This is a genomic window from Vibrio ishigakensis (assembly GCF_024347675.1).
GTDB lineage: Bacteria > Pseudomonadota > Gammaproteobacteria > Enterobacterales > Vibrionaceae > Vibrio > Vibrio ishigakensis.
On record NZ_AP024882.1, the window covers coordinates 749,171 to 806,841 of the forward strand.

The window sequence follows — 57,671 nt, forward strand, 5'->3', positions numbered from 1 at the left end:
GGCTCTCGACCTTTACCATCTTCACCATGACAGGCACCACAGGTTTGCGCATAGGTCTGGTAGATCTCGTTGGCATAGGCACCCTCAGTAAAGCCTTTCGGCTCTAGCACTACCGCATCTGGTGCGATGAAGTTGTTTACATCCCCTTTGAGTAGGTAGTAAGACATGGACTCTACGTCCTCACGGGTCATCAAGCTGAGACTGTTCTTGATAACATCGGCCATACCGGCAAACGCAGTACCCTTGTCTGAGTGGCCCGTATGTAGGAAGTCGGTGAGAGACTTGATGTCCCAACCGTCCACATACAGCTCGTTGGAGGTGATATCAGGCGCATTCCAGCCATCGATCAGGTTACCTTGGAAGATGCGATCACTGATAATGGCCTGGGCTATGTTGCGTGGCGAGTGACACTCGGAGCAATGTCCTAGACCGGCTACCCAATACTTACCCTCTTGCCACTTTTCAACATCATCGACTTCATCCTTAATTTCCGCAGGGACCTCGTAGGAAAGCGGATTAGTGTCCATAAACACTATGTTCCAGCTCAAGAGGCCGATACGGATATTGGATGGGAAGATCATGCTGTTGTCGTCGTTGCGGCGCGGCACCGCTGTGATGGACTGCATGTATTCCCACATATCTCGCATGTCTTCTTCTCTCACATACTGATATGAGGTGTAAGGCATTGCAGGGTAGAGATACCCGTGACGACCTTTACCATCCACTAGTGCCGCTTTGAAGTCTTCGTAGTCGTATTCACCGATACCTTCACTGGCGTGTGGAGTGATATTGGTGGAGTAAACAGTACCAAATGGGGTTACGAAAGGAAGACCGCCAGCAAAGGGTTCACCACCCTCGGCACTGTGACAAGCCACGCAGTCACCCGCATGGGCAAGGTACTCGCCGCGTTTGACCGACTCTGGGTCTAAGCTTGCCAGTTTCTCGTCATAGTCCAATCGAGACTTGGTGAGCATGGCACCGATAGCGAGGATTTCATTCTTGGTGAGGTGGTTTTCGAATGCAGGCATGACATTGTTAAGACCATAACGAATAGTATGTTGGATCTCCTCAATACTACCGCCATGCAGCCAGGTATCATCCGAGAGCAAAGGCACGCCAAGCTCTTCATTGGCAAGGGAGCCATCACCATGACAGGCGGAGCAGTACTGCATAAACACCTGTTTACCCAGTTCCACCTTCACTGGCGGAACATTACTGTGCCTCTGATTGAGTGAGGCAAGATAGTAAGAAGCCTTGGCAATCTCATCTTCCGTTAGCACTTCTAGATAACCAGCCATAGCACCGTTACGACCTTTCTCAATAGAGTGGATGATGGCTTCATCACTGCCGCCGTACATCCAGTCGTTATCTATGAGGTTAGGGAAGTGTTTTTGGCCTTGCGCGTTGTCTCGGTGACAGGCGGCGCAGTGTGTCTTGAACAACATGGCGCCACTGGTAGTGATTGCTTCGTTGGTAGCGAGCGACATGAGTGAGGTGTCGGTTACCTCAGCAAATTGCTCATCAAGTGTGGTTTGAGGCGAACTCAGCTTATCGTCGCTTTGTACCCAATTAGCTAGACCGTCCCAGTTACCCATACCTGGGTAGAGGATGAGGTAACCGACGGTAATTGCGGCCGCCACAGTGTAGGAGATAAACAACAGCTTAGGTGCGGGAGCATCGTTTTCCGCTATGCCATCGAAGGTATCTAAGGTTTTGTCGGCATCCGCGGTATGATTCTTCTTCCAGTAATAGATGACCACAACGATCATGACTACGAAGAAGAGCAAGATGGCGATGATGGTCCATAGGTTCCAGAAAGTACTCATTGCATTACCTCCTGTGCCGTATCAACCCCAAGGCTCTGTAGATATTGGATTAGAGCCTCACCCTTGGTTCTGCCTCTCACCTGCAAGCGAGCATCAGCGATTTCTTGATCTGTGTAGGGAACACCGAGCTTACGTAGCGTCTCCATCTTACCGGTAATGTCATCACCTGATAGTTTTTGATCAAACAGCCAAGGATAGGCTGGCATGATAGAGGTGGGCACAACCGCTCGAGGGTCAACGAGGTGCAGTACATGCCATTGGTCAGAGTATTTGCGTCCTAGATTGGTAAGGTCGGGCCCTGTACGTTTGGAGCCCCAAAGATTTGGGAACTCGTAGATGTCGTCGGCCTCTTTGTTAGCTCGGCCGTTGCGTTTCATCTCGGGCTCGAGCGGGCGTACCATCTGGGTGTGACACACATGGCAGCCTTCGCTGATATAGATATCGCGGCCTGCTACCTGAATTGCAGTAAGGGGCTTGGCAAGGCTGCCTTCGGCGATATCATCACCACGCACTAGGCTAGGAACAAGCAATACCACGATAGAGAAAGAGGCCACCGCTATGGTGGTTATGATGAGAATCACCAGTGATTGCGTGAAGTCTTTACTCATGCTTGAGCCTCCCTTCTAAGAATCGGCTTCGGCATATTGACGGTTTTGTAGAGGTTGTAGGCCATCAACACCAAGCCCAGAACAAACAGTGCGCCACCAAAGAATCTTAGGAATAACCAAGGGGCTTTAAAGTCCATGGCTTCGACAAAGCTGTAGATGAGCTCACCGTTCTCTTGTTGAGCTAGCCACATATAGCCCTCGCCGATGCCGGCAACCCATAGGGCGATGGCGTAGATAGCAACGCCTGCGTGCGCTAGCCAGAAATGCCATTTGATTAGACGATTAGACCAGAGCTTATCTTTGCCCCACAGCTTAGGAATGAAGTAGTAGAAGACTGCTATCCCTGACATACCAACCCAGCCCAAAGCACCGGAGTGCACATGTCCGATAACCCATTCACTGTTGTGGGCAATCATGTTGAACCAACGGATAGCCAATAGCGGACCTTCGAAGGTGGCCAAGCAGTAGTAAAGCACTGCTGAGAAGAAGAACAGCATGATGTAGTCTGTTTTGAGTTTTTCCTTGTTCTGCCATAGTGTCATACCGCTGTTAAAGGCACCCGCCCATGACGGTAACCAAAGGATCAGCGACATCACTACACCTATGTTTTGTAGCCATACGGGAACTGACGAATAAACAAGGTGGTGTGTACCGGCCCAAGTGTAGAAACCGACAAGCCCCCAAAAATGGATAACCGACAAGCGGTAGGAGTAAATAGGGCGCTCGGCTACTTTAGGAATGAAGTAGTAGTTCATGCCGATGACGCCAGCAGTGAGTAGGAAGCCAACTGCGTTGTGTCCCCACCACCACTGTACGATCGCATCCTGTGCGCCGGCGAAGACGGAGTAAGACTTGGTGAAAGAGGCTGGCATCGCAAGGTTGTTCACCACAAAGATCAGCGCGATTACTATGATAAAGGCGGCAAAGAACCAGTTGGCTACGAAGATGTGGTTAACCCTGCGTTTCGCTAGCGTGCCGAAGAAAAGCAATGCATACAAAACCCAAACAAGCACTATTAGTAAGTCGATCGGCCATTCAAGCTCAGCGTACTCTTTTGAGGTGGTATAACCCATTGGTAGTGACAACACCGCGAGTAGCAGAACCAGCTGCCAGCCCCAAAATACCATCCAAGCTAGGCTCTTGTTAAACAGTGCACACTGCCCGGTGCGCTGAGCAATGTACAAGGAGGCACCCATGAGAATGTTCACCACAAAACCGTATATGACCCCAGACGTATGCAGTGGACGCAATCGCCCAAACTGGAAGTACTCGGAATCGAAATTGAGAATAGGCCAGTAGAGTTGGGCCGCGAGGATCACCCCGATCAGCATGCCCACTAGTGCCCAGATGACCGAAGCCACCACGAAGAACTTGACCACTTTAGTGCTGTAGTCCGGTGCTGTAGCGTCCATGTTGTCTCCTGATTACTCGTTCTCACTGCCTAGTTTCGAGTAGAAATAAGAAATGTCTTCAATGTCTTGGTCGGTAAGTGCGTCAACTTGCTGTTGCATTAGGATCGCAAGCCCACTGGTTCGTTCACGTGCTTTGTAATCTTTAAGGGAGGAAATAAGGTATCCCATCTTTTGCCCACGGAGATTTGGGTAGGGATCTAGGGTGGAAATGCCGTCTTCACCGTGGCAGGTCATGCATACCTTCGCTTTTGCCTTGCCAATTTCAAACTGTTCATCTTTAGTCGTGTCAGCATGAACGGTAAAGCTCAGTGCTGCCAACAAAGTCCAAACAAGCTTCATAGATAAGTCCTTTATGCGCTGTTTCCGCAGAGGCCTCTGCGAACTAATAGTAGCCAAAAGTATAGTTTAGAAAGAGGGGAGTGCTTTGGATCACACTAGATGCTTACGCGCGTCGGCTGAAAAAGTTCGTTTTTGAGTGAAATGCTTTATCGAACTGGTTTGGCTAGCGAGTGACTTAGCCTTTGAAACCTATATAGAAATTGGGGGATAGCACTCAGCCAAACTGCCGAACTTGGCTTAGACTACTAGAGTAGTTATTCCAATTTTTGCTGTATCAAAGGGGCTAAGGATGGGCGCAATATTATCGGTGAGACAAAAGGCGAACCTTTATCTGAAGATGTTCAGTTTTAACAAGGTTCCGCTACTTTGGTTATGTAGACCCAAGATCGTACACATTGATGAAACTAGGGTAGAGGTGAAGATCCCCCTGCGTAGGCGCACCAAGAACCACCTTAACAGCATGTATATGGGTGCATTGGTCGTTGGCGCAGATGTCGCTGGTGGTTTCCTCGCTGCAATGAAGGCTCAGAATCAAGGTCAGCCTATATCACTCGCCTTTAAGGGGATTAAGGCAGATTTCTTGAAGCGTCCTGAGTCAGATGTGCACTTTATTTGCCACGACGGTGAGCTTATTGATGAGATGCTAAAAGAGACTATAAGCTCGGGTGAGCGTGTGAATAGAGATGTCACCATTATTGCAACCTGTCCCAAGCTAGGCTCTGATCCTGTGGCTGAGTTCCAGTTGACCCTCTCCTTGAAAGCTAAGTAAACTCGGGGAAAAGGAGGGCGTTTGATGTCTAAGACCCGCTTATTACTACTTTCCGCGTTTGCCGCGTATGCCTTACCTGCATCGGCAACTACTGGCTTTTTAGAATCGGAGAGCACCCAAGGATTTTCTAAGGTGTGCTTTTACGATGTGCTAGGGGAGATCCACTCACTGAACCTAGGCTCGACAGACCTTTGTCCGCTTACTCATGAGTTCGAGATTACGCCAAAGCTGCAACAGCCGAGCTCAGATGCCAATAAGACAGGTTTCTTTAAAGAAGAGAAGACGCAGGGTTTTAGTAAACTCTGCTCGTATGATGTACTCGGTGATACCTATGTGCTCACGATCGGTAGTACGGAAATCTGCCCACAGACCTACAAATTTTAAAGGAGACCACGAGGTCTCCTTTTTCATGTTAGCGAGCTAGCCAGCCGCCATCCACAGCCATAGTATGACCGTGCATATAATTGGAAGCGCTTGAGGCAAGGAATACACACGAGCCACCTAGATCTTCTGGGGTGCCCCAACGACCTGCGGGGATGCGGCCCAAGATCTCAGCGTTGCGCTTCTCATCTGCTTGTAGCGCTGCTGTGTTATTGGTTGCCATATAACCAGGTGCGATGCCGTTAACGTTGATGCCGTGCGCTGCCCACTCGTTTGCCATCAGACGTGTAAGACCAAGCACGCCGCTCTTCGAGGCTGTGTATGAAGGAACTCGGATGCCACCTTGATAAGAGAGCATGGAAGCGACGTTTATGATCTTGCCACCCTCGCCTTGAGCGATGAATTGCTTGGCTACTGCTTGAGAGAGGAAGAATAGGGATTTAAGGTTGATATCCATCACCTCATCCCAATCAAGCTCAGTAAACTCGATAGCATCGTTACGACGGATAATGCCGGCATTGTTGACTAAGATATCGATACGACCAAAGGCCTCTAGAGTTTTTTCAATAATACCTGGAATAACGAATTGGTCTTTAAGATCCGCTTGAACGGTAAGGAATCGACGACCCAGAGCAGTAACCTTTTGCTCTGTCTCGGTTGGAATAGAGCTGTTTACACCCACGATGTCACAGCCAGCTTCTGCTAAGGCGATAGCCATACCTTGACCAAGGCCAGTGCTACTGCCCGTTACGATTGCAACTTTTCCTTCAAGATTAAAAGCGTTCAAAATGCTCACTGTGTTGGAGTTCCTTATTTTGTAATACAAATCGGTTTATACCTGATGCAGGGAAAGATGCAAGACCATAAAGGGCAAAAAAGCGACACTAGGCCGCTTTCAGTTTCGTTAATGCACAGGCGAGATTAACCGATCAGTGTCATCTCGTTCACGGTGAAGCTTTCTATCGCTCCGTCTACTGCTTTGAGGAACTCGGCTAGATGAGTGTTATTCATATGGTCTTGCCATAGTTCGCGAGTCTCCCAGTTCTCGAAGAACAGGAAGTGTGCTGGGTTTTCGTTGTCTTGGTGCAGGTCGTAATTGATACAACCTTTTTCAGCTCGCGTGGTATCAATCAGCTTTAGGAGCTCGGACTGAACCAGTTCAGCCTTGTCTTGTTTAGCGATAATGTTTGCAACGATAGTTAGAGCCATTCTTATTCCTTTTGTGAGTCGAATGATGGTTGAGAGAGACCTTCATAGCCTAGACCTTAAAACGGCTGATTTATGTCTGACTATTAAAAACTGGGCTGAAGGTCAAAAAAGGCAACCTAGATTGCCATTGGATATTAGAATTTGAAGTTGATGTTCATGTTTACATCTGGGTTTAGCAATTGAGAGCGTTCGTGGGCGAGGTCTTTACGCTGTTCTCGAAGCTGCTTGGCTTTCTTGGCATCTTTCTCGTGACTGATTTGGTCATCGAGAGAGGCAATCTGAGCGTTAAGGTTGTTTAAGCGCTGCTGTCTTTGGTATTCCTGTTTGCCCATCTGGTAGTTCTTCAGGAACTTAGGGTTTTCACAAACACCATAGTATTCGCGGCCTTCGACCCCAACTTGGTAGCCATTGCTTGGATCGCAGTAGACCTTAGTGCCCTCATGGAAGCCTTTGGTCCATTCGATACGGTCCACCACTACCTTAGCTTCGGCGCAATCCTCGGTGTAGTCATTTACGATTTGAGGGTTCTCACCCTGCTGACCATCTTGATATCCAACCTGATGCCAGTTAGCGGCTTTGCACTCTTCGGGAGACATGCTGGCACAACCTGCCATAGTAGTGACAACTAGACCAAGTAATAGGCCGTGTTTGGCGTATTTTGAGATTGAGCCCCCACGCTCAAGATTCGAAATAAGTGACATTGAGTATTCCTAAAACTGTAGTTACCTACTTCCATCCAAGCAGGCTAAATTTTGGAATGACCCTATCACGTTAAAATCACGGTTTGACGTGGAGATATCGGGAAAAAAGATACCGTATTTGGATGCTATATTGTGAAGCTATGCAAATCAGTGCGTGAAAGTGTTTAAGAATCAGTAGATTAATAGCTGGACTGTGTTTTAGTGGTCAGGGAATACTCAGCTATGTTTAGAGCCTCTAGGTAATCTAAGTAACAGTTTTTCTCACCCTGTTTACATAGCTTTACCTTGCACAACCTTTCTTGACCTTGGTTTGAGTAAACTAAATGAGTCGAATCAAAAAGAGGTCATTATGAAAGGCTCATCTATTTCGTTTACGCTCTGCTCGCTGTTTTTTGCTGGTGTTGCTTCCGCAAATACACTCAATTATCCAATCGTGGACACCAATCAAAACCAGTGTTTTTCTTCGAGTGGTGCGATGAAGTCATGTCCTAGCGCGGGGCAAGATACCTTCGGGCAGGATGCTCAGTATCAGGGTAATCAACCTAGCTACACTAACAACGGCAACGACACGGTCTCTGATGAGGTCACTGGCCTGATGTGGACACAAACCACAGATACCAACGGTGATGGAAAAATCGATGCCAAAGATAAAATGACATACGAACAGGCGATGAAGTATGTTGAATCTCTGCATACTGCAGGGTTTGATGATTGGCGATTGCCAAGTATTAAAGAGCTCAATTCTCTGATTTTGTTTGATGGCCAAGACCCAAGTGGCATCCGAAATAAAAGCGCCAAGCTCGACTTGGTTCCCTTTATCGATAGTCGCTACTTCGATATAAACGCTGGCGATGTTAGCTCTGGCGAGCGCTTGATTGATGGACAGTTTGTCTCCTCTACCAAATACGTTTCTTTGACCATGAAGCGCGATGAAACTGCATTCGGGGTTAACTTCATTGATGGTCGAATCAAAGGCTATGGCCTTTGGCATCCGAGGGGAGGGGAAAAGACCTTCTATGTATTGGCGGTGCGTGGAAACCCTGAGTATGGCCAGAATCAGTTTGTAGATAACAAGAATGAGACCATCTTAGATAAAGCAACTGGCTTAACTTGGCAAAAGGGTGATAGTCAGCAGCAGATGGACTTTCCTTCTGCTCTTGCCTACTGTGAGAACCTAAATCTTGCGGGGACAGACAACTGGCGACTGCCTAACGTCAAAGAGCTGCAATCTATCGTGGATTATACCCGCTCTCCAGCCTCATCTAGTTCCCCTGCCATAGACCCGATATTTGAGACGACTAAGATTGCTAACGAGGCCAAGCAGAAGGATTATGCAAACTACTGGAGTAGCACCACACATCAAAGCATGAGAGGTGGAAAAGCAGCGGCTTATGTCTCGTTTGGGCGTTCCATGGGTTATATGAAGAATGAGTGGATTGATGTTCATGGTGCAGGAGCCCAGCGTAGTGACCCCAAGACTGGAGACGCGAGTCGCTACCCTACAGGCCGAGGACCGCAGGGAGATGCTATCCGTATCGATAATATGGTGCGTTGTGTGAGTGGTGGTGAGGCTGAATTTGTTAAACAACCGGCTACTACGCAAAGACCCTCACAGAGTTTTGCTAATCGCTAATACAACAAAGGGGCTTGATGCCCCTTTTCTAGATTAGATTTCCACTATCACCTTACCGATAGCCGTTCGACTCGCTAGGTGGTCGTGCGCCTTGCCCACTTCCTCGAGCGGGAACACCTGAGGGTCGACAATTGGGGTAAGAAAACCCTCTTCCGCTATGTGTGACATGGCTTTCAGGATGCCCGAATGTTGCTCTCGGTTAACGTTGTGGATCATAGGTATCAGCATAAACACTACGTGTAGCGATAGCCCTTTTAGGTGCACCATTGAAAGATCGAGTTCCAGTAGAGAGACGGTTGTCGCTATCTGGCCGTTCAGCTTTGTGGCTTCGATGGAATTTGGCAGGTTTGCGCCGCCGACCGAATCATAAACCACGTCAAAACCAATTCCACCAGTATATTTCTCAACATAATCGGCAACGCTTTCGGTGTTGTAATTGATACCTATAGCACCTAGCTCTTCAATCAGTTTGATCTGTTTGTCTGAACTGCCAGTGGCATAAACATCAGCGCCAAAGTGTTTCGCCAATTGGATGGCAATATGCCCCACGCCACCTGCGCCGCCATGAATCAGTATCTTGTGGCCGGGCCTCAGTCCGGCTCTATCAAGACCTTCATAGGCGGTAATGCCTACCAATGGGATTGCTGCTGCTTGTTGCATGGATAGGTTCTTTGGTTTGCGAGCAATTAGCCTTGCATCTGCCACCATATATTCGGCTAGCGTACCCTGTAGATCTCCTAAACCGCCTGCACAGCCGTACACTTCATCACCAACCTGATAATCATTAACACCATCACCAACGGCCTCAACAACGCCTGCGAAGTCCATACCTAGAACGGCAGGAGCTGGAGGGGAGAAAGGAAGGCCAGGACCCATTTCGCGGATCATCATATCGACAGTGTTTACGCTGGTGGCGACTATCTTGACTAGAACGTTGCCCGCAGAGACCTCGGGCTTGGGAATATCATCCAGTACGAAGGCATCACTGCCGCCAAATTCTTTTACAACCATAGCTTTCATAGCGCTTCTAATCCTTATTGGTTATCGAGATGCTTCCTAACTGTAGAAATGGATTTCTCAGTCTACAAATAAAGATGGGCTGAAATCGTGCAGAAAACGGGAAGAGGTACAGGAGATAGGGTGAGAGGATAGACATGAGAACCAAACTCGCAAAATGATTCTCATATCTATAATTATCGGTTCTCAATAGTAGAGTAAGGTCTGCTGCTCAAGACACATGGCGTGATAGTAGTCGATTTCCTTCCTATATCGATTTGCCTCTCTGATTGCGAATGCACGGAAATTATCGAAGGTTGCATCAAATTGGCGGTCTTCATTGTTGGTCATTTTCGCTATCTCGTCCAAAGCGCTTTGTAGGTGAGATTCAATGGCGAATACCTCTGCGCGGGCGCTCAAAGATAGCTGGGTGAGTGCCACCTCTCCTTTGTTACATTCATGGGTCTGTTGGTAGCGACGATAGACGTCATCAGCGTTTAGCTTGATCTGCAGCAGTTCATCGATGTGAGGCTCTATGTTGCGATACACAGACATAGCCGCCTGATAATGGGGTTCATCTTTAGCTAGGCGAAGCACGGTGTCTAGCTCTGTCCATACGACACGTTCTGACATATACATAACTTCCTTCCTTGTGAAATTGCGTGCTCGAATTTTGATTTGCATATTGCGTGCCTACTTTTTGTACGACACCGAAAATGCTCCTGAGCCACCCAAATTTCCATTCTGTATACAAAAGTACGAACAAACAGGCTTCGTAGTTTTGTATACAAGTTATGCATTTTTGTGCACTGACTCCTTTGGCGTATCTATTTACTATGTGCCGGCACTTTCTTGATAGCGGGCAAAACTGATGCGTCTACGTACTTATATAGCACTCTTCTCAGTATTAACTCTGGCTTTAGTGGGTTGTAGCTCAACACCGTCTACGGCCTTGAATCAGTCGGATGAGTATTACGATTATATTCAGCCAACCTATTCTGAGTATCTCGCAGAGACAGAGCAGTGGCTGGTGGAAAACCGCGGTTATATGAGTGATGAGCATGACAAAGAGATCGCTATGAATATGCCGTTTGAGCTAAAGCCTGAGAGCGAGACAAATAAGGCTATCTTGCTGGTGCATGGTTTGGGTGATTCGCCATACAGTTTCTCGGATATAGGTAAAACACTTCAGCAACAAGGCTTCTACGTTCAAGCCGTTCTGCTGCCAGGGCACGGTAGTAAGCCTTCAGATTTGATGCTGCCTAGCTATCAAGACTGGCAAACTATGGTCGACCATTATGCGAATCTGCTGAAGCAAGAATACGATGAGGTATGGTTGGGCGGCTTCTCTACTGGCGGTAACCTAGTGACTATCAATGCCCTAGAGCAAGGGGATGTAGAAGGATTGGTGCTGTTTTCTCCTGGCTTCCAATCCAAGGCTCCATTCATGGAAAAACTCGCGCCTATCGCGGCACTCTTTATCGATGGCTACAACACTGAAGAGGATAACGCGGCTCGCTATAGTTCGGCTCCCCTCAATGGCGCGATTGCATACTCAGAGAGTGCTAGCAAACTGCGAAGCTTATTAAAGGAGAAACAAGTAACGGTTCCGACTTTGATCGCTTTAAGTGAAGCAGACAGTGTGGTCGATCCTATTGCCGTCAAGACCATGTATGAAGAGCGATTTACCCATCCGAATAACCAATTGCTTTGGTACGGTGAATCTGAAGTCGCGTTGCCGAGCGCTACTTCATTAAGCATGAAGATAGATTCTATGCAGATCAGTACTGGTTCTCATATGAGCCCACTATTTGCCCCTTCTAACGATTATTACGGGAAAAACGGCGAGTACAGAATGTGTTTGAACAGCATGGATAAAGAGTCGACCACATTCTGCGAGCAGGGTGGTGATGTTTGGTGGTCAGCTTGGGGCTACGAAGAAGAGGGCAAGGTGCACGCAAGATTGACGTGGAATCCTTACTATCAAGAGCTGACACAAAGCCTTGCGACTGTAACTGAAAGCTAATTGTAAGTTTAAAAAAGCGCGTACCTTTGGTATCGCGCTTTGTTATTGAGTTATTTAATTAGCTTGCGGTGCAAACTGCTGATACCACTCACTCTCGCTGATCAAATCTTTAGTTGATTCCAAGCGGTCGATAAAAGTCAGTCCATCTAAGTGGTCGAGTTCGTGTTGGAAGATGCGAGCTAGAAATCCGTTAAATTCCGTCTCTTGAACCTGTCCTTGCTGGTCATGGTAACGCACATATATCGTCTTATGCCTTGGGACAAAACCCCGCATACTCGGAACGCTCAAGCACCCTTCCCAACCTTTTTCCATTTCAGAGCTTGCGTGGATAATCTCTGGATTAATGATGGCAGTAATTGGCATCAGCGGTGCATCCGGATAGCGCGGATTTGGTTTGGAAGACATGATGAAAATGCGCAAACTCTTATAGATCTGCGGAGCAGCGATACCTACACCGCTTGCTTGCTCAACCGTGTCGATCATCTCGGAAATTAACGCTTGGCAGTCGTTCCCTAAAATTTCATCGACCACCTGCGCTCGTTGTCTTAAAACAGGGTGCCCTAGCTGAGCGATGTCGGGTTTATTTGTTGTTTCCATGAGATACCTTGCTTGTCGAACCTGCTAATACCCTTTCTATCACACCTTGCCCAAACCATTAACCCACTGAGTTGAAGCAGAGGGATTGTGTGTTTGATATAAGGTATAACTTATTGATAAGTATAAAAACGGAGTAATTGAACGCATATTAACGAACGCCTATTGACCCGAGGATATGAAAATATATTATGGATGTCTAGACATCTACTGTGTCATTTCTCGTTTAAATGGAATTAATATGAAACTCACTAAAAAAATCACACTACCTTTGTTGGCATCAGCACTTGCATTTGGCTTGACCGGATGCGGAAAACAAGACGAGTCCGTTATTAAAATAGGTGCCACCGTAGGCCCGCATGCACAGGTTGTTGAAGCGGTAGCGAAAGAGGCTGAAAAGCAGGGCATCAACATCGAAGTGGTCGAATTCTCAGACTACATCACCCCGAATGCAGCGCTTGCCGACGGGAGCATCGATCTAAATAGCTATCAGCATCAGCCGTTTCTGGATAACTATAACGATGCCCATAGCAGCCACCTAGTCTCTATTGGTCGCTCTATCTTGATGCGTATGGGCGTTTACTCAAACAAATACGACAACCTTGAGTCTATCCCAGAAAATGCTCGAATCGCGATTCCAAACGACCCAACTAACGGCGGCCGTGGATTGCTACTACTTGAAGAAGCAGGTTTGATTACCTTAAAAGAGAATGCTGGCTACAGTGCTACCTTGGGCGATATCGTTGCTAACCCAAAGAACATTAAGATTGTAGAAGTAGATGCAGCTCAACTGCCACGCACGCTAGACGATGTAGATGCAGCGGCAATCACTATGAACTACGTGATGTCGTCTGGACTAAACCCTAAAGAGCAGGGTATTTACCTAGAGTCAAAGGATGCTCCTCTAGCGGTAATGGTGGTGGCCTCACGTGATGCGGATAAAGACAAAGAGGTCTATGAGCAGATCATGTCTATCTATCACTCCAAAGCAATCAATGACTTCTTGGCTAGCACCTTTAAGGGTACGATTGAAGCAGCAAATTGATTTAGTATCGGTCGAGTGAAGAAATAAATTAAGGCGAGCTTCCTAGCTCGCCTTTGTTATTGAAGCAGAGCTGGATTGTATAGCTACCTGGTGGCGATAGAGAAATCCAACGCCAACATGTCGTGCTCTAAAATTAACTGAACATTTTTACCCTCTAGGTTTGAGGAATAGATGTTGTAGTCTTCTGACCAATAGATCTTTTTGTCCGCAAAGTCGACGGTCATACCCAATATGCCATCTACGACCTCTTCAGGAGCGGTTCGAAGTGTCTTAATCTTGACCTGATTTCCAGAGATTTTTGCTTTGTAGATGAATCTATTGTTTGAGAAGTAAATGTTCTTACTTTTCGGATCTACTTCCATGTGTTTGATAGAGTCTTCTGTATCGTTAAAGAAGCCATCGGCGGTTGTAACCTCCTCTACTCGATCAATCTCGGATGAACTTCCTAAGGTTGAACTGATGATCTTTGCATCATCACCAAAGCCATATGCGAGATAAAACCTATGATTTTCTTCATCCACAAACATAGCCCCTGGTTCACACCCCGCCATACAACCCTCTGCAATGGGGTCTAGGATAAACTCGTAATCTTCTCCCTCTTGCGGGTAACTGTCATCGCCATTGCCAAAAAACATCTTAAGCACCGAGTCATTGACGCTGCTTCCCACGTAAACCTCGTTTTGATTGCGGTCTACTGCTATTGGGAGCCTTCCTGCCATTGGAACATAGTTAAACAGTGCTTCTTCCGTGCCATCAGTTTTCACCGTCCATATGCCTTGTGCCGCTGTTGAGCTAGCCGATACATATACTGTATCTCCAACAACTTCTATAGCTGAACCGCCGTTAGTATCCGCAACCTTGCTCACCTGTTTAGATTCAAGGTCTAGCACACTCAGGTGGTTGTACTCCTCTTCACTCGAGTACGTCATCATGTATATATGTTGGGTGTTAGGTGAATTTTTATTGTTTTCTTGAATGGCGCTTTTATCGACATTATTTGCACTAGATGAAGCAGAAGTGGCAAAAATTAGGGTGGTAAGTATTAGTTTTTTCATTTTTATCCTCCTTTATTGGAGTGCATATTTATGCTTGATGTGGTTATTTAAATGTCATGAAAATGTTAATGGCTTGTGTTAGGTGGCGGATTTTTGCTGGATGAAGTGCTTTTAATGAAAATGACATATTTGCTTCAAGGCAAACTAAGAGGCGCGTTCCATTTCATCTAGATTAGTATTGCAAAATCAATGTATTAGCTTTAAATCGCGCGCGAATGGGATAGAGGAGAGGGTGTGATTTTTGAGGCGAAAAAAAACGGGCTCCAACTGGAACCCGTTCTGATATCAATTTATGAGTAAAAATTACTCTTCCACGTACTCGTCAATGCTCGGGCAAGAGCAGATCAGGTTACGGTCACCGTACACGTTGTCTACGCGGTTTACGGTTGGCCAGTATTTCCAGATGCGTTGAGACTTAGACGGGAATGCGCCTAGCTCGCGTGGGTATGGACGATCCCACTCACTGTTTGCAAGATCAACTTGGGTGTGAGGTGCGTTAACCAGTGGGTTGTTTTCCAGTGGCCATTCGCCGTCACGAACCTTGTTCATCTCTTTGCGGATAGCGATCATCGCATCACAGAAGCGGTTTAGTTCTTCTAGGTCTTCAGATTCCGTTGGCTCAACCATTAGTGTGCCCGCTACTGGGAACGACATAGTTGGTGCGTGGAAGCCGTAGTCCATTAGACGTTTAGCGATGTCTTCTTCACTGATACCTGTCTCTTCTTTTAGTGGACGGATATCGATGATGCACTCGTGCGCAACGCGGCCGTTAGTACCACGGTAAAGAACAGGGTAGTAAGGAAGCAGACGCTCCATTACGTAGTTCGCGTTTAGGATAGCCACTTCAGTTGCGTTAGTCAGACCTTGCTCACCCATCATAGCGATGTATGCCCAAGAGATAGGCAGGATAGACGCACTACCTAGGTCTGCTGCAGAAACTGCGTGGTCAGTACCCTGTACACCGTTTTCGATGTGGCCAGGTAGGAAAGGTGCTAGGTGCGATTTAACACCGATAGGACCCATACCTGGACCGCCACCACCGTGTGGGATACAGAAGGTTTTGTGTAGGTTCAGGTGCGATACGTCAGAACCGATGAAGCCTGGGCTAGTTAGACCAACCTGAGCATTCATGTTCGCACCATCTAGATAAACCTGACCGCCAGCGGCATGCACCATCTCACACACTTCTTTCACTTGCTCTTCGTATACGCCGTGCGTTGAAGGGTAAGTGATCATGATGCTTGATAGGTTTTCAGCGTGCTTCTCGATCTTAGCCTGTAGGTCTTGGATATCGATGTTGCCGTTCTCGTCACACTTAACAACTACAACCTTCATTGACACCATAGATGCCGTCGCAGGGTTAGTACCGTGTGCAGAGCTTGGGATAAGACATACGTTACGGTGACCTTCGCCACGCGACTGATGGTAGCGTTGGATAGCGATAAGACCCGCGTACTCACCAGAAGCACCAGAGTTTGGCTGTAGTGAGAAATCGTCATAGCCAGTGATCTCACAAAGCTTGGCTTTAAGATCGTTTGCTAGAGCCGTGTAACCTGCCGCTTGCTCCATAGGTGCGAACGGGTGGATTGCACCGAACTCAGGCCAAGTCACTGGGATCATCTCAGCAGCTGCGTTTAGCTTCATGGTACAAGAACCTAGTGGGATCATACCGTGAGTTAGAGAGAAGTCTTTGTTCTCTAGCTGCTTAAGGTAACGCATCATCTGAGTTTCACTGTGGTGGGTGTTGAACACAGGGTGCGTTAGGAATTCTGATTGGCGACGGCAGTCTTCTGGAATTGCCGCGTACTCGTTTTTCGAGATTTCTTCGCTCAGTGCTTCGATAGACTCGGTTACTTGGAACACGCTGAACAGTGCCACGATGTCCGCAGTAGTCGTGGTTTCATCGAAGCTGATGCCTAGCTTGCCGTCTAGCTTGCGAAGGTTGATGTTCGCGCGCTGTGCGATGCCGTATAGAGACTCAGTCTTCTCACCAGTGTTGATGGTGATTGTGTCGAAGAAGCTGTTGTGGCAAAGCTCGTAGCCAGCTTGTGTTAGGCCAGCGGCTAGGATAGCTGTCATGTGGTGAGTACGACGTGCGATTGTCTTAAGACCTTCGCTACCGTGGAATACCGCATAGAAAGCAGCCATGTTTGCAAGAAGTGCCTGAGCAGTACAGATGTTTGAAGTCGCTTTCTCACGACGGATGTGCTGCTCACGGGTCTGCATCGCCATACGTAGCGCTTGGTTGCCGTTAGTATCGATAGAAACACCGATAACACGACCAGGCATAGTACGCTTGTGCTTGTCACGAGTTGCCATGAAGGCAGCGTGTGGACCGCCGTAACCTACAGGAACACCGAAGCGCTGTGCTGAACCGATCACTACGTCAGCGCCCATCTCGCCTGCTGGCTTAAGAAGGGTAGAAGCAAGTAGGTCAGTCGCTACTGTTACTAGGGTCTTGTTCGCTTGCGCAGCTGCAATGATGTCAGTCAGGTCGCGTACTTCACCAGTTGTAGTTGGATACTGAACCAGTGCGCCGAATACATCTTGCTCTGGTAGAGCATCGATTGGGCCAACCTGTACTTCAAAACCAATGAACTCAGCACGAGTCTTCACAACCTCGATAGTTTGAGGGTGAACATCGTCAGCTACAAAGAAGGTCTTGCTCTTGCTCTTACCTGCACGCTTACAAAGCGTCATCGCTTCAGCTGCTGCCGTCGCTTCGTCAAGTAGAGAGGCGTTCGCAATTTCCATGCCGGTTAGGTCCATCACCATCTGCTGGTAGTTAAGCAGTGCTTCTAGACGACCTTGAGAGATCTCTGGTTGATAAGGCGTGTACGCGGTATACCAACCTGGGTTCTCTAGAACGTTACGAAGGATAACGTTCGGCGTGAAGGTGTTGTAGTAACCTTGACCAATGAAGGTGCGCTTTACTTGGTTTAGTTCAGCAAACTTCTTCATCTCAGCCAGCATACCCGCTTCGCTCAGAGGCGCTTCTAGGGTCATTGGTTTTTCTAGACGAATTTGAGCTGGAACGGTTTGCTCAACTAACTCTGCAAGGCTAGATACGCCAAGGCGCTCAAGCATCTTCTGTTGGTCAGCTAGGTTTGGACCATTGTGACGAGCAACGAACTCAGTGTCCGTGCTTAAACTGCGTAGTAGATCAGTCATAACTTTGTTGTACCCTGCCTTCTATGAGGCTATGTGTGTTTCCTATTAGACTTTCTGCATTCAGAGCAGGCGATAAAGGTTTATAAGAGTTTTTACCTGTCTTCTGAATGGCAAGATCCCCGCAAAAGCGGGGATTTTGTTAACTTGTTCAATTTGAAGCGAAAATTACTCGTCTTCGATGCTAGCTAGGTAGTCTTCTGCGCTAGTTAGATTGTCTAGCTCGCTTGCATCTTCAAGCTTAACCTTAACGATCCAACCCTCATCATAAGAGCTTTCGTTGATTAGCTCAGGGCTGTCTTCTAGCTCTTCGTTGATAGCAACGATTTCACCAGTCACAGGAGCGTAGATATCTGACGCTGCTTTTACAGACTCAACTAGTGAGAAGCTCTCACCTGCTTCAACGCTGTCTTCTACTTCTGGTAGGTCAACGAATACAACATCACCAAGCATTTGTTGTGCGTGCTCTGAAATACCGATAGTAACAGTGCCGTCACCGTTGTCGCGCACCCACTCGTGGCTCTCGGTAAATTTTAGAGTGTTGTCCATGATTAAAATCTCCAACAATAATCAGATAGAAAGGAATGAGTCTCTTTATGCTCGAAAAATACACCGAGTTGACTCTGTACTCAAGCTGAAATTTCCTATCGGAAACAAAAAATTCAACTTTGCAACTTATCTCTCACTTATTCTTACCTTATCCTCTTCATCAAAATGGTCTGTTTGTGGCACACTTTCTGACCATAAAAACAGGATTGAACGCGGTGAAGGAACAAATGAAAGAGACGATTTTGGATGAATATCCATCTCTAACCATAGAGAAATCCTCGGTAGAAAACAGCGTCGAACCATTAAAGTTAGGTGACAAAATTAAGTCAATTCGAGGCAAGCTCGGGTTGACCCTTGAGGAGGCGAGTCAGCGTACTGGACTGGCTCGTTCGACCTTGAGCAAGATAGAAAATGAGCAGATCAGCCCGACCTTCCAAGCGATGCAAAAACTGGCTGTAGGTCTTGAAATAGATATGCCGCAGCTATTCACTCCGCCTAAGAAAATCAAGGCTTCCGGACGCAGAGACGTCACCTTGAAGGGAGCAGGGAAATCGCATCCAACCTCTACCTATGAGCATGAACTTCTCGCTACAGAGATGTCTCAAAAGCGCATGATGCCGTTCAAATCTGTAGTGCGTGCTCGTAGCTTCGATGAGTTCCAAGGCTGGGTTCGTCATGACGGTGAAGAGTTCTTGTTGATACTCGATGGCGAGGTGATGTTCTACAGCGAATTCTATGAGCCTCTGAAACTGAGTGAAGGCGATAGCGTCTATTACGATGCCAATATGGGTCATGCACTGATTTCGGTAAGTGAAAGCGACGCACAAATTTTATGGGTAACCGCGAAATAAAACTCGTTTATTGTAGCGGTTGTGTTAAAAAGCAAAGTTTCCTATAGTGTCGGCAATCGTTTGCCTGTACTTTTAGGTTAACTCATATATGAACAGTTTGTTACGCCATTTCAGCATATCCGGCGTGGCAAAATTAAGGAGAAATGATGACTGAAGCACTACTAAAAACGCCACTGTTTGACCTTCACGTTGAGCAAGGCGCGAAGATGGTTCCATTCGCAGGCTACGAGATGCCAGTTCAATACCCACTTGGCGTTAAGAAAGAGCACCTACACACACGTGATGCAGCGGGTCTGTTTGACGTATCGCACATGGGTCAGCTTCGTCTAAAAGGTGCAAATGCAGCTGCGGGCCTAGAGTCTCTAGTGCCAGTAGACATCATTGATCTAGCTGAAGGTAACCAACGCTACGCTTTCTTCACTAACGAGCAAGGCGGCATCATGGATGACCTTATGGTAGCGAACCTTGGTGATCACCTATTCGTTGTGGTAAACGCAGCATGTAAAGCACAAGACATCGCGCACCTGCAAACTAACCTGCCAGCAGACGTTGAGCTAGAAGTGATCGATGATCGCGCTCTTCTTGCTCTGCAAGGCCCTAAAGCTGTAGATGTTCTAGCTGAGCTAAACCCAGCGGTTAAAGAGATGGTATTCATGGACGTTAAGCGTATTGAATTGCTTGGCGTAGAGTGCATCGTAAGCCGCAGTGGTTACACAGGTGAAGATGGCTTCGAGATCTCTGTTCCTAACGAGAAAGCTGAAGAGCTAGCGCGTCAACTGACTGACTCTGAACTAGTTGAGTGGATCGGCCTTGGTGCTCGTGACTCACTTCGCCTTGAGTGTGGCCTTTGCCTATACGGTCACGACCTTGATCAAACAACGACGCCTGTTGAAGCAAGCCTGCTTTGGGGTATCAGCAAGATCCGTCGTGCAGACGGCGAGCGCGCAGGTGGCTTCCCTGGTGCAGACATCATCCTTGATCAGATCGCAACTAAAGATGTTTCACGCAAGCGTGTTGGCCTAGTAGGTCAAACTAAAGCGCCAGTGCGTGAAGGCTGTAAGCTGTTTGATGCAAACGATGTTGAAGTGGGCGTGGTAACAAGTGGTACTGCAGGTCCTAACGCAGGCAAGCCAGTTTCTATGGCTTATGTTCGTAGCGACCTAATCGCAGTGGGCACTGAAATCTTTGCAGAAGTTCGTGGCAAGAAACTGCCAATGACAGTAGAGAAAATGCCGTTTGTGCCTCAGCGTTACTATCGCGGTTAAGTTCTCAATTAGTCCTCGCATTCCCAGTTTATCGGCGGAAAGCGAGGCTAGCTCTTGAGTTGAAATGAGATGAGTAAAGTAATCTTAGAGGGATATATCCTTGTCCCTGGCAGTCAGCTTGAGCAGATAAAAGTTTCCCTTAAGAAACATATTCAATTAACCCGGCAAGAGCCGGGTTGTTTGGTTTTTGAGGTAACACAAGACGACATTGAACCCACGCGCTTTAGAGTGTATGAAGAGTTCGAGTCTGAACAAGCTTTTAATGCTCACCAGCAAAGGGTAAAACAGAGCAAGTGGGGCAAGGACACAGTCGATGTGGAGCGCCACTACACCATCAAGATAATGGAGTAACAAATGGAAAAGGTGTACTTAAATGGGTCAGCGATAGCGCCAGCTAAGTTGGTGTGTATAGGCAGAAACTATGTGGAACATATCTCTGAGCTTGGCAACGAGATACCCGACCAGATGGTGGTTTTTAACAAGCCGAACTCCTCCATTACATCTGTTCTAAAAAGTGGCACTGAAGAGCCGATACACTACGAGGCTGAGCTCTGTTTTGTTATGAAAAACAATGAGTTTGTGGGTGTTGGTTTAGGGTTAGATCTAACCAAGCGCGAGTCTCAATCTCGTCTGAAAGCCAAGGGGCTTCCATGGGAGCGAGCAAAAGCCTTTGATGGTTCGGCGCTGTTCTCTGACTTTGTTGATTTTTCAAACCTTGATGATCTTAGCTTGGAGCTATATATCGACGATGTGCTTATCCAGCATGGTGGTGTCGAATTGATGATGTATCCTCCTCTGGTTATTCAAAAAGAACTTTCTAGCTTTATGAGTCTGCAAGACGGCGATGTGCTTATGACAGGCACGCCAAAAGGGGTGGGTGTGGTGAACAAAGGCTCTACCTTCAAAGGTAAGGTGCTAGAAAAAGGCGAAACCTTGGTAGAGGTAGTATGGACAGCGCAATGATTTCCATAGAACAGATCTCTTGGCAACAGTCTATAGGCCTCAGGCACGCTGTTCTTTGGCCAGAAAAACCACCTGAGTTTTGCCATGTCGAAGATGATGAAACTGGCACACACTTCGGCGTTTTCTATGATGCGAGACTTGTCTGTGTGGCTTCGCTATTTCAAAGTGGAAATTCTATTCGCCTACGCAAGTTTGCCACCGACCAAGATTATCAAGGCCAGGGCATTGGCAGTGCGCTACTCGAGCACACGCTCGATTTTGCTAAAGAGCAGGGGGCGAGTAACTTTTGGTGTGATGCCCGCGAAAGCGCGATTCCTTTCTATAGCCGATTTGGCTTTGGGCCAGAGGGCGAGCGATTCTACAAGGGCGAGGTGCCCTACTTTAAACTCTCGATAGAACTCGAGACTTAACCCAGTACGTATTGCTGAACCACCCCAACTAAGATGAGTGCGCTAATAAACACCAAGAAAAGGTTTTTACCGATAAAACGGCGCACAACTCCCTGATTTGATGCACCTTTGTCTGTATCACTGCAACTATCTTTCCCGCACCCACAACTCATTCGGCTTTCCTTTGATGATTAACTTCAGCGCTCAACTATAACGCATCTGTGGTTAATAATAATTATTATCAACTAAATCATAGATCCAAGAATTGATACGACACGCTTTTGTGACAAAACTAATCAAGCATCATTGTTTAAAGATGTCTGTCACATGGTAAAGTGTTGTTCGTTATAGAATTTAGTAAGTTAGCAACAGATGGCATCAATTAAAGACGTTTCTAAACTCGCCGGCGTATCTTGGATGACGGTTTCCCGAGCGATAAATAACCCTGAGAAGGTGAAAGCGGAGACGTTAAAGCGAGTCAATGATGCGATTAAAACGCTTAACTACACCCCAGACCATTCGGCTAAACAGATGCGTGCCAAAGCGGTGCAGGGATATCAGGAAACCAGCATAGGTGTATTGGCGCTCGAAGTTGCCACAACGCCGTTCTCTGTTGGTATCAACCACTCCATAGAACACACAGCGACTAGCGGTGGTTGGAACTCTCTTATCATCAATACCTTTGACCCAGAGCCAGATGCTGCAACCGTCGACCGCCTGCTTTCCCATAAGCCGGCAGGTATTATCTTTGCCACTATGGGTTTGAGAAAGGTAGTGGTGCCAGACGCACTAAAAGATAGGCCAGTGGTTCTAGCCAACTGTTTCTGTGATGACCCGAGTGTGCCTTGCTATGTGCCAGATGATGCCATGGGACAATATGCTGGGCTCAGACGCCTGCTAGATAAAGGTTATAAAAAACCATTGTTTATCATGCTAAACCAAGATCTACCTGCGGTCACCTTACGCAGTCAAGGCATTGAAAAGGCGCTCGCGGAGCAAAGCTTGAGTAGCTCAGATTATCGCTGGCGTTATATGGCTCCAGAATGTGACTACCATGACACCATTAAGATCATCGATAAGGCATTAGCGGAAAACTATCAGTTCGATTCTATCGTTTGCGGAAACGACCGTGTGGCTTTGGTGGCCTATATGCATCTGCATCGCTTGGGCCTCGATATTCCTAAGGATGTCGCCATTCTTGGCTATGACAATATGGAAGAGGTGGCAGACCTGCTCGTACCTGGCCTAACGACCGTTGAGTTGCCCCACTCAGAACTTGGAAAGCAGGCCGCACTTCATATCATGGAGCAGCGCACCGAGACAGGCATTATCAAGGTTCAGTGCCCGGTTATAGAGAGAGAGTCTTTGTAGGCGAGTTGTTTACTCTATAGGAAGAGAGACCTGACCGCAGTGTGTTTGCAGTCAGGTCTTTTACTATCATGCGTTAGTTGTCTGTAAACATTGGTTTTTACCAGCCGTAGTAGCTCTTCTGAGCATAACAGGTGGATGTTTTAAGGTTATCTGGACTCTGGTCGTTAATCTTGGATGTCCAGACGTTGGTCGCTTCTTGTATGGTTGGTATATCGATTCCAATGACATTTGCGTTCATGTATTTTGCGTAAGCATTGTAGTAAGAGACGCGCTGTGGTGGTCCCGAATGGTAAGCCGCTGCCTTATTACACTCTAAGCCGCCATTAACAATATTAATTACCGTGCCCAGCCTATAAGAGATAACCGCTTCGTCATAAGACTCCCCCTCGGCGGTAATAATGCTTTGACCATCGTTTCGTTGAGGTAAGCCAAGTTCTTGGCTGGAGGATGACACATGGGTGATGTTCCCCAGCATGACGTCATGAGACGATGGTTTCGCACCTTGTGGCGTCATCCAGAACCAGATGCCAGAGAGGATGGAAAGAGCACCATTGCTTGCAACAAAGTCTGGTCGTTTCAGCAGTATATCGCGTTCGCTGATAACGTCTCGCATCAGACCATTGTCATATAGCCAGTAGCTAAAGGCACCGTAGTTGTAGTTCCAGGAAAGCTGGATAATGCCTCGACCGTAGTAAGAACGACCTTCTGCTGGTGGGTATTCTGTGGAGGCATGGTCAACATAATTGATGGCTGAGCTAGTGCCGTCAGGATTAGTCGAATAACCCACCTCTTCCACCCAGTAGAGAGCCCCTTTCCAAACGATCCCTGCGTCCTGATCATCTACTATCCAAGGCTCAGGCGCGTTTGCCCATGAACCTGAGGTTTCTCGTGCCGACTTCGCCCAAAACGTCGTAAATTCGAGAGCTTGTTGCGACTTTGAGCCCTCGTTCAGGAACTGCTTGTAACCGTTATGCGCTGCCCAAGTATTGTATTCGAGAACTGCCTTTTTAAACGCCTCTAGAGTAAAGGTATCTAGAGAGCCATCTTCTGATGCATACGGGGGTTGATTACGAGTTCCTCCTTCGGCATTGTAGCGACCAGAGCGCATAGGGAAGAACCAATCCCACTGCTCTTGTGTGAGCTCGCGCAGGAAGGCATATCCATCAGCGGGTAAATCTACCGGTGGGACAACCACTGGAGGCTCTGGGTCGACAGGTGGCTCAGGATCAACGGGAGGTTCTGGATCTACCGGCGGCTCTGGGTCTGGTGTTACTGGTGGTTCTCCCTCACCAGAAGGTTCATCAATACGCTTCCATGGCGTCTCCCATTCTTGAACACTACCCCCATCGGTGATTGTTAGTACTGGTTCGTCACCCTTAGTCCAATGGCGAGCCTCAAAGTAATACTGTGTATCAGAGATAGTATGTTTAACTTGATCACCGCCACTGTAGGCAAAAGAAGACTCCCAAGTATTGATGTTTGATGCCTCGGGAAGATAGTTACCAGCGCTGTCTGTTTCGGCAAGGAATTCCCAAACATCACTGGCACCAGTGAAACTAGGCGCATCGACTTGTGTCCACCACTTGTTCTCGAAAACACCCCAGCGACTGCCATCCGTATACCGGACAATATTACCTGCTACCTCGTACACTTTAGATGCGTCAAATACCTCCAATTGTTCCCAACCTGGGTAAGCGCTACCTTGCGCAGTTAGCACGTTGAAGGCTCTTGCTTGAGCGATGTTTCCCATATAGGTATCTATAGACTCAGCACTGGGCATACCTTTGGATGCTGGAGCAGTGATTGTTTGTGAGTGTACACTCGTAGAGATTAAGCCAGTAGTAATTAAAGCCAAAGTAAGTTTATTTGGATTGAAATTATTCATTATTATATCCTTATATTCCACACCAGATGTGTGTAATAAAAACCTTACTACTTGATAATTAAAAATGTTATTGAGGTTTTATTAAAATAGTGGAGGTCGGATATGTTGATAGACCGGTGTTTTAGTTGGTTATTTGTTGTTTATCACACTTGTTTTAATTGTTATGAAAATTAATATTCAGTTTGATTCATCGTTTGTTAATGTTCGTGCTGATTTTTAATGCGCAGCTTACTCCTTTAATTTCAGTTTGTTATTGGTATAAAGTGCTTTTTTAGGTAGGTTTTTATAGTTGGATTCAAATGTACTGTAATAAATATTAATATAGCTGAATTATATTTTATATATCCATCCTAGATAATATTCATTAGTCTCGGTTAATTATCCTTATGTTTTTTATTTTAGAGTAATTACTTGATTTTAAAATATGTTGATTGGCTCACATTATTTTTATCCTTTGATGTAAAAAAGCGGCTCTATTCTAGAGCCGCTTATGTCTTACTTATTTTATATGATGTTTATAATTGACTGCTTTTAGTGAGCATAGCCCGTGTGCTTGTTTTCAACCTTGTAGAAAGTGGCTTGTACATAGTCGTTGGCATCGCCAGTGTTGTTTTGGTTATACACACCAGCCTTAAAGTACATGTACTGTCCGCCAACGTCATAACCACTGTTGCTCATGTCTACACTTTGCACCACATCTGGTTTGCCAGCTCGAGTAATGGTTACGATGAGTGTGTTGCCTTGGACATCGATCTTGTAGCCAAACACCTCGCCAAGGGCGATGCCGTCAGATGGGTTGCTAGCACTGCTTGAGCGACTGCCAATCATCTCATACCAAGAATCTGAGCCACCGTTTGGTTCGTGAGCAATATAGATAGAGCCCAGTGAGTTGTTTGGAAGCTTGCGATAGTAGATACGAACAGGTTCATCATCATTGGCATGGATCTGGCCAACGATGACGCGGCCCACCTGAGAGCTGCTACCAGTTGTGGTCACATGGTCAACCTTTAGCTCTGCAGTCAGAGTGCCATCAACACCACCAGCGGCATTTCTATCTGAAGATGGAGCGCTAGAGAAGACCCAGTTGTTTTTACCCACGCCTTTGGTGCTATGAGAGGTGTCACCTCGGCGAAGCATTTCACGAAGTTCTGAACGCGTATAGCTGGTATTGCTAGAGGTTTTTGCCCCGTCAACCGGTGCTTTGAAGGTCATCCCACCATCGGCGGCAGTGTAAAAGAAAGAAGAGTGTTCATAGCTTGCCGACAGTTCATTTTCTTTGATGGTATCTGCTTTACCATCACCGCTGTTATCTACAGGAATGCTGAGGGTCCAATCTAAAAGATCAAAGTTGCCTGATGGTGGAAGGCTAGGGTCGAGATCCGATGGAGGAGGGGTAGGATCACTACCACCCGAATCACTGCTACAGCCATATAGGTCGACCTCTAGGATACTGTTCCAATTGTTGGCCGAGTTTCCTTCGCCGACAATTCTTACGTAGCGGGCATTTGATTGGCTAAAGGCGTAACTTTCAAAGCCTGCTGTAGTGCCACTAGAGGTATTATTCGAAATGACTCTTTGCCAGTTTTGGTTATCATCGGAAACATCAACACTGAAGTACGAACTTCTTGTGTCACCTATGTACCAAGCGATATCGATTTGTGCCACAGTGGATTGAGAACCGAGATCGTAGGTAATTGTTTTACCTATACCCTGACTCGACCATCGAGAGGTATCCGCCAGGCTCCCATCTATGGTGTTCGCAGGAACATGACCGTCGTTGGTACCATCATCAGTTGCTGAGACAATGGAAATAGGGGTACTGCTACATTCGCCACCACCGCTAGAACTATTTTGAATCAGTTCAAAGCTGTCGAAGCGCCCCTCGCCAGATGAGTAGGAGCCGCCGAAAGTGACCTCACTGTTTGATCCAGAGTCAAACGTAACCTCTACCTTACTCCAGCCACTGTCACTAGAGCTCTGTTGTGTGCGGTTCCCCCCCACTTCGGCAAACAGAGTACCGGAGCCTTTGATGTATGCGGAAAGGGTATAGTTAGTTTGAGGTGTAACTGAGATAGCTTGACTAAAAGAGGCGCCACTGCCGCTTATCTTGGCGGAATGCAAACCTTGATGGGCATCACCCGAGATGGATGATGGGTCTACATCCTGCCAGCCATCCCAATTACCGGTTTCAAATCCGGGATTCACGATGTCGAGGTTGGTCGCATTCGCATATGAAGAGAGTGCACCGATTACGCTACATACCAACAGTTTGCTACTGAATTGGGTCTTCATTAAAACTCCTTTTACTCGTTTCTAGGTGGTGTGTCTAAAAGGCTAATGTTGACTAACTGTAGCCAATTTGTAGCTATACAATCATACAAGTTGTGGCTTTGTGACTAATATCTCATCAATTGTTTGCGTATATAAGAACTGGCTTTCATATAAACGATCGCTATTTGATCATTGCTATCTAATTGAAATTTATGGATTAAGTTTTGGGTTGGATTTCTATGTCTCCTAAATGAAAGCGAACCACCAGTAATTATTCTTGAGTTATTGTATTAATATATTGAATGGTATGTTGTTAAACCAAAACACCCGATACTAGGTACCGGGTGTTAAGAATCAAACAAATCAGACTCGAGAATTACTTCCAGATATCTTCAAGACTCCAGATGGATAGCTCTTCAAGTTCCACCGAACCATTTTCAGCAAACAGCTTAACACCTAGACTAGTTTCTGATGGATAGATGCGACTGGTGATCACTTGTTCGCCCTGATTCATGAACATCTCCACTGATGAGCGGTCTAGGAAGATGTGAAGTTCTACTGAGTTACTTGAGGTATCTAGGTCGATGCTACGCACCCCAGTAACCGCCTCGCCTGAAAGGGTGCGGTCGAAGAAAGCGCGCTTGGCCATGTTGTCGTAACCCAAAATGGTGCGTTCAAATGGCGTATCACCAACGCGTAGCATTAGACCGAATCGTTCTGCGCTGTTGCCCGCAAGAGAGAACTTGGCTTTGATCTCTAAAAGGTCACCCTCTATCCCCGTATCCAAGATTTGGCTGTCTACTTTCTTTAGGTTCGAGGTGTCGAATTTATGCTGACGCAGGGTTTCTAGTTCACGGATTGGGGTTTGCCAGATCTTGCCATTGCCATCGAGTTTTAGCTCGCGTGGTAGGGTCAGTGCACCACACCAGCCTCGCTCTTTAGTTGGCATTTCGCTGTGCCACATGTCCATCCAAGCGATAGCAATGCGTCGACCATCTTCGGCTTCAAAGGTTTGGCAGGCATAGAAGTCATGACCATAATCCAGTTCAACAAACTTCTCGAAGCTGAATTTACAGGTTTCTTTATCTAGGTCACCAACCATGTAGCCATTTTGGTGGAAGTTCAGGTTGTTGTAACCGTCCGCTTCCATCCCCATAGGTGAGCAGATAACTACGCGCTTGTCTTCAAGAGGGAAGAAGTCTGGGCACTCCCACATGAAGCCGATACCAGGCCTTGCTCCCGTCATCACACCCTTGTAATCCCAGTTTTTAAGGTCATCGGATTGGTAGTAGGCAATTTGGCCTTGCTCACCATCCTTCATACCCACAACCATGTGCCAGATATCGTCTTCATTCCATACCTTAGGGTCGCGGAAATGCACCATATCGGCTTTCGGAGCGTCAGGGATGATGATGCCTTGTTTCTCAAAGTGGATACCATCTTCACTGGTCGCCAGACACTGGATCTGCTTCATGTGGTCATCATCACCCTCTTCTCCAAGCCAGCTATGGCCGGTGTAAAGCAATGCGAGAGTATCGCCAACTGAAACCGCAGAGCCAGAGAAACAGGTGCCTTCTTCGCCCGGAGCAAGGGCGATAGGTTGATGCTCCCAGTGCACCATGTCTTTTGAGGTTACATGGCCCCAGTGCATGGGTCCCCAGTCAGATGAATACGGATGGTGCTGATAGAAAGCATGGTAGATACCGTTGTGGAAACACAGGCCATTCGGGTCATTAATCCAGCCAGCAGGAGCGGCAATGTGAAAACCTGGTCGGTGGTGACAGTTGATCTCTGCTGCCTTGTTTTGAACAAACTGGTTGGGTGTTTGAGTGTCGTTATTCATTGTAACTCCAAGGGAAATTCGGATTCCCCTCTCAAGCAGAGAGGGGATAAAGGGTTAAGCCGTTGCTAGCTCTTTGGGCTGCTCTTCAGGGTTTACCGAGGGAGTCTTGTCGCTCACTAGGGTAAAGATGGATAGGGTAGCGAACACTGCTACCACTGAGCCAAGGATCAAGTAGGTATGCTGGAAGCCAATCACGTCGTAAGAATGACCTACCAATGGTGACAGGATGCTGGTGAACACCTGAATCACGAACTGGAAGCCAAATAGATATAGGGTCGATGCAAGGCGAGTATCGAAGTTCTTGCTGAAGTATTTGAATACCGCAATCAATAAGATTGGAAGTTCAACTGCGTGCAGAAGTTTCATTACAGAGATGCCGATTGGGCCATCTACTAGACCAGAGCCGATGATGCGCGTTGCCATGATAAAGCCCGCAATCACCAGTGAGTTCTTTGCACCTACTCGGTTAACAAAGAAAGGCGCTAGGAACATACCGCCCGCTTCTAAGAATACCTGAAGCGAGTTCAAGTAACCGAACATGCGGTTGCCTTCTTCCACTGTTGGGAACTGAGAAGAGAAATAGATGGCAAATTGCTGATCGTACACGCCGTAGATACAAGCACAGCCAAAGATGTACAGGGCAAAGGCGTGGAAGCGCGGCATCTTGATAAGCGCTAGAACGTCAGTCACTTTTACTGGGTCTGAGTCAACGTCTTGCTGATCTGCGTTTTTATCGAACTTAACCATCATGATCATGATGGCAGCCACGATTGCAGATAGAGATGCTAGCCAGAAGTTAATGTTCGGGTTGATGTTGATAAAGGTGCCCGCAAAGAAGGTAGCGAATGCCCAACCCAGCGAGCCCCACATACGTGCACGGCCAAATTCAAAGCTAGATACGCGACCAACACGCTCGACATAGGTTTCAATTGCACCCACACCGGCGAAGAAGGCTGCACCCAGATATACAGCACCCACAGCAGCACCAAGCACTATGCTGGTTTGAAGAAGCGGACCGTAGACGAAGATGATAAATGGACCTACGAATACCAACAGCGATGCGATGAACCACATCAAGTGTTTTTTCAAACCGAGTCTGTCTTGTAGGTAACCATAGAGAGGCTGCAAACAAAGAGCACCAATGGCATTGAGCGAGTAGATAATACCTGTATTAGCGCCATCAAGACCCAGATGTTGGCTTAGCCAAATCGGGAATAGTGAAAACCAGAATGACCAAGTGACAAAGAAAAAGAACAGCGTGGCGCTGAGCAGTATGTAGTTCCTGTTTTTACCAAAAATCATGGAAGCCTCGTGTAGGTACGCAGTAGTAAGTATAATCTCTGTTGTTTATGTTAACGTTATCATTTGCTGGGTTTTAAAAACGCATACTCAGTGCGTTCTCAAATGTCACCTTAAAAGTTAACGTTAACATTTAAAGTGGATTCTCTACCTTTGAATTGCTTTCAACAAGTCGAAGGATCGAAAAATGTGAGAAGATCCTAGCTTTGAGGTGATCTTGTGGCTGAAAAGTTAGAGGCATATCTCAGACTTCAATGGTGCTTAGAGAGTTTTTCATTACATGGATTCTGCTTGTTGCAGTCGTAGCAGAAGAGGAGGTAAATATTGTCTATACTATGAGAGATTTTAAGTTATCTTATTGATTTATATCGATAATCGTAAGCAATTTCTCGAGCTGAGAATGATGTTAGGTAAATTTACTCTATGCTCGAGTTTTTAGGTCACTATGCTTTGCCACTCGATTTTTCGCATGTTTTTTGTTTAGTTATTCTTCCAGGAGCGCTTTAGTCATGTTTGAGGTTAGCTACCAACGTATCACCGATGATTCTCCTCATTTTGCTAATCTGACTAGCTTGTTTAAGAGTGAATGGCCCGAATATGAGCCGGAGGGTGACAGCACTTTGCCTAAGCCTATCGTTGCCATTGTTGAGGGGCAGGTAGTTGGGGGAATTGCCTATACAAAGTTTGCTGAACCAAAGTCAGACAGAGAAGTTATCTGGGTCAATGCGGTTTACGTAAGCGAGGCTTGGCGACATAGAGGGATTGCTCACAAGCTTATCTTCCTTGGTCGACAGCAGGTTAAAAGTCAATCCAAGTTGTATGCCTATACCCATGTCCCAGGTTTGTATGAAAGTCTCGGGTGGCTCCGAGAAGACAAGAACGACCAAGCCAGCGATGTGGTGATGAGTTGTTCATTAGAGTGAAACTTCCTCACTTAAGCCAGTATTGTGCAATAGGTAAAATAAAAGGCTTTACTGGCTGTCCAATTAGTGTACTATGCAACCCACTCTGTGATTCAGAGTTATTAATGAGTTATCAAGTAAAAGTAAACCCCAGTATTTCTGCGTTTCTGTCGTCATCCTTTGTGTTTCTTAGCTTCATCGTAACATTCAATAATTCACAATTGCAGCATACGCGCATTAGCGAACTATATATTTTTTAATAAGGTGACATCATGTCTAACAAAACTACTGGTACTGTAAAATGGTTTAACGAAGAGAAAGGCTTCGGTTTCCTAACTCAAGACAACGGCGGCAAAGACGTATTCGTTCACTTCCGTGCTATCGCTTCTGACGGTTTCCGCACTCTTGCTGAAGGCCAAAAAGTATCGTTCATCGTAGAAGAAGGTCAAAAAGGTCTTCAAGCTGCTGAAGTAACTGTACTTTAATCAGTTTTTGTATGGGTGGCTCTATGCCATCCATACTCTCTTATCTTTTTATATCGTAACACCGCAAAAATAACCTCTCTCGCATTTACTGCTCCTAAATGTCGTCACGTTAAATTTTTCCTTCGCAACACTATATAAAAGCAACACCTACCGTCTGTGTTTGAACCTAGTTCAACATTCATGGTTTATTTATATAAGGAAAGTTTTATGTCTCGTTCAGTCGGTCGCAAACGTTTTTGGTTCCAAAAACTGCGTACAGAACCTACTCATAAACAAAGAAAAACACGCTAGTTTCTATTTTAAACTAGAAAACAGAACCTCCTAACTCGGTGATCGTTAGGGATTCTAATCTCACCTCGTCTACTTCTCATTCATTTCAATCTGCATTTTTGACTGTGCGGATGTGACCTTTCACTCCTTTATCTTATGTCACACTAGAAATGGTGTTTAAAGCCGTTATTGGTTGTATAATCAAGCGAATTTGACCCCATTTGATCAAGGTAATTGAAATGCCAAAGGCAAGTGAAATTAAAAAAAGTGCCGCTATCGAGCACAATGGTAAAGTTTATTTTGTTAAAGAAATCAACAAACTAACTCCAAGTGGCCGTGCCGGTGCAAGCCTGTACCGTATGCGCATGTACGATGTAGCGACAGGTGCAAAAGCTGATGAAAGCTTCAAGGCAGATGAAATCATCAACCTAGCTGACTTCAGCCGCCACCCATCTATGTTCTCTTACATCGATGGTAACGAGTATGTATTCATGGACAATGAAGACTACACGCCTTACAACTTCAACAAAGAAGCTATTGAAGAAGAACTCCAGTACATCAACGAAGAGACACAAGGCCTTTACGTTCTGTGTGTTGATGGCAACCCAGTTGCTCTAGAACTACCTTCTGTAGTTGAGCTTGAGATTGTAGAAACTGACCCATCAATCAAGGGTGCATCTGCAAGTGCTCGTACTAAGCCAGCTACTCTAACTACTGGTCTTATCATCCAAGTTCCAGAATACATCGCTGGTGGTGAAAAGGTTCGCGTGAACACCTCTGATAAATCATTCATGGGCCGCGCAGAAAAGTAATCTAATTACTTAAATCAAACTTTAAAAATACACGCCTTTGAGCGTGTATTTTTTTTGTTCGATATAAATTATTCTTATCCAAACATATATTTTTTCTTGGTCATTTAATTGATCGAGGTTGGAATAATAGATATTACCAATGATTGTTCTGCCAATATTAAGCGATTTGTTGTAAGTTACGCATATGCTCCAGGTTGACTATGGTTTCAACTAAAAGTTGAAACATTAATTTTATGATTCAATATGTCTTTTTAGCGGAGTAATATTCGCTGGTGTATACCAGTATGTTCGCTATGGGAGGGGAGCATGTACAGCAGGTCAGACAGTAGCGTTAGTTTAGAATCAGTTTGTGATTCTATTTCAACTGAACCAAGTGAAAGCATGAGCCGATATGAGTTTATCCTCAAGGCAAGGCAACGTTACGGTTCCTTATATGACTATTCAAGAGTGCCAGAGCAGGCCTTGAACCAGACAAGCTTAATAGAGATAGAATGCCCGAAACACGGCCGTTTCACTCAGACCGCTCACTCTCACTTACATCTTTGGTCTGGTTGTAATCAGTGTGAAAGTTACTCTACTAGCGTCGAGAGACTGAGGCATAAAAGAGGTTTCAACTTAAAATTATACCGAGCTTAATTGTATTAATAATTAGAAAACGAAACCAATAAATGCTTGGAAATTAAAAGGAACTTATATTTAGCTTTCAATAATTAGCTTAAATGAAAGTTAAATAAGTAGAACAGACTCTGAGTTGTATTATTAATCAGAGCGATTTGGATATTTTAAATATGTATAAAATTACCTTTGATGCAAGTTATGCTTGTGTCTCTAGGGTTCGTGTATCCGTTTGGCTAGAAACGAATACAACTCATACCGTGCCTGACATAGTGCTCAGGGAGATATTGGATCCTGCCATTGATGAGGTTGAGGCGTTTATGACTCAATCAGCAGTACGTTTTTCGTTGGATAAGCGTACTTGCCGAGCCTTCCACAGTTTGCTTAAGCGTTCGTGTGAAGAGGAGTTATCTCTGTTTAGTTTAGAGGTGTCGGTTAGTGATGCTGGGTGCTGCACACACCCGATGATTAAGACCGAAGAGCAGCGAGAGTTTCATCGTCTATCCAAGAGCTCAGACAGTCATACATTGTATGCGTCATTTGTACGACGTTTACAGGCACAGCTACTGGAGATCGGTATAGGTTTTTCGCTGTTGGGCTGTAGCGAAGTCACAGAGTTGGAAAAGTGATTTTTTCAAAAGCTGAGATCTTGCTTATCTTTCTGGTAAGACCACTAAGTACGAGCACTCCATGTCCAATACCTCTCGCATCACCTGCACTGTAGATGAAAACCAGATTGCCATTGTTTCGTTAAACCGTCCTGACAAGCTCAACGCTATAGATCTTGAGATGTTTATGGCAGTAAATGACATGAGCCGTAAGCTGAGTAAAAACAAACAGATACGTGCAGTGATAGTGAAAGCAGAGGGTAATGACTTTTGTTCAGGGCTAGATGTGAAATCGCTCCTGAGTGATAAGAAAGGCGCCGCTAAATTGCTGTTCAAGTGGCTACCATTTAAACCTAATTTAGCGCAAAAGTTTTCATTGGGTTGGCGAGATATCCCATGCCCTGTGATCTTTGCTATTCATGGGCGCTGTTGGGGCGGTGGTCTGCAATTGGTGAGTGGTGGTGATTTTCGTATCGCCTCTCCTGATGCCAATTTCTCTATTATGGAAGCCAAGTGGGGGTTGATTCCTGATATGGGAGGCGCTATTGCCTTTCGCGAGTTGATGCGTCAAGACCATACCCTTGAGATGGCGATGACGGCTAAGGTAATAGATTGTGAAAAAGCCAAAGAATATGGCCTAGTCACCAAGATTGCCGAGGACCCGTTTGCCAGAGCCTATGAACTAGCGCTGGAATGTATCAATCGTTCGCCAGACATACTCGCCGCCAACAAGAAGCTCTATCACAACACTTGGTGGTCGACGCCAGGCAGAGCATTAGCGCTTGAGACTTGGTATCAAATCAAGGTGATGATGGGTAAAAATCAAAGGGTTGCGGTCAAAAGAGAGCGCAACCCCGATGATAAGCCCGCCTATATCAATAGACAGTTTAAGTAGCAGTGCGCCTCTTTTATGAGGCGCGTATCGTTACTTCATTGTGAGGTAGCTATTTTTAGCCTGTTCTAGGATAGAGTTTGCTTCTTCGGCTTCACCCCAACCAAGCACTTCCATACCGCCATCACGGCCTTTATAGCTTTCGAACCAAACCTTGATGATCTCACTTACGCCAACAAAGTCGTTGTTGAGCTGTTCAATTGATTTCACGTTGGAGAAGGGTGAGTCGTTAGTAAGAACCGCAATCAACTTATCGTCTTGTTCGCCATCATCCATCATTTTAAGCACACCAATCAGGCGCACATTAATCACATCACCACGTGGTACTGCCTGACCTAGAACCAGTACATCAAGCGGGTCGCCGTCACCACCGAGCTCTTTTGGCAGTGCGGTTTGAGGGATAGTGCCGTAGTTACCAGGGTAGCCAAGGTAGTTCACGATGCGTGGTGCGTCGTTCTTAAATTCCCAGATGATCTGGTTTGGGTTCTCTTTATTAAGCTCCCATTTAGCAGAGGTACCGGTTGGGATCTCCACGATGGCATTGATAGAGCCGTTGGCGCTAATAACAGGGTAGTCATTGAAACTACGTTTACGCTCTATGGTAAAGGTATCTACTTGGTTCACTGTTACCGGCGTTTGAGTGGCATCGTAAGCTAGACCATTACCAGACTGTGAGGTCTTAAAGCGAAGCATATAGTCCAGCTTGCCCTTGGTCTTAGAAACCTTCTCTAGTCCCTTCTCTTGATAGCCCTCGAAAATGCCCATCTCTTGAGTCGACTTACCAGAGCCACCTACGCTGTCGGTTTTGATAGAAAGCAGGTGCTTGGACACATCTTGGATAGCGGCTTTGTAGCCTTCCATAGACGCAAGATCATACTGATTAGCATCGGTCAGCTTGCGTAGTTCCTTAGACCAATAGAATTCAAGGAAAGGTACTGGCTGCTTTGGTTTGTTCCAGCTGACGTCACGTGAGAAATACATCAGAGAGCGATATAGGTCATTGTCGAAGTTGTAGATACCTAGGCTTTTAGGTAGTTGGTCTGGTGTGATTGGCTCACCGTTTAGATCGTATTGCCAAGTGTTGCCATCTTTCGCCATTGCATCCCAGAACTTATCCATGGTTTTTAGGTTGCGGTAATCACCGTCGATAACCACGTTAACCTTAAAGTTCAGGCCACCACCATTCATATGAGTGAAGGTGTTGAAGGTATGGTGGCCATCGGTTAGGTAGTATTCACCGTTGGGAGCAATCACTACAGTCTTCATGTCTTTCTTGATGCTGCCCACTTCTTCTTCACACTCAAAAGAGGACGGTACTCCCGGTACAGAGTTCTTGCTAAATGACTCTAGACCTTTTTGGCCCGATGCCTCACAGATCTCATCAAACTGCTTTTTAATATCGAACTGATAGCGTCCTAGCTTGTACATCACCTGGTCATAACCGATTGAGGGCTGAGTAGGGTGCAGTTCAGATAGAGATAGGTTGATGACATCGCCCACTTTGTCTTGTGCATAAAGTGGGAAAGAGAGCGCTGCAACTAGAGGCAGTAGATATCCTTGTTTCATGATTAGTCCATTGAAGGTTAGTTTGTTCAAATCAAGGTCGTTTATAGAAGAGTTGTGTTACTACAATGTTTCACTGTTAGTGAAATCCAAAATCTACTTACAATTCTTCATCTAAGTGAAATATTTCCCTAAGATCAGGGTCTTCTGTATATCTACCAAATGTTTCTCGGGCTTAGTACTAAATGATGATGGCTTGAGGTGTGTCATTAAGTTATTGAATTGTTATCAATTTAATGGAAGTAGGACCAAGGTAGGGGTTATAGTGATTAAGGGTAAAGGAATTACCAACTAAACTTACACCAGAGCTCTAGCGTACAAACGAGAGCTTGGATGGAATGGTTCGCTTGCGAGGGAGAGGGGTATGCGTAAAGCAGTTTCCGTAGCTTGTTTATTGTTAGGCTCGATGCATGCTGGTGTCGGCCTAGCTAACAGTGGAAGCAATTCCACCTATATCGTCAATGGCATCAACGTCTCGATTGATGACTTTCCCTCTTTTGCCAGCCTCTATTTCGATCAATTAGATACTTCTGGTCTCTATCAAAACTACTGCGGTGCCACCATACTAGACGCCTATCATGTACTGACTGCTGCCCATTGTGTCGAGGGTGATAGCTACTATTACACCTACACCTCGGTCGCTCCTCAGGTACAGAACGAGCTTCAGGTTTTAAACGGTAGCGTTGGTTTGTATCGTGCCAGCGAATTTTATTACCCTGATGGTTTTCGAGATAGCGAGGCGCTGAGTTGGCCTGATGATATCGCCATTATTAAGCTTGAAGAGCCGTTAGAGGTCGACCCGAGTGAGTATGTCACCCTTGCCAGTCCTTCGGACATTGCCTCTTATGATTTTATCGGCACCGAGATGTTCGTCATCGGTCACGGTTTCACCACCGACGGCTCTGATGACTCCAATGTTCTGCAGGGCACTTTTCAAACTCTGCTAAGTGCAAGTCAATGCCGCTCAGCCGGGATCAACAGTCGACAGCTCTGCCTACAGGGAGACTTTAACTCTGAAACACGCTTGAGAAACTCTACCTGTGGTGGTGACTCAGGTGGACCGCTTTATTGGAACCGTGGCGGGCAGTATATCCAGGTCGGGATAACCAGTTTTGGACCATCTGACTGTGGCGACCCAAGCGCTGATTATTCGTCTGCCTACACCGAGGTGGCTGAGTATCGAGATTGGATTAACCGTGTATTAAACGGTTTTGAAGTACCTAAGATAGTGGTGACCCAAGAAAACCGCGACAACTTCGTACGGGCAGAGGAAGAGACAATCTCTAGCGGTGACGATAGTGGTGGTAGTTTGGGATGGTTCGGTCTTACAGCCTTAGCTATGTTCGCTTGGAGACGCCGCAAGCACTAGAGCCTGCTTTCAATCCGTGATACTTTTTTGTTACTTATCAAAGAAGTAAGGGATTGAAATGACAGGGATTAGTATACGCCGAGCCGAAGCACGGGATGCTGAGGCAATTCGCGACATCTACGCAGGGGAGAACGCCTATTCAGGCACCTTGCAACTTCCTAACCCTTCTCTCGAGCTTTGGGAAAAGCGCGTTTCTAACATTCCAGACAACGTGTATGCCTTTGTTGCAGAGGTAGAAGGCGAGATAGTGGGTCATCTGGGTATGGAAGTCTGCCCGAACCCAAGGCGTCGTCATGTGGCTTCTTTTGGTATGGGCGTTAAAGACGCGTTTCTTGGACAAGGGGTTGGCAGCGCCTTGGTGGCAACTATGGTCGACCTAGCTGACAACTGGCTAAACCTTCTAAGAATTGAGCTCACAGTATTTGTGGATAACAAAGCTGCTTTGGGTCTTTACAGTAAGTTTGGCTTTGAGATAGAGGGCGAATCTGAGGCATACGCCTTCCGAGATGGAGAATACGTCAGTGTTTATCACATGGCCAGAATCAAGACTAATCAATAGCAGAAGAGGGCATTTAGCCCTCTTTACTGATGGTGCATTCTGAGAATAATGAGGATGAACTGCTCGCTATCTCATTCGCGTTGGCTGAATAGTGATAGAGGCTGTTCATGGTGAAGCCAAAAATGGCTCCCGCTAGGACAAATTGAATCGGCTTGAGTTTCATAAATACGTCTCACTTCCATTGATGCCACTCTACTTTCAAGTTAGACACCCATTTCACTGTTAGCAACTTATTCTCAGTATATTCATCAAGATGCGTTTAGGTACTGGTAGTTTTTCGAGTCTTTTGGAAAAGGGTTATCGGAAAGCTATCAGTTTATAGTTGATGGATTGGTTCTCTGTTTGTTTAGAAGATCCCGGCTAAGAGCCTACCGGGATGACTGGAATTGATATATTCCGCCACGCTCAACTATTCGTCATCACGGAAGGCAAAGCCTATCCGTGATCTTTATAACGAACATAATCAGCTTTTATCGCCCATACACTCTGAAAGCTTGCTGCTGACAGCTATCTACTTGTAAATAATCTCAGCCCAACGAGCTAGACCCGCAGTTACCGAGCCAAAGTAGTTGCCACTCACCACTTCAATATTCGGTAGTTCAGCCTGTACAGCATCACGAAGCACTTGAGAACGCGCGGAGCCCCCGGTCATAAAGATAACATCCGGCTTGATACCAGATTGAGTAACCGCCTCTGCCACCAATTTCTGGATCTTTTCACGTGGCACCTTGATGGCCTGTTCCATCTCTTGTTTAGAAACCGGAACTTCAAGAATTTCGTCGATAAGATTTAGCTGAGCGAGATAATTTGCATTGTCTTCAAGGTCAATCTTTGCGCGTTCTGCTTGAGCCACGATCCCATAGCCAAGTGCATCGCCATGAAGCTTAATAAGGCGTGAAACCTTATCCTTTTCGATAGCCTCGCGAGCCAATAGTTTGAGTACAGCAAGGTTTTCTTGCGAATAAAACTCACGCTGTGCTTGAACGTTATTGATAAGGATTGGATGCCAGAACTGACTTACTGGAAGCTCTAGCCCTGATGTCTTGCGTGAGCCTTTACCAAACTCGTTCATAAAGTTTTGGAAGGCAATGTGGATATCGAGATCGTTACCGCCCACCATTTGACCGGTATGTGCTAGCAAGCTTTGGCTTCGCTTAGCACTGCCACGCCAGCTTGGTCCCATTTGGATCATCGAGCAGTCGGTGGTACCACCGCCGATATCGACCACTAATACGTTTTGGTCTTTAGTCAGGGCGTTCTCATACTCAAGGCCCGCTGCAACAGGCTCATATTGAAAAGCGACTTCTTTAAAACCTGCACGCTTAGCCGCGCGCTCAAGAATACCCACAGCTTGCAGGTTGGAGTCTTCACCACCACGGCCAAGGAAGTTTACTGGGCGACCGATCACCGTATGGCTCAGGTCTTGTTCTAGGCTAATTTCCGCCTTGGACTTGATGTTCGCCATCATGGCGCACACTAGGTCCTCGAAGTAAGCCAATTGAACATCACGCAGGCCACGAGCACCAAGGAAAGATTTAGGTGACTTGATGTAGTAGATATCTTTCGGGTCTTGCAGATAGAGGTCTAGGGCGGGTTTACCGAACAGAACCTCTTCTTCAAGTACGTCGATACCTTCTTCGCGATTTTCAACGATAGCGCGCTTTAGGATTGCCTCTCCTGCCGGAGTTGCAGGGCGGATATCGAGTTTCTTAAACAGGTATTCAGAGATGGTTTCTGATGTAGGAGCGCATAGGGTAGACGGTATATACTTCTCACCATCTAAAGAGACATGGTTTACCTGACCATCTTTTGCTTGTGCGACCGAACAGTTAGCCGTGCCATAGTCAAAACCAATAATCATCTCTTTCTCCCGCGAATCAAAAAAGGGAGCGAATCATATAGGTTTCGATCGCAAGTTTCCAGAATAGAAAATTATGTTCGCAAAGTGGGCTTGAGCAAATTGATGTATATCCCTATGATTTTATAAGCATATTCTTGGAATCGAACTATGGATCTGAATCTATTCTCTACCTTTCTTGCGGTATATCGTTGTCGCTCAATTACCGTTGCAGCAGAAAAGCTCGACCTTACTCAGCCTGCTGTCAGCGCGGCGTTGAAGCGCCTTGAAGCAAATCTAGGTCAGACACTGTTTGTTCGAGAAGGACGAGGAATTGCGCCTACGGGTTTTGCAGTTTCGTTGGCGAACCGAATAGAGGACCCATTGGCAACCCTTGAGGTGATTGCCGAAAGTCAGCAAGAGCTCAAGGTTTATTGTGCAGAGTCTATGCTGCATAAGGTCGCCCACATTCAGAATATGAGCTTTTCTGAAGCCCCTCTTGAAGAAGACAAGCTGTTTGATGACCTTACAACCCAAAAAGTCGACCTTATCATCGATGTACTAGAGACCAAGCGACAAGGCTTGATTGTGGAACATTTGGTCGAAGAAGATGGTGTGTGCCTCGTTCGAGCCGATCATCCAAGAATTACTGAGAAGATTGATTTCGACAGCTATTTTGCTGAGGAGCACATTGCGCTAAGGATACGTAGGGGAGAGCAAAATACCCTTGATTACCTGGCTCAAACTCCCTTACCTCTGCGAAAGGTTAAGATAGAAACTAGCTCAATATCGAGCATGTTATTGCTTGCCTCAACTACAGATTTTGTTGCTGCATCCAACCGCTCCTTAGCTGAAAAACTGGCTCCATCTCTTGGGTTGAAAATCTATGAGTTCCCGTTTGAGCTCAAGCCACTTCGATACAATCTGATCTTCCATCGACGCTATTTAAACGATCCTTTCCACAAGCAAAAACGAGAACAAATCCATCAAGTTTTCGCTAATTCATAAATAAGATTTATTTCACAAGTGAAGTTGGCTTTATTTATATGAAGTGATCTTTATCAAATAATCTCCCGCATCCGAGCAAATACTGCTCATCACTGTCTCTACACGGGAGATTATTATGTCCAAGTTAAAGCTACTAACGGCTTCAATCGGTTTGGCCTTCGCTGCATCTGCAGCCGCTGCACCTGTTGAGCTTTATATCGAACAAAACGTTGCTTCAAATGCTGCCGATGATGGCACTTACACCACGGAAGCGGGTGCAACTATCGAAACCTCTGAAGATGGCTATGTGTATATCGGTTTTGATGACCAAGGCTGGCTAGCAGCGGGTTATGGTTACAGTTTCGGCCTCACCGATGCCCTAGACCTAAATCTTTATGGTGAGCTAGGTAAGTGGGAAACCGGTGAAGAAATGCTTCTTGAAGCTATTCTTGCCTACAACTTCAATGAGAATTTCAGTGTGTTCGGTGGTTATGGTTATAACCGTTCAGGTCAAGTATTTGAGAACCTGAATGACAATGCTATTAACACCAATCAGTTTATTGCGGGTACTTCGATGACCTTTGGTTTGTTCAGTCTTGATTATAAATACACGCATGAAAATAGTGATGGAACAAGTGGGTATATTCGTGATGGTGGATTCGCGTACTTTACTCAAGATAGCTTCCGTACAAATGAGCACGAAGTAATTCTGTCTGCTCAAATCGATGATTTTACTCCGTATGTAAAATATACCTATTTTAATACCGCTGAGGGCGAATTAAGTGGTTCTGGTCCTGTTGGTGCTCCTCTGCACCCAGCCATGGAAAACGATAGTATCTGGACCCTAGGTCTAGCTTACCAGTTCTAGCCCAAAAGCTATTTCCAAGATGCGAGCCCATCAATTAGCGTCTTGGTTGTAAACCCGTGCAGAAGGATTTGCCTAATTGACTGAATATCTGACCTAGGTTGGTTATTCGGAATAGGTAAAGCTGTGAAATCGAGTAAAACGCAAACTCTAATATACCTAGCGATTGTTGTTGGTCTTCTGATGACATCGTCTTTACCCACTGTATTGGCAGATTACGGTGCTTCGTATGAGCCAATATATGAGCGAGACTTGCAATGGACACAAGTCTTAGTTCATGAGTAACTTGTTTTTTCATTATTTTGGTTCGTTGAACCTGACTGCTTAATTTATTTTTTGCCCTAACTCGTTTTAGTTAGGGCTTTTTTTCAGCTGGATTATTGGAATAAAAATACAACGTCAGCAGGTTAGAAGCCTGAGCTAATCTCGGTATACTAGAGCGGTCTAATCACCGGCTTACAAGGATGAAAATGTCCGCTCTTTATCGACATATCACAATAATCTACGTTCTACTTTTGACTGGAGTTATCGGAGCATCTCTGTTTGCAGGTGCTGTGGTTGCTCCAGTTATTTTCAATTCTAAACTGGCATTGGGAAGTGTTGAATTGAGCCGTTTTCAAGAAGGCTTGATTATGACTGAGAACTTCGTTCGCCTTTCCTATCCATTAGCCTTGGTGTGCTTGTTTTCATTTATTTTCGAGCTGCACCGCTACTTTAAAGTACAAACAGATTGGATAGCACTGATCAGCATGTCACTGATGGTAGCAACGGGATTAATGTTCAGTTTTTACTTCGTACCTGAGATTGTTTACCTTCAAGCGCAAGGCCCAGAAGTAACCCAAAGCCCTATGTTTAGCTCAATCCACAAGACCTCAGAAATTAGCTTTAAGATAACTGCGATTTCAGGCCTGATCTTGGCTTATAGAAATTTGATGAAGCTTAAGGGTTAAACCGAATCTCGTTTTTGACCTCTCCAACGCCCTCAATGGATACTGATACCACGTCTTTGTCCTTGAGGGCTTTGGTTCTACCTGGGGTGCCCATAAAGATAAGGTCGCCTGGCTTTAGGGTGAAGTAGTGGCTGAGGTAGCTCACCACTTTCTCAGGGCTATGAATCATATTTTTGGTGCTTTCCTGCTGAACTACTTTGCCATTTAGACGAGTCGTCAGCATTACATCTTTATAATTGATGCCTTTGGAAATGGTCGGTGCTATAGGGGCAAATCCATCGCTTGCTTTGGCCCGCATCCATTGAAGGTCTCTACCTTGCCAACTGCGCTCGGTTAGGTCATTTCCAACCGTCACACCCCAGATGTAGTCCGACGCTTCATCCAGCGATACCTCTTTGGCGGTTTTACCGATTACCAACACCATTTCTCCCTCAAAGTGCACGTTCTTAGCATCCTGGGGTGCCTGTATGGTTTCCCCAGAAAGAATCAATGAGGTGGACAGTTTAAGAAACAGCGGGGGCGGAGCAGAAGATGATGAGGCAAGATGGCTGGCAAAGTTCATCCCAACGGCAAACACCTTTTCAGGTTTGGTAGGTAAAAGTAGGGTTACAGAATCGAGGGAGATGCCCTTATCCGAGATTTCGTGCTCAGAAAACAAGTCTCCTGAGATAGGGTAGACCTGATTATTGTTCAGCTTTCCGTATTGAATCTTTCCCTGCTGTTCAAAGCGAACGTATTGTTCAACGCTCGCAAACACGTTGAAAGATAAGACTATCGAGACAAGCGCACCAATCCATTTCATCTGCATCACTCCTGTGTAGTTTCTCAAGCATAGATAAATTTTCTGCTAATGCAGTTACGAGGCAGTAAATACAGTTAGATCATAAAGATGCAATCATAGTTTGATTAGGGGTTAACCAAGTTTAAGCCCATAATTTGTTGGCTTATTCAACTAAGTGCATCTCTGGGGAGGGGTGGAGCACTCGAATTAAATGAGGGTGTTTTAAATGCAAATGAAGTTAACAAATGTGGCGGTTTTGGTTCTTGGTTCTCTGCTATTGGGAGGCTGTAATAGTGACAAGATTGACCATGCTAAAGATAAAGTAGAAGCAGGTCTGCATCATGCGGGCGATAAGATTGAAGAGGGTGCGAGACACGCAGGAGATAAGCTAGAAGAGACTGGTCATAAGATAGAAAGCTCGGTACGCCATGAGGTGCAAAGAGCTCAAGATAAATTGACAGAAAATGCTGAAAAAGAAAGCCTACGTCAGTTAGGTCTTGATGAGGCTGACATTGATTATGTAATTAAGCATTCGCCTGAGGATGCGATGGCTGTAGCCAAGCAAGGCGCAGGCAATCTTTTATTTCAAACCAAGTATAACTTTGTCGAAGGTTCAGGTCAGAAAGGCGGTATGGATCTGTATAGCTGGAATGCACCGCTGAATCAGTACTACTATCCAAATACACAAGTGGCGACTGATTACCAAGACTCTGCGGCGCACGAAGGACAGGCTAAATCGAATCTGAATAAAATTCTTGGTCGTGTTGCATTCGTGATTAACTCACCTAAGTTTGTGAAGTTGTTTAATGGCAATACTCAGTACTTAGAGAGTTCGACTTTTTATCAACCACCACAACCCGGTTATGGTGAATATCCAAATATCATTAAAGATGTTCCAGATACCTATGCTGATTTCAAAGCCGCTGTAAATACTGCTCTAGTTAGAGAACATAACTCTTATAAACTATATGCCGTAAAAGATTTTCAGGGTGGTGATGCGAGAGGTGATGTAGGGCAGTTATCGGCTTATTTTAAGCTTAAAGGGATGGCGAACAGTACATTGAAAGCTAGTGCCCCTCTTGTTCTACATGAATTGACTCACACGTTCGGATATCAACACGCTGCTTCAAATCAAGATACAGTAATAATGCAGCCAAATAACATCCCTTACCTTGTTCAGTTGATGACTATGGATAGTGCTCTACAGAGTCAATACCAGGGAGATATGTTGATGTTCTCAAACTCAGTGAGAGGGAAAAATCAGATTCAATGGTATGCAGGTGAGAGCATGTTTAGTGGATACTTCGGTAACGATTAATCTTCAAATAAAGTAGTTGGCGACCTAAACGGTCGCCGTTTTTCATCATTCAACCGAAAACGTATGTGAATACGACACAACTAACTTTTGATCAGAGCCATAGTCGTTATCTGAAACAATCCCCATCAGCTTTATCGAATCTTTGGGTGTAAACTTATAACCCGCACCCACGCCAAACCAATAACCAAAATAGTCATTCGAACCCACCGAGGCACCGCCGAAAGACATGATGGTGTATTTATCATCGAGAGGCTTTAGTGAAAAATAACCTAAGTAGCCACCTGTGCTGCTCGTTGGATGGAGCACATATTCATTGAGTGAGCTATCGAAACTCGAGGCATTTTGTTGTTCGATAGCTATTTCTCCCTCGTTGTAGTTGAATCCGGCCATTGGGAATATTTGCCAGCCATTGGGTTCAATACCAAATACAGATAGAGGGACGAAAGTGCCGATATTGTAGTTGTTAAAATTAGACCCGTCTTCGTATTCACTTCGGCCAAAATTGAAGTTAACGATACCGAAGTCAAACAACCAAGAACCACCTAGGCTCCATTCGTCAGTTTCAGGGTGATAGCGGGCATTGATTTTCTGTGCTTCGCTAAGGCCTATAGAGCCTGTAATAGCGTAGCCCATTTGCTCTGATTCAAAGTTGTAGTCAGAGCCAAGTCCAAGACGAGTTACTATGCGTGTTGGGTCGTCAACGTGCTTATTTTCGTTGTCGTAAATATCTGGCTTTTGATTGCTTTCCTTAGCGATTGCTCCTCCTGATGCTAGCCCCATAGCAAGCGCTACGAGGCATAGACTACTAATGCGTTTAGTCATGGGAGTTCGTCTTTAAAAATAAAAAATTAGTTGTAGGTAATTAGTGCTGAGTCTGGAAAGAAGTGCGACCAGACATCTAAGTAAACGCCATTGTGCACATGCTTTTGTTTGCCGGTGACGAAATCAAACAGCTGTACCACGTCGCCATCAGTTCCTATCTGCAGCAGTTCATCGCCAATACTTATGATGGTGCCGTGGTTGGACTCGGCAAAATGAGGATGAAATGCCACTTGCTGCTCACCGTTGTTATAACCGTACACCTCTTGCTTACCATCTGGAGCTGCTCTGTCACTCTCTAATGCCAAGGTGTCTGGATATAGAGAGCTATTAATCTCTGCATTTTCATCGATCAGACTTTCATTAAAATCAACAAGATAAACCAGTGCATTCGGATACATCCCTTTTGCCTGCTCCCAAGTCATCATGGTGTTGGGTTGGGTAAAAGGACCAAGCTTTGCACCATCAGAAACCATGATTTGTTGCATCACAATTCTGTGGTCTTGGTGTTTCAACACTAGGTTATTGTCGACCTCCTTAAGCAGTTGCATCTGAGAGGGATTCGACTCAGGTGCCACCTCTACCACCACAGGAAGATTTGATGAATTGCTGAATGTCATCACATAGTCTGTGCCATCGACGCTCCACTTAGCAGCCTGAGACAGCTGCAAGTGATATCTAGGAAAGATACGAGTCTCACCGCTTATGTTGGTGACGTACACCCGGTTATCGCTGGTTGGAATAAACCTGTCAGCGACTTCCACATCGAAGTAGGAAGCCGGCTGAACCTTTTGTTGTGCAGGGAATAGCTGTATGTAGCTTGATGCGACAATCACTGCTCCAGCCAGGCTTATAAAACTAAAATGCCAGTATTTTTTGAATAGATTTAGTAGTGCGAGAGACACGAAGCCCAACATAGCTAACGCAATATAAACATCTAATGCTTGATACCAGTTGGTGCGAAATGTCTTAGATATATTCACTGGTAATTCAGGCGCCATTATGAACAAACCTAATAATGAAAAACCTGTGACAGCGAATACTGCAAAACTAAATACCATTCTCATTAGGAATTACTCTTGGTTCTGTCTCTGTCTTTCAGTTTCAGAGGCGAAAACATTATTGGTGTTTTTCACGCACTCAGTCGTAGTACCACCGGCATGAATACACTCTTCCAAGAGCTGGTTATAAACCTGATAAGAAAGGTCATCGTTGCTCGGGGCTGCTGGGCCATTGTGGACATCGGCATAAACAGAACCAGAAAAAAGTGAGATAAGAATTAAGTGTTTTAAAGGCTTTTTATTTCTAGGGATAGTCTTCATTAATCGTTACTTCATATTAGTGTAAAAGGAAATTCACTATTAAATATTGAATGTTCTATAACAAGAATTGAGTTGTAAGAAAGTACCTCACTCAAGCTAGAGTGAGGTACTTGGCTTCTGAGTTTAGAAATCGATGATTTCTGCTGTCAGAACACGGGTTTTAGGGAAGAACTGAGTCCAAATGCCGTAGTGAACACCGTTATGGGTTGGTACTTGAGCGCCAGCTTGGTTAAGAACTCGAACAATCTCACCGTCGGTATCGATAGTTAGGATTTCGCCACCAACATTAAACTTATGTCCATTGTTTGCACGGGCAAACTCAGGGTCGATTGCAATCTGCTCTACGCCGTTGTCGTAACCGAAAATCTCTAGTTTCGGGTTAAGACGTGTATCTTCAAGGTTAAGCGTGTCGAAGATAAAGTCCGGGTTATTGATATTGCGTTGGTTCTGTAGCGGTTTCTCAAATAGACCAAGGATAACTTCGTCTAGAACTCGCTCCATACCGTAAACATATACCATGGCATCTGGGTACATCTCTTTCGCTTGGCTCCAAACCATCTGTGTATTTGGGTGAACCGTGGTTGAGTGGTCAGTAAATTCTGACTGCATAGTGATCTGCTGGATCGCTGTACCGTTGTTTACATCTTTAAAGATCAAGTTGTTATGGGTTTGACCAAGAACCTGGAAGTCTGATTCACCGAGACCGTAATCGGTTTCTACCACCATAGGTAGGTTGGATAGACCGCAGTAAGTAACCGCATACTCAGTACCTTCCGATTTCCAACCCGCTACGTGTGGAACCTGCAGGTGGTAGCGAGGGAAGATGCGTGTTTCACCATTGATATGAGTTACGTAGACCCTTGAATCTTCGTCTGGAATTACCTTATCCGCTTCTTCAACAGAGTAGAAATCTGCAGTGAATTGCTCAGTCGGGAAAGCCGCTGGCATCGCGTAGGATTGAGCCCAGAAAGTGAATGCTACACCTGCGGTTGCAAGGTACATCCAGACCGGTTTCCAAAACTTACCTTTAGTGTTCGCAATCCAAAGACCCACTAGAGCAAGAGCTTGTGCTAACCAAAATACTTCCATGTAACGATAATAATTAAGTACCCAGTCGCGAGGTACGTTAAGTGTTTGACCTGGCTCGGTCATTAGAATCGCGCAGTAAATAGCGATAGAAGCCAAGACAAAAGCATATACGTTAAACAGTATTTTCATTAAATAGCCTATTCATTAATTCAACGAGGGCTATTGTAATTTTTGGTTACGTTTTAATTAATAAAGCTAACTTTAGGTGAGATATAGAAGGTTTTTATGTGAGTATTTTGCTTGGGTGAATAGTGATGATTACTCTTCACAGGGAATAAGTAGCTCCCCTAAGCCATTCACGGCTATCCGAAACGGCATCAGATCCAGTATTGAGTAGTCATTGGTGCAGACTCGATACACTAACCCCCAGCGTCTACCGGTTTTGCTTATTACAGGTGGCTCAGCTCTTTTAAGGAAACCTGGTGCTGGGTGATTAGAAGCACAGCCAGATAAGAACAAGGCAGCTGATAAGGCTGTAGCAATGTACAAATTTTGGAGTGTAAGCTTCATATCAATATCTAGTACGTTAATTAGGTAAAGGTTTTCAAAATCGGCTTTTCGATGCCAAAGCCGCGAAACTCAGCCACTTAAATTTGTGGGTCGCAGATATTAATATTGAGTACGAATTAATGCTAGTGATTTTTCGAACTAGTTAGTAATTTGCTACTTAAGGGTTAGTAATTCTATTGGAGATGGTTGTACTGCCTTTGTTGGAAGTCTTTTCACATAACAATAAAAGCCGGCTGAATAGCCGGCTTTTATAGGGTGAGAGATTACTTAATCCTTGGATAATTTCTTATGAAGAAACCCGTAAGAATCAGCATCAGTAGTAGGAAGTCGAAGCTACCGCCGCTTGAGCTTGAACCTTGCCCATCTTGCGAGTCGTTGCCACCACCATTCTTCTTAAACTGGAACACAACAATTGCAGGGTCATGATCCGAAGAGCGATACGGGTCGCCATACTTTGGTAGGTCACCACTGTATTGGGTCGAATATTCAAACAACGTCGACTCTACGGCATTGATTGGCCATACCTGAGCATCTACTACATAACCTTTAAGGTCAGCATCCACCAGTACGTAGTCTAGGGTTCCTACTGTATCGTTATAGGAGTAGCTGTAGGTGTGAGGTTTTAGTTCTTCGACAATATCGATGTAGCCATATGAGTGCTCGATAAGCGCACCTTGCTCACCGTGCAGTGGAGTACCAGATGTCTCATCACCACCAATATAAGTATCACGCGCAGCCCAGGTCTCATAGCTTTCTGGTGCATGCTCACGGTTGGTTAGAATGAGCATAGGGTCTTCTAAGCCATAGCTGTTTAGGTCGCCCATTAGCACCTTATAACCGTCGATCTTTTCTAGTTCTTTGGCAAGTTGATAAGCCGCAGAAACACGGAAGTGCTCGCAGCTTCCTTGCAGATTGACGTCGTTCTTCTGGTCATCAGTTTGCTCGTCTTCCCAACAGGTAGAGCCTTTAGATTTAAAGTGATTGGTAGAGATAACCAAGTCTTCTTTGGCATGGTTTACCTTGAACGAAGCGGTGAAGGCATCGCGTTGGTAAGCACGCTTGAAGTTTCCATCTCCCAAGTCGACATGTTGCTGTGGCAGTTCTATAACATGCACATCACGCAGCTTGGCTGCTTTTGAGCGATAGATGATCTTGTTGGTGATCGCATCGGTACCCACGTAGCCTTCGCCTTCAAGTTTGGCTGGCATCGCAATCTCATACTGCTCTTTTTTGTCCAGTCGGCTGTTAAGCTCTTCAACTAGAGTGTAGATTGCAGATTGCTCATCAAAGCCGTTGTTCTCTATCTCGATGAGACCATAGATATCAGCATCAATCGCGATAAGTGCAGAGACGATCTTCTCGAGTTGGATCTCGTACTCTTCAGTACTTTCTGCCCCTCGGTTTTGCTCAAGAGGGTTATCTCGACCACCAAATGGAGAGGTAAAGAAGTTCTCTACGTTGAAGCTAGAAACGACCAGTTCACCTTCTTTCAAGATAGCTGTTGTTGGTCTTTCATTGGCAACGAAGGTTTCGTTATCCGCCTCATTGTTAACATAGAGGCGATACTCTGAATACGAGTAACCCAGCACGCCGGTAAGGCCTTGTTCACCTAGTGTTGCACCGACACGGATATAGTCATCTGTGGTTCCTGTGCCATTGTCTTGAGCAAATTCTGGATACCAAGGCACTACACCATCAGCGGCTTTGAATGGTGACTCAACAAATAAGCGTCGCTCAGCATTACTCTCATCCTGCGCTTTGGCTGCGTCGGTTAAAGGTACGTTGAACTGGTTCGGGTGATAATTTACTGAGTTATGGCTCAGCACCATATTGTTTCGATAAGAGCTGTAATCAAACCCAAATGTACGGGTTACGTGCATATCAGTTTTGTCGTTGACGCGCACTAACATACCTTCGTAGCGCTCTAGGGTGTGCTCAAAGGTTTCGTCGCTGTCCATCGGCTCGATGGTGGTTGGAGCTATATCTATACCAGTGACACCAGTGCGCTCTATGTTCGTTGAGTTAATCTGTGTCCAGTAATAGTGTTCTAGAACGGTACCTGTTACGACTACTTCGTCGCCTATAGAAAGGCCTGCAGGGCTTCCTTTAACAAAAATACCATCCGAGGTTTTTGGGTTGCCATCACCGTGTTGGTCTTGAATGAAGAAGCCCGTGGTGAGGTCGCCGCCTAGGCTAGAGGTTTGAACATGGGTCACTACTCCCGTAACTTCAAAGACTTCGTCAGATTCAAACTTACCGTTGCGTGGATCTGTATAAGGTGACCACATGCCTTCACCCTGAAGTTGCATTATGGTTGCAGGATCACCTGGTGGTGGCTCTGGAAGTTCACACACTTCTTCTATGTTACCTAGATCGCTCCAGTCGTCTTTTGGTAGGGTGAACCATTGTGATTCATCCCATGTTGGCGTTGCTTCGTAAGTGCAACGTACAAAAGTGATATCTTTATTGAAGTCGTGACGGTCGGTGACGTCAGAGTTTGGGCCAAACATATCAATGACTTCACCATTAAGAAGAAGGCGCAACGGATCATCACCGTTGAAGTTGGTGATGTTGCCATTAAAGTCATCAACTCTTTCCTGTAGATCAGGGTCGACATTAGCGTGGTTATGACCAATTACATAAGTAGTCATTGGAGCAAGGGTTATACCATCTAATTCGTAATCACTACTCCATTCTCCACCAAAATTGGTTTCTTTTTGTAGCTTATAACCATTAAGTGTGATGGCTTGATTGCCGACATTCGCAATCTCGATTGCTTTATTGTAACTAGACCCTTCTACCACCTCCGAGATAATAATATTTGCACTCGCATTTCCTGCTAGTAAGAAGCAAGGTAGTGTCCAAGCTATATTGAACTTCTTCATGTTGGTCCTTGATAAAGGTTTGTTTTATTTGATAGCAGATTTTATAAAATTATTGTTTTAATTAAATGCACAAATAATCAGAGTTACTTATTTTGATATTAATTCTTTAATATATCTGAAACATACTGGCATATTATTTATGACTTATTCATTTTGGTGTGATTTTTGTCACGATTCACTTCTTTATGCACCCCTAGTTATAAATAAAAAGTTCACACTATATAAATGTAACAAATTGTATTTAAGTTTATGATTTTTAATGTATTTTAATTTAAATGAAACTGTAGCATTCCTTTAATTTTTGTTTACTAGCATACTTCTGCGTCTGACTGTCTGTGGTCATATTTACAAAGGCATGGAAATATAAAATGAACAAGAAACTATTAGCAGTTGCTATTGCTGTAGGTCTCGTGGGCTGTAACTCTTCAAGCTCAGATAATGATAATCAAGATAGAGAATCATTGAATCTTCGTATCCTTCATATCAACGACCATCATTCTAAATTGGATGCGACAGGCCCTGTTGCTTTGAATCTAGGTGGTGTAGATACGCAGGTAGAGATTGGTGGTTTCCCGCGCTTGGTTACCAAGTTTAATGAGCTACAAAATAGCAATACATTGCGTCTTCACGCAGGTGATGCGATTACAGGTACCATGTATTACAGCTTGTTCCGCGAGGAGTTGCCTGATGCATTGATGATGAACCAAGTGTGCTTTGATGCGTTTGCTCTTGGTAATCACGAATTTGATGACGGTAATGAGCAACTTGCTCACTTCATCAATACCCTGAAGAACGGTGAAGATGCATGTGGAACGGAAGTGTTGGCTGCAAACATTGAAGTGCCGTCTACAAACCCTATTTATGGCATTTATGACCCATACAAGATCTTCGACGTAGCAGGTCAGCAGGTGGGTGTTATTGGTATCGATATCTCTAGTAAGACCCAAGCTTCTTCATCTCCGTCTCCTGATACAGAATTTTTGGATGAAGTAGAAACCTCACAACGATACATCAATATCCTACAAGAGAAGGGTGTCGATAAGATTGTGTTGCTTACTCACTATATGTACAGCAATGATATTGCTATGGCTAAGCAGCTTTCAGGTGTAGATGTAATTGTTGGCGGTGATAGCCACTCACTGCTTGCTGATAGTGACATGCATAGAGAAATTGGTTTTGGTACTCCGGAAGGGGAATACCCAACAGTCGTTCAAAATGCAGATGGTAACGATGTTTGTGTTGTTCAAGCTTGGGAAAATGCGCTGCTATTGGGCGAGCTGAATGTAAGCTTCGATTCTCAAGGTAACGTGACCCAGTGCGCAGGTACTCCACACGTACTGCTAGGTGATGACTTTATTCATCCGGACTTTGATGCTGAGGATAACCCAAGTGCAGTTCACACACCTGAAGAGCTTGAAACCATCAAGCAATACATTGCCCAAGAAAAGGCTCTAAGCTCTGTTGCTGAAGACGAGACTACAGCTGACAAACTGGCTTACTACGCAGAGTTGGTAGATGAGAAAATGGAACAAGTCATCGGCTTCAGTGATGGTCTGCTTTGTAACGAGCGCACCCCTGGTTCAGGCCACTCTTCTGGTGCACTTTGTGCTGAGGGTAGTCCTGAGCGTGAGTTCATGAACAAACACGGCAGTATCATGGGCAATGTGGTTTCTGAAGCTTTCGTGGAACTGTCTATTCGTGCTGATATCGCGATTCAGAACAGCGGTGGGGTTCGTACCTCTATTCCTGAGGGTGACGTTTCTGTAGGTCATGCATTTAATGTGCTTCCATTCACCAACTTGCTGGTAAACCTTGATATGACTGGGCAAGAGATTATCAACACCATTGAAGATGCGATCGACAACGTGGTTGAGAATGATTCTAGCGGTGCATTCCCTGTTGCAGCTAACCTTAGTTTTGATGTGGATATGAACGCTGCCAAGGGTCAGCGTATTACTAATGTCGAAGCGCGTCGTAAGGACAAAGATGGCTCGTTTGGAGAGTGGCATGACATTGAGCTTAACGAGATCTATGTAGTCGTGACCAACGATTTCATCGCTCAAGGTGGTGACCGTTATGACTCATTCGTCCCAGTTTATGAAGATGAATCACGTCGTGAAGATACCGGCCTTCTTTATACTGATTCTCTGATTAAGTATATCGAGATGCTACATGAACGTGGCGAGAACCTAGATATTCCAGATGCATCTGAGATGGCAGTCCAGAACTTTATCCCAAAGAACTAGTTCTATTGCCTGACATGAAGCCGGCTCAAGTAGCCGGCTTTTTGCCCCTAATCTAAGGTTACATATTTGCTAGCCTTACACCTAGGTGTGGCTTATAGGTGTGGCTCCCATTTAAAAACAATTAGTTAGCGAATATCTTCGCTTTGCCTCTGGGCAAAAAGCCATACTTTATAAACGATTGGTATGACTTATAAGTGTTTGGATTATTGCTCTTCGAAATTGCGCATTACTATCTTTCTCCCAATTAAAAAAACAGTGGTATAGAGGAATAGTTGTGCAAGGAGAAACACAGACACGTGTCGGCATCGCCCTAGGTTTAGGCATTGTTATCATCGGAGCGCTCGCTCTGCAGCAAGATATCTTTTTAAGGCTTTTACTTGGATTAGGTTTAGGTGTTGCGCTAACCAAAGGCTCTATCGGTTTTGCAGGTAGCGTGAACCGTGCTTATCGCCGTGGCTCGACTCAGCTTATTCAAACCTTGATGCTGATGTTTGTCGTCACTGCCGTTATCAACGCTGGCCTGCTTTTAGGCGGTGGTATCGAGCAATACTCGCTTTGGATTAATCCTATCAACCTTGGTTTGATCGTGGGCGGTTTGATGTTTGGCTTTGGTATGAGTCTATCTAGCTGCTGTGCATCAGGCGTAATGGTTGAGATGGTGAGTGATGTACCACGCGCATTGGTAACTCTATTGATGTTCGGTATCGGCGTGTTTATCGGTTTCCCAATTCAAGCCTCATCTCCTCTAGTAACCGAGACGCTAGTGTCTACTTCTTCATTTGAAGGCAAGGGGGTCTTCCTTCCTGATTTGTTCGCATGGGGACCACTGAATGGTTATTTGATGTCTGTGTTGGTGACTATCGCCTTTGCCACTCTAACTATCTATATTGCCCGTCGCTATGAAGTCCGTCGCAAGCAAGATGGTACGTACCTTGGTGTCGATGGCGAGAAAGCCCGTGAACAACTAGAGAAATCGGATTCACCACTAGCTATGTTTAGCGGTTTGTGGAGCATGAGCTTTGCCGCGATTGTTATTGCGGTGATCTTTGGCATCATGATGGCCACTACATCAGCAGGCTGGGGCGCTTCTACACCGTTTGGTCTTTGGTTTGGTAAGTTATTGATTGCTCTGGGTATTGATTCGGGTGCAGTAGCATCATTCACTCATCGTCCAGAGAAGCTATTCACATTGCCTTTCTTTGAGCACGGGGTATCGGTACAGAACCTAGGCATCTTGCTGGGGACCTTAGTTGCTGTGCTTTGGCTTGGGAAATGGGCGTCACCGTTTCAGGCTCAATACTCAGCCAAGCAGTATGCACTCTTCTCTCTTGGTGGCCTTCTAATGGGTGTGGGTACGCGCTTTGCTAATGGCTGTAACGTAGGTGCGCTTTATACACCGATTGCTAACTTCTCTCTGTCTGGCTGGGTGTTCTTTGGAGCCTTAGTTGTAGGGGGCATTTTGGGTAATCAGTTCGCTCGTAAGGTTAAGCTGATTGCAGCTGCACCAACACCTCAGCCAGTTACCCAATAGATTAATTTCACGTATATCATTAGGGAGCCAATCGGCTCCCTTTTCCTTTCAAAAATGAAACCTTGGATCTGGCTTATTGTGCACGCAAACGTTTTCCTGTATTTTCTCGCCCCTGAAATTTTGACCTAGATTGAAGCGATCTCGCTCTAATAAAGACAACTGAGTACGACCTTTCTCCGCCTCTTCAACTAGGCTTGAGGCGCAATGAATTTTAATCCAGTGGTCTTTCTAAATTAACGAAGGAAAAAACATGTCCGATAACACATCAACTCAGGACAACAACACTCCAACCAGTGGTGGTTGGCTAGATAAGCGTTTTCTTATTTCACAGCGTGGCAGTAACGTTCGTCGCGAATTGGTAGCCGGTCTAACAACCTTCCTAGCCATGGTTTATTCGGTGATCGTAGTACCGAGTATGCTTGGTGCTGCAGGCTTTGATCAGGGCTCAGTATTTATCGCAACCTGTTTGGTAGCGGCCTTTGGTTCTCTTCTGATGGGCTTTTGGGCAAACCTTCCAATGGCAATTGGTTGTGCTATCTCGCTTACTGCCTTTACCGCATTTAGCCTAGTGTTGGGGCAGGGTGTATCGATTCCTGTTGCTCTTGGCGCCGTATTCTTGATGGGTGTAGTGTTTACCGCAATTACTGTAACCGGTGTGCGTCAGTGGATTCTGACTAACCTGCCATACGGCATCGCTCATGGTACAGGTATTGGTATCGGTCTGTTCCTTCTTCTTATTGCAGCGAGCGGTGTAGGTCTGGTGATCAAGAACCCAGTTGCTGGCCTTCCTGTAACCCTTGGTGAGTTCACGTCTTTCCCTGTATTGATGTCTGTTCTTGGTCTGGCAGCTATCTTTGGCCTGGAAAAGCGTGGCGTACCTGGCGGTATCCTTCTGGTTATCATTGCTATTTCAGTATTCGGTCTTATCTTCGATCCAAACGTTACCTATCAAGGCTTCTTTGCTCTGCCTTCGTTCGGTGGTGAAAACTCACTGATTGGTTCAATGGACATCATGGGTGCGCTAAGCCCACTGGTTCTGCCAAGTGTTCTTGCGCTTGTAATGACGGCTATCTTTGATGCAACCGGCACGATCCGCGCAGTTGCAGGCCAAGCTAACCTTCTGGACAAGAAAGGTAACATCATCGATGGTGGTAAGGCGCTTACCTCTGACTCAGTATCAAGCATCGTTTCTGGTGCTGTAGGTGGCGCTCCAGCGGCGGTATATATCGAGTCTGCTGCAGGTACGGCTGCTGGTGGTAAAACTGGTCTTACAGCAGTTGTAGTTGGTGTTCTGTTCCTACTACTCCTGTTCGTAGCACCAATCAGCTATCTAGTTCCTGCTTATGCGACAGCCCCTGCACTCATGTATGTTGGCTTGCTAATGCTAGGCAATGTTCGCAAGCTAGATTTTGACGATTCAGTAGACGCCCTTTCTGGCCTTGTGTGTGCGGTATTCATCGTACTAACCGGTAACATCGTAACCGGCATTATGCTTGGCTTCCTATGTTTGCTAGTAGGTCGTCTAGTATCAGGTGAGTGGAAGAAGCTAAACCTTGGTGTGGTGCTTATCACTATCGTGCTAGTAGTCTTCTACGCTGGTGGTTGGGCTATTTAAGATTTTTCAAACAAACTAATTTATCGAGATACCCAGCCATTGGCTGGGTATTTTTTTGCTTAGAGTTTGAAAGATTCCCAAGGCTAGTCATTTCTTTATCTACAAGGTCTAAGAAATTGAGGGATTTGGGATGATCATCAGATGGTTGGCTAGGGCAAGCGCGATTTTCTTTGTCTCTGTTTTTATTTCAATGCCGGCACTGGCACTAGAGCCTGTCTACAGTGATTTCTTTGGTAAAGCGATTCAAGGCTATGACCCAGTGGCTTATTTTACTGAGAGCAAACCAGTAGAGGGCAGTAAGAAGCACAAGTATGAATGGAATGATGCGACTTGGTATTTCGCCTCCGAGAAAAACCGAAATGCCTTTAAGGCCGACCCTGAAAAGTTTGCCCC

53 protein-coding genes (2 of these 53 running past the window's edge) are annotated in these 57,671 nt (G+C 45.6%); 26 read left to right on the forward strand and 27 right to left on the reverse strand.

Annotated elements, in window-relative coordinates:
- The 4 genes in view from Pcarn_RS17220 to Pcarn_RS17235 are tightly spaced (at most 12 nt apart) and all read right to left on the reverse strand, a layout consistent with a single transcriptional unit that may run on beyond the window.
- Positions 1–1,826: the 5' portion of a c-type cytochrome gene (locus tag Pcarn_RS17220; protein ID WP_261837157.1), read on the reverse strand. It extends 331 nt beyond the left edge of the window; the window shows 1,826 of its 2,157 coding nt (coding positions 1–1,826); its start codon is at positions 1,824–1,826; its stop codon lies beyond the left edge, outside the window.
- Positions 1,823–2,434: a cbb3-type cytochrome c oxidase subunit II gene (locus Pcarn_RS17225; RefSeq protein ID WP_261837158.1), complete on the reverse strand. Its 612-nt coding sequence runs from the start codon at positions 2,432–2,434 to the stop codon at positions 1,823–1,825. Before Pcarn_RS17225 ends, Pcarn_RS17220 begins: the two co-directional genes overlap by 4 nt.
- Complete coding sequence (gene ccoN, locus Pcarn_RS17230) at positions 2,431–3,846, reverse strand: cytochrome-c oxidase, cbb3-type subunit I (protein WP_261837159.1); 1,416 nt, start codon at positions 3,844–3,846, stop codon at positions 2,431–2,433. Before ccoN ends, Pcarn_RS17225 begins: the two co-directional genes overlap by 4 nt.
- Positions 3,847–3,858: 12 nt before the next feature.
- The gene (locus tag Pcarn_RS17235) at positions 3,859–4,185 is read right to left on the reverse strand and encodes a c-type cytochrome (RefSeq protein WP_261837160.1); all 327 of its coding nucleotides are present in this window, start codon (positions 4,183–4,185) and stop codon (positions 3,859–3,861) included.
- A gap of 289 nt (positions 4,186–4,474) precedes the next feature.
- Between Pcarn_RS17235 and Pcarn_RS17240 the strand changes: the two genes are divergently transcribed.
- Positions 4,475–4,954, forward strand: a complete 480-nt coding sequence (locus tag Pcarn_RS17240; protein WP_390904505.1) for a DUF4442 domain-containing protein — start codon at positions 4,475–4,477, stop codon at positions 4,952–4,954.
- A gap of 24 nt (positions 4,955–4,978) precedes the next feature.
- Positions 4,979–5,338, forward strand: a complete 360-nt coding sequence (locus tag Pcarn_RS17245) for a hypothetical protein (RefSeq protein WP_261837161.1) — start codon at positions 4,979–4,981, stop codon at positions 5,336–5,338.
- A 28-nt stretch (positions 5,339–5,366) separates the two neighbouring features.
- Here Pcarn_RS17245 and kduD read toward each other — a convergent pair whose 3' ends face one another.
- The 3 genes from kduD to Pcarn_RS17260 form a co-directional block, all read right to left on the reverse strand.
- Positions 5,367–6,125 carry a 2-dehydro-3-deoxy-D-gluconate 5-dehydrogenase KduD gene (kduD, locus tag Pcarn_RS17250; RefSeq protein WP_261837299.1) on the reverse strand — a complete coding sequence of 253 codons (759 nt, stop codon included), beginning with the start codon at positions 6,123–6,125 and terminating at the stop codon, positions 5,367–5,369.
- 131 nt (positions 6,126–6,256) lie between these two features.
- Positions 6,257–6,544 carry a putative quinol monooxygenase gene (locus Pcarn_RS17255; protein ID WP_261837162.1) on the reverse strand — a complete coding sequence of 96 codons (288 nt, stop codon included), beginning with the start codon at positions 6,542–6,544 and terminating at the stop codon, positions 6,257–6,259.
- A 134-nt stretch (positions 6,545–6,678) separates the two neighbouring features.
- Positions 6,679–7,245, reverse strand: a complete 567-nt coding sequence (locus tag Pcarn_RS17260) for a DUF2799 domain-containing protein (protein WP_261837163.1) — start codon at positions 7,243–7,245, stop codon at positions 6,679–6,681.
- A 349-nt stretch (positions 7,246–7,594) separates the two neighbouring features.
- Between Pcarn_RS17260 and Pcarn_RS17265 the strand changes: the two genes are divergently transcribed.
- Positions 7,595–8,878: an Lcl C-terminal domain-containing protein gene (locus tag Pcarn_RS17265; protein WP_261837164.1), complete on the forward strand. Its 1,284-nt coding sequence runs from the start codon at positions 7,595–7,597 to the stop codon at positions 8,876–8,878.
- Positions 8,879–8,911: 33 nt separating this feature from the next.
- Here Pcarn_RS17265 and Pcarn_RS17270 read toward each other — a convergent pair whose 3' ends face one another.
- Together Pcarn_RS17270 and Pcarn_RS17275 are read right to left on the reverse strand one after the other, a co-directional pair.
- Positions 8,912–9,898 (reverse strand): zinc-dependent alcohol dehydrogenase family protein, encoded by a 987-nt coding sequence (locus Pcarn_RS17270; RefSeq protein WP_261837165.1) that lies wholly within the window; start codon positions 9,896–9,898, stop codon positions 8,912–8,914.
- A gap of 183 nt (positions 9,899–10,081) precedes the next feature.
- Positions 10,082–10,507 carry a hypothetical protein gene (locus Pcarn_RS17275; protein WP_261837166.1) on the reverse strand — a complete coding sequence of 142 codons (426 nt, stop codon included), beginning with the start codon at positions 10,505–10,507 and terminating at the stop codon, positions 10,082–10,084.
- A gap of 238 nt (positions 10,508–10,745) precedes the next feature.
- Here Pcarn_RS17275 and Pcarn_RS17280 point away from each other — a divergent pair, with 238 nt between their 5' ends.
- The gene (locus Pcarn_RS17280) at positions 10,746–11,900 is read left to right on the forward strand and encodes an alpha/beta hydrolase (RefSeq protein ID WP_261837167.1); all 1,155 of its coding nucleotides are present in this window, start codon (positions 10,746–10,748) and stop codon (positions 11,898–11,900) included.
- A gap of 54 nt (positions 11,901–11,954) precedes the next feature.
- Here Pcarn_RS17280 and def read toward each other — a convergent pair whose 3' ends face one another.
- Complete coding sequence (def, locus tag Pcarn_RS17285) at positions 11,955–12,497, reverse strand: peptide deformylase (protein WP_261837168.1); 543 nt, start codon at positions 12,495–12,497, stop codon at positions 11,955–11,957.
- A 238-nt stretch (positions 12,498–12,735) separates the two neighbouring features.
- On the opposite strand from def, the gene Pcarn_RS17290 reads away from it, so the two are divergent.
- On the forward strand, positions 12,736–13,539 hold the full coding sequence (locus Pcarn_RS17290; RefSeq protein WP_261837169.1) for a MetQ/NlpA family ABC transporter substrate-binding protein: 804 nt from the start codon (positions 12,736–12,738) through the stop codon (positions 13,537–13,539).
- Between the two features lie 83 nt (positions 13,540–13,622).
- Here Pcarn_RS17290 and Pcarn_RS17295 read toward each other — a convergent pair whose 3' ends face one another.
- The 3 genes from Pcarn_RS17295 to gcvH form a co-directional block, all read right to left on the reverse strand.
- Positions 13,623–14,594, reverse strand: a complete 972-nt coding sequence (locus Pcarn_RS17295; protein WP_261837170.1) for a hypothetical protein — start codon at positions 14,592–14,594, stop codon at positions 13,623–13,625.
- Between the two features lie 303 nt (positions 14,595–14,897).
- Entirely contained in the window at positions 14,898–17,765 is a 2,868-nt protein-coding gene (gene gcvP / locus Pcarn_RS17300; protein WP_261837171.1) for an aminomethyl-transferring glycine dehydrogenase, read from the reverse strand.
- Positions 17,766–17,930: 165 nt separating this feature from the next.
- Positions 17,931–18,311: a glycine cleavage system protein GcvH gene (gene gcvH, locus Pcarn_RS17305; RefSeq protein WP_261837172.1), complete on the reverse strand. Its 381-nt coding sequence runs from the start codon at positions 18,309–18,311 to the stop codon at positions 17,931–17,933.
- A gap of 227 nt (positions 18,312–18,538) precedes the next feature.
- Here gcvH and Pcarn_RS17310 point away from each other — a divergent pair, with 227 nt between their 5' ends.
- The 5 genes from Pcarn_RS17310 (at position 18,539) to Pcarn_RS17330 (ending at position 21,800) form a co-directional block, all read left to right on the forward strand.
- On the forward strand, positions 18,539–19,162 hold the full coding sequence (locus tag Pcarn_RS17310) for a helix-turn-helix domain-containing protein (protein WP_261837173.1): 624 nt from the start codon (positions 18,539–18,541) through the stop codon (positions 19,160–19,162).
- Positions 19,163–19,308: 146 nt separating this feature from the next.
- On the forward strand, positions 19,309–20,427 hold the full coding sequence (gene gcvT, locus Pcarn_RS17315) for a glycine cleavage system aminomethyltransferase GcvT (RefSeq protein WP_261837174.1): 1,119 nt from the start codon (positions 19,309–19,311) through the stop codon (positions 20,425–20,427).
- Positions 20,428–20,496: 69 nt separating this feature from the next.
- A complete protein-coding gene (locus tag Pcarn_RS17320) occupies positions 20,497–20,778 on the forward strand; it encodes a putative quinol monooxygenase (RefSeq protein WP_261837175.1) in 282 nt (93 codons plus the stop codon).
- 3 nt (positions 20,779–20,781) lie between these two features.
- Positions 20,782–21,390 carry a fumarylacetoacetate hydrolase family protein gene (locus tag Pcarn_RS17325; protein ID WP_261837176.1) on the forward strand — a complete coding sequence of 203 codons (609 nt, stop codon included), beginning with the start codon at positions 20,782–20,784 and terminating at the stop codon, positions 21,388–21,390.
- Positions 21,390–21,800 carry a GNAT family N-acetyltransferase gene (locus Pcarn_RS17330; protein WP_261837300.1) on the forward strand — a complete coding sequence of 137 codons (411 nt, stop codon included), beginning with the start codon at positions 21,390–21,392 and terminating at the stop codon, positions 21,798–21,800. Before Pcarn_RS17325 ends, Pcarn_RS17330 begins: the two co-directional genes overlap by 1 nt.
- Here Pcarn_RS17330 and Pcarn_RS17335 read toward each other — a convergent pair.
- Positions 21,797–21,952 carry a hypothetical protein gene (locus tag Pcarn_RS17335; RefSeq protein ID WP_261837177.1) on the reverse strand — a complete coding sequence of 52 codons (156 nt, stop codon included), beginning with the start codon at positions 21,950–21,952 and terminating at the stop codon, positions 21,797–21,799. The genes Pcarn_RS17330 and Pcarn_RS17335 overlap by 4 nt on opposite strands.
- A gap of 199 nt (positions 21,953–22,151) precedes the next feature.
- On the opposite strand from Pcarn_RS17335, the gene Pcarn_RS17340 reads away from it, so the two are divergent.
- Positions 22,152–23,150: a LacI family DNA-binding transcriptional regulator gene (locus Pcarn_RS17340; RefSeq protein ID WP_261837178.1), complete on the forward strand. Its 999-nt coding sequence runs from the start codon at positions 22,152–22,154 to the stop codon at positions 23,148–23,150.
- 97 nt (positions 23,151–23,247) lie between these two features.
- Here the strand turns inward: Pcarn_RS17340 and Pcarn_RS17345 are convergent, their stop codons facing one another.
- The 4 genes from Pcarn_RS17345 to Pcarn_RS17360 all read right to left on the reverse strand — a co-directional run bounded on the left by Pcarn_RS17345 (position 23,248) and on the right by Pcarn_RS17360 (position 30,451).
- Positions 23,248–25,035: a glycoside hydrolase family 19 protein gene (locus Pcarn_RS17345; RefSeq protein WP_261837179.1), complete on the reverse strand. Its 1,788-nt coding sequence runs from the start codon at positions 25,033–25,035 to the stop codon at positions 23,248–23,250.
- Between the two features lie 531 nt (positions 25,036–25,566).
- Positions 25,567–27,327 (reverse strand): polysaccharide lyase family 7 protein, encoded by a 1,761-nt coding sequence (locus Pcarn_RS17350; RefSeq protein ID WP_261837180.1) that lies wholly within the window; start codon positions 27,325–27,327, stop codon positions 25,567–25,569.
- Between the two features lie 355 nt (positions 27,328–27,682).
- Positions 27,683–29,149, reverse strand: a complete 1,467-nt coding sequence (locus Pcarn_RS17355; protein WP_261837181.1) for a glycoside hydrolase family 32 protein — start codon at positions 29,147–29,149, stop codon at positions 27,683–27,685.
- A gap of 54 nt (positions 29,150–29,203) precedes the next feature.
- Positions 29,204–30,451 carry an MFS transporter gene (locus Pcarn_RS17360; RefSeq protein ID WP_261837182.1) on the reverse strand — a complete coding sequence of 416 codons (1,248 nt, stop codon included), beginning with the start codon at positions 30,449–30,451 and terminating at the stop codon, positions 29,204–29,206.
- A gap of 506 nt (positions 30,452–30,957) precedes the next feature.
- Between Pcarn_RS17360 and Pcarn_RS17365 the strand changes: the two genes are divergently transcribed.
- From Pcarn_RS17365 to Pcarn_RS17385, 5 genes are all read left to right on the forward strand, one after another.
- Entirely contained in the window at positions 30,958–31,371 is a 414-nt protein-coding gene (locus tag Pcarn_RS17365) for a GNAT family N-acetyltransferase (RefSeq protein WP_261837183.1), read from the forward strand.
- A gap of 251 nt (positions 31,372–31,622) precedes the next feature.
- On the forward strand, positions 31,623–31,835 hold the full coding sequence (cspE, locus tag Pcarn_RS17370; RefSeq protein WP_261837184.1) for a transcription antiterminator/RNA stability regulator CspE: 213 nt from the start codon (positions 31,623–31,625) through the stop codon (positions 31,833–31,835).
- A 509-nt stretch (positions 31,836–32,344) separates the two neighbouring features.
- Positions 32,345–32,917 carry an elongation factor P-like protein EfpL gene (gene efpL, locus Pcarn_RS17375; RefSeq protein ID WP_261837185.1) on the forward strand — a complete coding sequence of 191 codons (573 nt, stop codon included), beginning with the start codon at positions 32,345–32,347 and terminating at the stop codon, positions 32,915–32,917.
- Positions 32,918–33,705: 788 nt separating this feature from the next.
- The gene (locus Pcarn_RS17380; protein WP_261837186.1) at positions 33,706–34,161 is read left to right on the forward strand and encodes a hypothetical protein; all 456 of its coding nucleotides are present in this window, start codon (positions 33,706–33,708) and stop codon (positions 34,159–34,161) included.
- 61 nt (positions 34,162–34,222) lie between these two features.
- A complete protein-coding gene (locus Pcarn_RS17385) occupies positions 34,223–35,035 on the forward strand; it encodes a crotonase/enoyl-CoA hydratase family protein (RefSeq protein ID WP_261837187.1) in 813 nt (270 codons plus the stop codon).
- Between the two features lie 30 nt (positions 35,036–35,065).
- Here Pcarn_RS17385 and Pcarn_RS17390 read toward each other — a convergent pair whose 3' ends face one another.
- Positions 35,066–36,598, reverse strand: a complete 1,533-nt coding sequence (locus Pcarn_RS17390) for an inorganic diphosphatase (protein ID WP_261837188.1) — start codon at positions 36,596–36,598, stop codon at positions 35,066–35,068.
- A gap of 361 nt (positions 36,599–36,959) precedes the next feature.
- Between Pcarn_RS17390 and Pcarn_RS17395 the strand changes: the two genes are divergently transcribed.
- A complete protein-coding gene (locus Pcarn_RS17395; RefSeq protein ID WP_261837189.1) occupies positions 36,960–37,964 on the forward strand; it encodes a trypsin-like serine protease in 1,005 nt (334 codons plus the stop codon).
- A 58-nt stretch (positions 37,965–38,022) separates the two neighbouring features.
- The gene (locus Pcarn_RS17400) at positions 38,023–38,523 is read left to right on the forward strand and encodes a GNAT family N-acetyltransferase (RefSeq protein WP_261837190.1); all 501 of its coding nucleotides are present in this window, start codon (positions 38,023–38,025) and stop codon (positions 38,521–38,523) included.
- A 511-nt stretch (positions 38,524–39,034) separates the two neighbouring features.
- Here Pcarn_RS17400 and yegD read toward each other — a convergent pair.
- The gene (gene yegD, locus Pcarn_RS17405) at positions 39,035–40,384 is read right to left on the reverse strand and encodes a molecular chaperone (RefSeq protein ID WP_261837191.1); all 1,350 of its coding nucleotides are present in this window, start codon (positions 40,382–40,384) and stop codon (positions 39,035–39,037) included.
- Positions 40,385–40,531: 147 nt separating this feature from the next.
- Between yegD and Pcarn_RS17410 the strand changes: the two genes are divergently transcribed.
- The 3 genes from Pcarn_RS17410 (at position 40,532) to Pcarn_RS17420 (ending at position 43,162) form a co-directional block, all read left to right on the forward strand.
- On the forward strand, positions 40,532–41,368 hold the full coding sequence (locus Pcarn_RS17410; RefSeq protein ID WP_261837192.1) for a LysR family transcriptional regulator: 837 nt from the start codon (positions 40,532–40,534) through the stop codon (positions 41,366–41,368).
- 115 nt (positions 41,369–41,483) lie between these two features.
- Positions 41,484–42,215 carry a hypothetical protein gene (locus Pcarn_RS17415; protein WP_261837193.1) on the forward strand — a complete coding sequence of 244 codons (732 nt, stop codon included), beginning with the start codon at positions 41,484–41,486 and terminating at the stop codon, positions 42,213–42,215.
- A 467-nt stretch (positions 42,216–42,682) separates the two neighbouring features.
- Positions 42,683–43,162: a DUF4149 domain-containing protein gene (locus Pcarn_RS17420; protein WP_261837194.1), complete on the forward strand. Its 480-nt coding sequence runs from the start codon at positions 42,683–42,685 to the stop codon at positions 43,160–43,162.
- On the opposite strand, the gene Pcarn_RS17425 is transcribed toward Pcarn_RS17420, so the two are convergent.
- Positions 43,152–43,964, reverse strand: coding sequence for a fumarylacetoacetate hydrolase family protein (locus tag Pcarn_RS17425; RefSeq protein WP_261837195.1), 813 nt, complete (start codon positions 43,962–43,964; stop codon positions 43,152–43,154). The genes Pcarn_RS17420 and Pcarn_RS17425 overlap by 11 nt on opposite strands.
- A 205-nt stretch (positions 43,965–44,169) precedes the next feature.
- Here Pcarn_RS17425 and Pcarn_RS17430 point away from each other — a divergent pair, with 205 nt between their 5' ends.
- Complete coding sequence (locus tag Pcarn_RS17430) at positions 44,170–45,261, forward strand: hypothetical protein (protein WP_261837196.1); 1,092 nt, start codon at positions 44,170–44,172, stop codon at positions 45,259–45,261.
- Between the two features lie 45 nt (positions 45,262–45,306).
- Here the strand turns inward: Pcarn_RS17430 and Pcarn_RS17435 are convergent, their stop codons facing one another.
- The 6 genes from Pcarn_RS17435 to Pcarn_RS17460 form a co-directional block, all read right to left on the reverse strand.
- A complete protein-coding gene (locus Pcarn_RS17435) occupies positions 45,307–46,083 on the reverse strand; it encodes a hypothetical protein (protein WP_261837197.1) in 777 nt (258 codons plus the stop codon).
- A gap of 26 nt (positions 46,084–46,109) precedes the next feature.
- Complete coding sequence (locus Pcarn_RS17440) at positions 46,110–47,081, reverse strand: DUF3179 domain-containing (seleno)protein (RefSeq protein ID WP_261837198.1); 972 nt, start codon at positions 47,079–47,081, stop codon at positions 46,110–46,112.
- 72 nt (positions 47,082–47,153) lie between these two features.
- On the reverse strand, positions 47,154–47,402 hold the full coding sequence (locus tag Pcarn_RS17445; RefSeq protein ID WP_261837199.1) for a hypothetical protein: 249 nt from the start codon (positions 47,400–47,402) through the stop codon (positions 47,154–47,156).
- 123 nt (positions 47,403–47,525) lie between these two features.
- Entirely contained in the window at positions 47,526–48,620 is a 1,095-nt protein-coding gene (locus Pcarn_RS17450) for a DUF3179 domain-containing protein (protein WP_261837200.1), read from the reverse strand.
- Positions 48,621–48,749: 129 nt separating this feature from the next.
- Positions 48,750–49,001, reverse strand: a complete 252-nt coding sequence (locus Pcarn_RS17455; RefSeq protein WP_261837201.1) for a hypothetical protein — start codon at positions 48,999–49,001, stop codon at positions 48,750–48,752.
- Between the two features lie 263 nt (positions 49,002–49,264).
- Entirely contained in the window at positions 49,265–51,886 is a 2,622-nt protein-coding gene (locus Pcarn_RS17460) for an ExeM/NucH family extracellular endonuclease (protein WP_261837202.1), read from the reverse strand.
- Positions 51,887–52,254: 368 nt separating this feature from the next.
- On the opposite strand from Pcarn_RS17460, the gene Pcarn_RS17465 reads away from it, so the two are divergent.
- From Pcarn_RS17465 to Pcarn_RS17480, 4 genes are all read left to right on the forward strand, one after another.
- The gene (locus Pcarn_RS17465) at positions 52,255–54,132 is read left to right on the forward strand and encodes a bifunctional metallophosphatase/5'-nucleotidase (RefSeq protein ID WP_261837203.1); all 1,878 of its coding nucleotides are present in this window, start codon (positions 52,255–52,257) and stop codon (positions 54,130–54,132) included.
- Positions 54,133–54,406: 274 nt separating this feature from the next.
- A complete protein-coding gene (locus Pcarn_RS17470; protein ID WP_261837204.1) occupies positions 54,407–55,663 on the forward strand; it encodes a YeeE/YedE family protein in 1,257 nt (418 codons plus the stop codon).
- Between the two features lie 250 nt (positions 55,664–55,913).
- A complete protein-coding gene (locus Pcarn_RS17475) occupies positions 55,914–57,278 on the forward strand; it encodes an NCS2 family permease (protein WP_261837205.1) in 1,365 nt (454 codons plus the stop codon).
- A gap of 190 nt (positions 57,279–57,468) precedes the next feature.
- Positions 57,469–57,671, forward strand: partial view of a YHS domain-containing (seleno)protein gene (locus Pcarn_RS17480; protein WP_261837301.1) — the 5' portion only. 193 nt of this gene lie beyond the right edge of the window; only the first 203 of its 396 coding nucleotides appear in the window; its start codon is at positions 57,469–57,471; the stop codon falls past the right edge of the window.

Coding starts and splice junctions, on each gene's coding strand:
- Pcarn_RS17255 (WP_261837162.1), bottom strand. CDS start 6,544: ATGGCTCTAACTATCGTTGCAAACATTATCGCTAAACAAGACAAGGCT.
- Pcarn_RS17425 (WP_261837195.1), bottom strand. CDS start 43,964: ATGAAATGGATTGGTGCGCTTGTCTCGATAGTCTTATCTTTCAACGTG.
- Pcarn_RS17455 (WP_261837201.1), bottom strand. CDS start 49,001: ATGAAGCTTACACTCCAAAATTTGTACATTGCTACAGCCTTATCAGCT.
- Pcarn_RS17450 (WP_261837200.1), bottom strand. CDS start 48,620: ATGAAAATACTGTTTAACGTATATGCTTTTGTCTTGGCTTCTATCGCT.
- gcvH (WP_261837172.1), bottom strand. CDS start 18,311: ATGGACAACACTCTAAAATTTACCGAGAGCCACGAGTGGGTGCGCGAC.
- def (WP_261837168.1), bottom strand. CDS start 12,497: ATGGAAACAACAAATAAACCCGACATCGCTCAGCTAGGGCACCCTGTT.
- Pcarn_RS17235 (WP_261837160.1), bottom strand. CDS start 4,185: ATGAAGCTTGTTTGGACTTTGTTGGCAGCACTGAGCTTTACCGTTCAT.
- Pcarn_RS17465 (WP_261837203.1), top strand. CDS start 52,255: ATGAACAAGAAACTATTAGCAGTTGCTATTGCTGTAGGTCTCGTGGGC.
- Pcarn_RS17345 (WP_261837179.1), bottom strand. CDS start 25,035: ATGAATAATTTCAATCCAAATAAACTTACTTTGGCTTTAATTACTACT.
- Pcarn_RS17290 (WP_261837169.1), top strand. CDS start 12,736: ATGAAACTCACTAAAAAAATCACACTACCTTTGTTGGCATCAGCACTT.
- Pcarn_RS17225 (WP_261837158.1), bottom strand. CDS start 2,434: ATGAGTAAAGACTTCACGCAATCACTGGTGATTCTCATCATAACCACC.
- Pcarn_RS17395 (WP_261837189.1), top strand. CDS start 36,960: ATGCGTAAAGCAGTTTCCGTAGCTTGTTTATTGTTAGGCTCGATGCAT.
- ccoN (WP_261837159.1), bottom strand. CDS start 3,846: ATGGACGCTACAGCACCGGACTACAGCACTAAAGTGGTCAAGTTCTTC.
- Pcarn_RS17380 (WP_261837186.1), top strand. CDS start 33,706: ATGTATAAAATTACCTTTGATGCAAGTTATGCTTGTGTCTCTAGGGTT.
- Pcarn_RS17340 (WP_261837178.1), top strand. CDS start 22,152: ATGGCATCAATTAAAGACGTTTCTAAACTCGCCGGCGTATCTTGGATG.
- Pcarn_RS17325 (WP_261837176.1), top strand. CDS start 20,782: ATGGAAAAGGTGTACTTAAATGGGTCAGCGATAGCGCCAGCTAAGTTG.
- yegD (WP_261837191.1), bottom strand. CDS start 40,384: ATGATTATTGGTTTTGACTATGGCACGGCTAACTGTTCGGTCGCACAA.
- Pcarn_RS17400 (WP_261837190.1), top strand. CDS start 38,023: ATGACAGGGATTAGTATACGCCGAGCCGAAGCACGGGATGCTGAGGCA.
- gcvP (WP_261837171.1), bottom strand. CDS start 17,765: ATGACTGATCTACTACGCAGTTTAAGCACGGACACTGAGTTCGTTGCT.
- Pcarn_RS17265 (WP_261837164.1), top strand. CDS start 7,595: ATGAAAGGCTCATCTATTTCGTTTACGCTCTGCTCGCTGTTTTTTGCT.
- Pcarn_RS17410 (WP_261837192.1), top strand. CDS start 40,532: ATGGATCTGAATCTATTCTCTACCTTTCTTGCGGTATATCGTTGTCGC.
- Pcarn_RS17275 (WP_261837166.1), bottom strand. CDS start 10,507: ATGTCAGAACGTGTCGTATGGACAGAGCTAGACACCGTGCTTCGCCTA.
- Pcarn_RS17475 (WP_261837205.1), top strand. CDS start 55,914: ATGTCCGATAACACATCAACTCAGGACAACAACACTCCAACCAGTGGT.
- Pcarn_RS17240 (WP_390904505.1), top strand. CDS start 4,475: ATGGGCGCAATATTATCGGTGAGACAAAAGGCGAACCTTTATCTGAAG.
- gcvT (WP_261837174.1), top strand. CDS start 19,309: ATGACTGAAGCACTACTAAAAACGCCACTGTTTGACCTTCACGTTGAG.
- Pcarn_RS17415 (WP_261837193.1), top strand. CDS start 41,484: ATGTCCAAGTTAAAGCTACTAACGGCTTCAATCGGTTTGGCCTTCGCT.
- Pcarn_RS17280 (WP_261837167.1), top strand. CDS start 10,746: ATGCGTCTACGTACTTATATAGCACTCTTCTCAGTATTAACTCTGGCT.
- Pcarn_RS17245 (WP_261837161.1), top strand. CDS start 4,979: ATGTCTAAGACCCGCTTATTACTACTTTCCGCGTTTGCCGCGTATGCC.
- Pcarn_RS17320 (WP_261837175.1), top strand. CDS start 20,497: ATGAGTAAAGTAATCTTAGAGGGATATATCCTTGTCCCTGGCAGTCAG.
- Pcarn_RS17435 (WP_261837197.1), bottom strand. CDS start 46,083: ATGACTAAACGCATTAGTAGTCTATGCCTCGTAGCGCTTGCTATGGGG.
- Pcarn_RS17335 (WP_261837177.1), bottom strand. CDS start 21,952: ATGAGTTGTGGGTGCGGGAAAGATAGTTGCAGTGATACAGACAAAGGT.
- Pcarn_RS17460 (WP_261837202.1), bottom strand. CDS start 51,886: ATGAAGAAGTTCAATATAGCTTGGACACTACCTTGCTTCTTACTAGCA.
- Pcarn_RS17365 (WP_261837183.1), top strand. CDS start 30,958: ATGTTTGAGGTTAGCTACCAACGTATCACCGATGATTCTCCTCATTTT.
- Pcarn_RS17445 (WP_261837199.1), bottom strand. CDS start 47,402: ATGAAGACTATCCCTAGAAATAAAAAGCCTTTAAAACACTTAATTCTT.
- Pcarn_RS17440 (WP_261837198.1), bottom strand. CDS start 47,081: ATGGCGCCTGAATTACCAGTGAATATATCTAAGACATTTCGCACCAAC.
- Pcarn_RS17390 (WP_261837188.1), bottom strand. CDS start 36,598: ATGAAACAAGGATATCTACTGCCTCTAGTTGCAGCGCTCTCTTTCCCA.
- Pcarn_RS17260 (WP_261837163.1), bottom strand. CDS start 7,245: ATGTCACTTATTTCGAATCTTGAGCGTGGGGGCTCAATCTCAAAATAC.
- Pcarn_RS17295 (WP_261837170.1), bottom strand. CDS start 14,594: ATGAAAAAACTAATACTTACCACCCTAATTTTTGCCACTTCTGCTTCA.
- Pcarn_RS17360 (WP_261837182.1), bottom strand. CDS start 30,451: ATGATTTTTGGTAAAAACAGGAACTACATACTGCTCAGCGCCACGCTG.
- Pcarn_RS17310 (WP_261837173.1), top strand. CDS start 18,539: ATGAAAGAGACGATTTTGGATGAATATCCATCTCTAACCATAGAGAAA.
- cspE (WP_261837184.1), top strand. CDS start 31,623: ATGTCTAACAAAACTACTGGTACTGTAAAATGGTTTAACGAAGAGAAA.
- Pcarn_RS17270 (WP_261837165.1), bottom strand. CDS start 9,898: ATGAAAGCTATGGTTGTAAAAGAATTTGGCGGCAGTGATGCCTTCGTA.
- Pcarn_RS17430 (WP_261837196.1), top strand. CDS start 44,170: ATGCAAATGAAGTTAACAAATGTGGCGGTTTTGGTTCTTGGTTCTCTG.
- Pcarn_RS17355 (WP_261837181.1), bottom strand. CDS start 29,149: ATGAATAACGACACTCAAACACCCAACCAGTTTGTTCAAAACAAGGCA.
- Pcarn_RS17350 (WP_261837180.1), bottom strand. CDS start 27,327: ATGAAGACCCAATTCAGTAGCAAACTGTTGGTATGTAGCGTAATCGGT.
- Pcarn_RS17420 (WP_261837194.1), top strand. CDS start 42,683: ATGTCCGCTCTTTATCGACATATCACAATAATCTACGTTCTACTTTTG.
- efpL (WP_261837185.1), top strand. CDS start 32,345: ATGCCAAAGGCAAGTGAAATTAAAAAAAGTGCCGCTATCGAGCACAAT.
- Pcarn_RS17385 (WP_261837187.1), top strand. CDS start 34,223: ATGTCCAATACCTCTCGCATCACCTGCACTGTAGATGAAAACCAGATT.